The following is a 57,671-nucleotide window of genomic DNA, read 5'->3' on the forward strand; positions in this document are numbered from 1 at the left end:
GCTACGGCGCTATTTGGGAGCGCGCGTCCGGGCGGCTTTGCTCCACCGAGCTACACCACCTCCGGGGACACGACCTGGGGATTGTGTCGTTCTTTGTTTGTAGTGGGGAACATCAGGCGCGCGGGAGTTCAGGCGTTTGCCGTGAGGGAGCTAGCTGAGTAAGTCAAGAATCTTCGTTCCTCAGCCGTCCGGGGCGTTGCGAGGTGCTGTCGGGTTAGTCCAGCAGACGCGCGAAGCCTGCACCCAATGCACGCAATGCATGTAACGTGCGATCCCTCGCAGGTAAAAATATCCTCGGCGGGAACGTGGCAGATCTTGTCCAATCGTTTCTTGTGGTACATCATTCCTGCACGACTTAGGGTAGTGCAGGGGCAATGGACGCGGGGCAGAGGGATACGGGGCTCGACTGCCTGACATTGCTGCTGCGGTTTCATCAGGTCGCTATCGATCCGGCGCAGATTGCACATCAGTTGGCGGGAGAGCCGGTCGGCGTGACGGAGATGCTCCGCTGCGCCAAGCAGTTGAAGCTCAAGGCTCGCGCTGTCAGCCAGAATTGGGACGGCCTTGCCAAGCTGCCGCTGCCGGCCATCGCAGCGCGGGCTGATGGCTCGTTCGTCATTCTCGGCCAGGTCACCGTGGATGCGGCGCTGATCCAAGATCCGCAGGTCAACCGGCCGCAGAGTCTCAAGCGCGCCGAGTTCGAGGCCAACTGGACCGGCACGGTCGTGCTGATGGCGCGCCGCGCCTCGCTGACCGATCTTGCGCGCCGTTTCGACATCACCTGGTTCCTGCAGGCGATGCACAAATATCGCCGGCTGCTCGGCGAGGTGCTGCTGGCCTCGTTCTTCCTGCAGCTGTTCGGACTGGTGACGCCGCTGTTCTTCCAGGTCGTCACCGACAAGGTGCTGACCCATCGCGGCTACACCACGCTCGACGTGCTGGTGTTCGGGCTCGTTACAGTCACCATCTTCGAGACCGTGCTGGGGGGCTTGCGCACCTACGTCTTCTCCCACACCACCAACCGCATCGACGTCGAGCTCGGCGCGCGGCTGTTCCGCCATCTGGTCGCGCTGCCGATCGCCTATTTCGAGGCGCGGCGCGCCGGCGATTCCGTGGCGCGGGTGCGCGAGCTGGAGAACATCAGGAATTTCATTACCAGCTCGGCGCTGACCCTGGTGATCGATCTCGCCTTCACCTTCGTCTTCCTGGGCGTGATGTTCTACTACTCGCCGTTCCTGTCCTGGATCGTGATCGGCTCGTTCCCGTTCTACATCGCGCTGTCGGCCGGGGTGACGCCGATCTTCCGCAAGCGGCTCGACGTCAAGTTCGACCGCGGCGCCGAGAACCAGGCCTTCCTGGTCGAGACCGTCACCGCGATCCAGACCCTGAAGGCCATGGCAATCGAGCCGCAGATGCAGCGGCGCTGGGAGGAGCAGCTCGCCGGCTATGTCGGCGCCAGCTTCGACGTGCTGTCGCTCGGCAACTGGGCGAGCCAGTCGGTGCAGTTCATCAGCAAGATCGTCACCGCGCTGACCTTGTATTTCGGGGCGCATCTGGTGATCGAGGGCAGCTTGAGCGTCGGTGAGCTCATCGCCTTCAACATGCTGGCCGGGCGGGTGGCGCAGCCGGTGCTGCGGCTGGCGCAGCTGTGGCAGGATTTCCACCAGGCGCGGCTGTCGGTGGCGCGGCTCGGCGACATCCTCAACACCACGCCGGAGCCGGCGTTCAATCCCGGCCGCGCGGCGCTGCCGCCAGTGCGCGGCGAGGTCGTGTTCGACCACGTCCATTTCCGCTACCGCGTCGATGGACCGCTGGCGCTGCACGACGTCAGCCTGAAGGTGCCGGTCGGCCAAGTGGTCGGCATCGTCGGCCCCTCCGGCTCTGGCAAGTCGACACTGACCAAGCTGATCCAGCGGCTGTACGTCCCCGAGGCCGGCCGCATCCTGATCGACGGCGTCGATCTCACGGTCGCCGACGTCACCTGGCTGCGGCGGCAGATCGGCGCGGTGCTGCAGGAGAACGTGCTGTTCAACCGCTCGATCCGCGACAACATCGCGCTGGCCGATCCCGGCATGGCGATGGAGCGGGTGATCCAGGCGGCCGAGCTCGCCGGCGCCCATGAGTTCATTCTCGGCCTGCCCGACGGCTATGACACGGTGGTTGGCGAGCGCGGTGCCAGCCTCTCCGGCGGCCAGCGCCAGCGCATCGCGATTGCGCGTGCGCTGGTCACCAATCCGCGCATTCTCATTTTTGACGAGGCGACCTCGGCGCTCGACTATGAGAGCGAGAACATCATCCAGAGCAACATGCGCAAGATCTGCGCCGGGCGCACCGTGTTCATCATCGCGCACCGGCTGTCGGCGGTGCGCAACGCCGACCGCATCCTCACCATCGAGAATGGCCGCCTGGTCGAGGACGGCACCCATGACGAGCTGATCAAGCGCGCTGGGCGCTACGCGACGCTGGACCAGATCCAGGCGGGGCTCCATGTCGTCGGCTGAAGCGCAGAAGCAGGACAACGCGCCGATCTCGCTCGACGCGCGACGGGGCCGCCGCAAAGATGCCCGCGAGTTCCTCCCCGCGGCGCTGGAGATCGTGGAGACGCCGGCCTCGCCCGTGGGCCGAGCCGTGGCCGGGACCATCATGCTGTTCTTCGTCATCGCGATCGGCTGGTCGATCGTGGGCCATGTCGACATCATCGCCTCGGCGCAAGGCAAGATCGTGCCGACCGGCCGCACCAAGACCATCCAGCCGCTGGAAGCGGGCGTCGTCGCCGCGATCCACGTCCAGGACGGCGACAAGGTGCATGCCGGCGACGTGCTGGTCGAGCTCGATCGCACCGTCACCGAGGCCGAGCGCCGCCGCGTCGCGCAGGGCCTGATGCAGGCAAGGCTCGATGTTGCAAGGCTCGGTGTGCTCCGCGACAGCTTCGGCGATCTCGCCGAGCTGCGACCGCTCAACGTGCCCGAAGGCGCCGCACCCGCCGACGTCGCACGTACCCGCGCCGCCCTGCAGGCGCAGGCCGCCGAGCAGCTGTCGAAGCTCGCCTCCAATTTGCAGCAGATCGCACAGAAGCGTGCCGAGGCGCAGTCGATCGAGGCCGCGATCGCCAAGATCGATGCCACGCTCCCATTCCTGCAGGAGACCGCTGACATCCGCCGCAACGCCAAGGAGATCCAATACGGCAACCAGATCGCCTATATCGACGCGCAGTCGCGGCTGATCGACCAGCAGAGCGAGCGCATCGTGCAGACGCGGCGCCTGGTCGAGATCGAGGCGGCGCGGCTGGCGCTGGAGCAGCAGCTGGCGCAGACCCGCTCCGGCTTCGAGCGCCAGGTGCTGTCGGACCTCGCCGATGCCGAGAAGAAGGCCGACGAGCTGACGCAGGACCTCGTCAAGGCCGAGCGCAAGATCGCCGAGCAGGTGCTGCGCGCCCCGATCGACGGCACCGTGCAGCAGCTCGCGCTGCACACTGTCGGCGGCGTCGTCACACCGGCGCAACAGCTGATGCTCATCGTGCCCGCCGACAGCCAGCTCGAGGCGGAAGCCATGATCTCCAACCGCGACATCGGCTTCGTCAATGTCGGGCAATCAGCCGAGATCAAGATCGACACCTTCAACTTCACCCGCTACGGCCTCGTCCATGGCAAGGTGCTGAGCGTCTCCCAAGATTCGATCGTCCGCGAGAAGCCCGCCGATAAGCAGAATGGCGGCAAGGCGGCTGGTGCACTGGCCGAGACCAGCGAGCCGGCAGGCCAGGAGTTCATCTATTCGGCGCGGGTGTCGCTGGATGAGAAGCAAATGCAGATCGAGGACAAGATGGTCGCGCTCGCGCCGGGGATGGCGGTGACGGTGGAGATCAAGACGGGGACGAGACGGATCATCGAGTATGTGATGTCGCCGCTGCTCAGATACAAATCCGAGAGTCTTCGCGAACGATGAAACTACTCCGCGAAGATGCCGCGACTCATCACCGATTTTGTTGGGATGCCGACGTGGAAAGGGTTGTTGTCGAATTGACATCCTAAGGTGATAAAATACCGTGCAGTTGATCTATGATTGATATGTATTTGATTCGTGTTGTTGCAATCGGAAGTTGGGGGCACATGATCCGGGTTGGAAATAGGTTTGCGCAGCTGGCTTGGCTGCGCGGTTCTATCGTCGCAGTCATCTTGTTCTGTGCCTCGTTCATCGTCTGTCTTGCGCCCCAGCCGGTGCATGCGGGCCACTGGGCCAGCTATCACAACGGCAACTGCGGTTCGGATGGTATTGCCTGTGCGCAGGAAGACTTTTGGGCTTACTGGAGCAGCGACCCAAGCGTCATCCTGACGAAGTGCTATCTTAACGGGGCGGGGAGCAGCGGCATTTTCGCCGGTGCGATTTGTGACGGGAATTCGAATGGAGCTTACCGGGGTGGTGTAGCGTTTCTCAACTGCGATAGTGGTGAAGTTCTAACCGGATCGGGGTGTCTCGCTGCTCCCCCGGCGGATCACTGCCCGTCCTGTCGAGACCAGGTCGCCAATCCCGTCGATCTTCGCAGTGGCATGAAGATCGAGGCCTATACCGATTTCTCGACCCAGAGTACGAGCGACGGCGGTGCGTCGCTCAAATTCGAGCGCTTCTATACGAGCGATCAGGCGACGCTGAGCGGACGTCTGCGTCCGTCGCGGCTCGGTAACGGATGGCGGTCGAACTTCGATTCCGGCGCGATCGTCGCTTCCAATAGCGTGACGATTACGCTCCCCAACGGAGAGGTCGTCCTCTTCAGCTATGTCAGCTCGACCGGCCTCTACGCGCAGAGCTATTACGACTGGAGCCTGAAGAGCCTCGTCATTGGCAACCGCGGTCGGGCTGCGACGCTCGTGAAGAATGCGACCACACAGCTCTATACCCTGACGACGGATGACAATATCAGCCGGGTCTACGACGCCGGCGGCGTGCTGCAGTCGATCATATTCCAGAGCGGCTACACCCAGGCACTGACCTATGACAGCGCCGGCAACAACACGCTGGTAACCGACAGTTTCGGTCGGACCCTGCAGTTCACCTATACGCCGCAGGGGCTGCTCGATACGATGACGGTGCCCGGCGGACAAGTCTATCGCTACAAGTTCATTCCGCGCTACGCCATCGTCGGCAGGAGCGGTCCGGATCCGCTGCAGATGGCGGCGGACCTGTTCGCGCTCGAATACGTCATTCAGCCGGATACGACCGCAGACACGGCGGACAATCCGCGCATCCGCTATCATTACGAGAATGCAAGCTTTCCCTACGCGCTGACCGGCGTCACCAACGAGGCCGGCGTGCGCTACGCGACCTGGACCTACGATGCCAAGGGGAGGGTGCTGACATCGGAGCATGCCGGCGGCGTCGAGCGATATTCGATCGCCTACAATGATGTGGCCAACACGGTGACGGTGACCAATCCGCTGTCTAAGGTCGCAGTGTATCACTACAGCAAGGATGCGCGGGGCAACAACATCCTCGCCAGCATCGAGGGGCAGCCGTCCGCCAATTGCGTTGGTTCGAATTCCGTCATCGGCTATGACGTCAACAATTATGTTACGGACGAGACCGACGAGGAGGGGCGGGTCACGCATTACGTCCGCGACAGCCGCGGCAATCCGACGCTCGTCACCCGCGGCTACGGAACGCCGCTCGCGCAGTCGAACAGCTACACTTGGCATCCGACGCTCAACGTGCCGACGCGTGCGGTCGAGCCCGGCGTGACTACCGACTTCACCTGGACCGGCGGTCTTCTCACCCAGCTCACGAAGGCCGATACGACCAGCCAGACGGTGCCGTATGCGACCAACGGCCAGACCCGGACCTGGACTTACGGTTACACGACGGGAGGGTTGCTTGCCTCCGTCGATGGGCCGCTGCCCGGAGCCGGTGACACAGTCCTTTACACTTATGACCAGACGGGATTCGTGGCGACGATCACCAACGAGGTCGGCCACCTCACCAAGGTGATGTCGCATAACGGGCGGGGCCAGCCGACCACGATCCTCGACCCCAATGGCGTCTATACCAACCTGACCTACGATCCCCTGGGCCGGTTGAAGAGCACAATCGTGGATCCCAGCGGGCTGGTCGCGACGACGTCGATCGACTACACCCCGACGGGCGATGTCAGCCGGATCGTCAGGCCGAACGGCGCGTTCCTGCAATATACCTACGATGACGGCCGCCGGCTCATCCGGGTGCAGGACAATACCGGGGCGACGGTCGAGTACGACCGCGACAATCTCGGCAACGTCACCGCGCGGCGGATCAAGGATCCGAGCGGCATCCTGCAAGCGTCGCAGACGGCGACCTATGACGAACTCGGCCGGTTGCTGACGTTCGTCGGCGCGTTCGGGCAGACCTGGACCCACGGCTATGACCGCACCCACAACGAGGTGTCGGTCACAGATCCGCGAGCCAACGTGTTCGGATCGAGCTTTGACGGCCTCAACCGGCTGATCGGGACGACGGACGAGGAGGGCAACTCGGTCGCGGTGGCTCGCAACGGTGCCGACGACATCACCGCCTACAGCGACCCGCGCTCGCTCACCACCAGCTACGTCCGCAACGGTTTCGGTGAGGTGATCCAGCGCGTCAGCCCGGACAGCGGCACGACCACCTACACCTATAACGTCCTGGGCAAGCCGATGCAGATCGTCGATGCCCGCGGCGTCGGCACGAACCTGACCTATGACAATGCCGGGCGGCTGCTGGCCAAGCAGTATCCGGCAGCGCCCAGTGAGAACATCACCTATACCTGGGACGACGCGACCAACGGCAACAAGGGCAAAGGCAGGCTCACCCGGATCCAGGACGCCACCGGCTCGATCGATTGGACCTTCAACGCGCTCGGCCAGGTGATGCAGGAGCGCAAGGCCACGGGCTCGGCCATCTATGTCGTCGGCTATGGCTATGACCTCGCCGGAAACATCATCCGCATGACCTACCCGTCGGGACGGGTGGTCGATTACACTCGGGACACGGTCGGCCGCATTACGGATGTGACTTCGCGGACCACGAACGCGACCGTGCCTCTGGCGTCCAACGTGACGTATGGCGCTGCGGGGCCGTTGCAGTCGCTGACCTATGGCAATGGCCTGACCCTGATCAAGACGTATGATCAGGACTACCTACTGAGTCAGCTCGTCGTCACGGGCACTTCATCCGGAACCGATGTTGTCAATCGCCAATACAGCCGCAACGACGGCGTCAACATCACCGATATCACCGACACGGTCGATACGCTGCGCAGCGAGAATTACTCGTATACGCCGACCGGTCGGCTCGAGAATGCCAGCGGCCCCTGGGGCGTGCTTGGTTATGCCTACGACGCTGTCGGCAATCGGATGTTCGAATCCTATGCCAGCCGTGGAACCGTCACAGAGCAGATCACCCAGTACGAGGCCACGTCGAACCGGTTGGTCGATGTCAGCAGCAACGGAACCAACGTTCGGACATTTACTCACGACGCGGCAGGTAATCTCGTGACCGACAATCGGTCCGGCACGATCTATGGCTATCGCTACAACAACCGCGATCGGCTCGATCAGCTGAGTCTCAACTCGTCCGTCACGGCGGACTACGGCTATGACGGTTTGGAGCGGATGGCCGTCCGCACGCTACGGACGGCCTCGCCGCCCGCTACCATGCATTACGTGTACGATCTCACCGGTCGTCTTATCGCCGAAGCGACGGCCTCCGGCGTCGTGACCCGGGAGTATGTCTGGCTGGACGACATGCCGCTCGCCGTGGCAGCTGATCTCGACACGTCCGCGCCAAACCTCTGGTTCGTCCACGCCGACCATCTCGACCGCCCGATTCGGATGACGGACAGCACGAAGAACGTGGTGTGGAATGCATACTTCTTGCCGTTTGGCGCCGTCGACGTGATCCTAGGGTCTGCCACGAATAATCTGCGGTTTCCGGGGCAGTATTTTTTGTTGGAAGCCGGGCTTCACTACAATTGGTATAGACATTACGATCCCACCCTGGGACGATACACGCAGCCGGATCCTAATGGCGAAGTGCCGGCGTTCTGGTCTGTCACTTCTGGCGAGTCGCCCATTAGCTCTATAATTGACGGCCGGGGCATGTCGGCGCAGGCGTCCGCGTTTGTCCCGTCGTCACTCACTGTAAATTGGTCCTTCGGTCTAGAGCTGCCGGAATTGCTGGATGGACCAAATGTCTACGCCTACGCAGGGTCTGCGCCTGCGCTGAAGCGGGATCATACCGGTCGTTATGTCGACGCAATGGGAATCTGGTATCCGGGAACGGACGAAGAACCTGGTTTCGATTACAATCCTCTTGAGCACCCATATCAAACCGGCGGTATGATGTTGGCGGTGGTCGCTATGCCTTACGCTGGCGCGATCTGTGAGTATGCAGTGCTAGGATGGGAGTATTCGTTCGGCCGCAATTTCCGTTTTGCTCCCTATGGAAACCGCACGGGCCACCCCCTCGGACGTTGGCCGCATTATCACAGGCGAGCTGTCGATCCTGTGACGGGGGAGACTATGCCGGGAGGCGGTATCGGACGTCACCGGCCGTGGGAAACTAAGTCTACCGATCGATCATTTTGGAGCAGATTCTGATGAATGTGGACCTATCGAGTGTTGCTATCATAAACGAGTCTAGCAGCAGCGAAGTAGTTGGTGATGTAACGCTGTTCCGGAATTTTGAGAGCTTAGCTGCATGGACGGAGCCGATCGATGTTGAGAATAACGAGTACTTTGCGTATTCGTTGGCAGGAGATCGCCTCAACCTCAACGTTGAAAGCGACCGAGTGAAGGTTACAAAGGCTAACGACGGAGTTAATCTTTCCGCGCATGTTAGGAAACTTCTTGAAGCGACTGCTGAGCACGTCATTAGAGCAAGCAATCGGGAAAGCGTCACGGGTATTGATCCAAAGCTGATGTCGCTAAGAGAGCTTATCGATGTCATCGGTTTCGCCCGATAAAAGTGTCTATGCGTCTGGAGCGAGAAATATTTTCTTACAGCCGATCACTGTGGCTAACGCTCGATCGTCGGTCTGCTAAGGTTCCCGCGATTGTTCGGAATAAACCGCTTGTTGGACACTGGTTGCGACTTGGCTTGAGGTAGGAATCGCGGAGGTTGATCGTGCTACGAGCGTGCCGATGGTTGTGGACTACACAAGCTTCGGCTGAATGTGAGCCTTGAGACCTGAAGAGACACAGGTATCAGTGGCTACAATCTTCGGTGAATCCGGCGACGACACGCTCACCGGAACATCGGGCGCTGACACGATCTACGGCCTTGCCGGCGACGACATCTCGATTGGTTGGCAGGGCAACGAGACCTACATCTTCGACCGCGGTGATGGTCAGGATACGATCTTCGATAATGACGGTGGCAGTGGCGAAGTCAATACGCTGCAGTTCGGTCAGGAGTTTCGGAATCGCAAGTAACCGTCAAGGAATCTGGGACCGGGGATCTGGTCCTGGGCATCGAGACAAGCCAGAAGTCGTTGGTTGCGCCGCACTAATTTAGTTGGATTTGGTGATGTTGACCGTCGCTGCCGGCGAATGCATGAGTTGGCGGGTACAATTGGGGTTGGAGTTAGTACTTCGGGCGTCTGTGAACAACGGCTAAAGCCTGAGCTAAAGTGAGTTTGACGTACGGGCGACTTGGGGGCATTCATGACCACGATATTCGGCACATCAGGTAACGACACGCTCATCGGCACCTCGTCGGCAGACTCCATCTACGGCCAGACCGGCGACGACACGCTGATTGGTGGGCAGGGCAACGACACGCTGCAGGGCGGACTGGGCAACGACACCTACATCTTCAACCGCGGTGACAGCCAGGATACGATCTTCGACAATGGCGCCGGTAGCGGTGAGGTCAACACGCTGCAGTTCGGGTCCGGGATCACGGCGGGCCAGGACACCGTCAAGGAGTCCGGTACCGGGGATCTGGTGCTGAGCATCACCGGAACGACCGACAAGATCACCTTGCGCAGTCAGCTGCTCTCGGCGGCTGGGGGCGTCGATCAGGTCGTGTTTGCCGATGGCACGATCTGGAATCGGGCCGCGCTGCTGGCGCTCGCGACGGCGCCGACGAGCGGCAACGATACGTTCTATGGCGACTACAACGCCAATACGCTGAGCGGCGGTGCGGGCAATGACACACTGTCGGGCGGTGCCGGCGACGATACCCTGATCGGTGGGACCGGCAATGACACGCTGTCGGGCGGAGCCGGCAACGACACCTATGTGTTCAACGTGGGTGATGGCCAGGACACGATCACGGACAATGGGGCGGCGAGCGGAGAGACCAACACGCTGCAGCTCGGCAGCGGGATCCTGCCTGCGAACGTGGTGGTGACCGAGGCGAATGGCGGCGGCGATCTCGTGCTTACCATCAGCGGCACCACTGACAAGGTTACGTTGAAGAACCAGCTGGTCTCGGCCACCGGCGGCGTCGATCAGGTCGTGTTCGCCGACGGAACGGTGTGGACGCGCGCGGCGCTGCTGGCGCAGGCGACGGCGCCGACGAGCGGAAACGACACGTTCTATGGCGATTATCTCGGCAACACGCTGAACGGCGGCGCTGGGAACGACACGCTGTATGGCGCGGGAGGCGACGACGTTCTGGCTGGTGGCACCGGCAATGATGTGTTGGTCGGTGGCACTGGCAATGATACCTATCTGTTTAATCTCGGCGACGGACAGGACACGATCTTCGACAACGGCAGCTCGAACAGCAGTGAGGTCAATACCCTGCGGCTGGGAACTGGCATTGCCGTCGGCTCTGTGACAGTGACCGAGGCCAATGGCGGGCGCGACCTGCTGCTCTCGATCGGCGGAACGACGGACAGCATTCTGCTGCAGAACCAGCTGGTCGCCAAGACCGGCGGCGTCGACCAGGTCGTATTCGCGGACGGCTCCGTCTGGAGCCGGGCGGACCTGCTGGCACATGCGACACTGCCGACCGCGGCGAACGCCACCCTTTATGGCGACTACGCCGACAATGTCCTGACCGGCGGAACTGGGAATGATACAATCTATGGCGCGGCCGGCAACGACACGCTCGCCGGCGCCGGTGGCAACGACTATCTCGAGGGAGGCGTCGGCAACGATATCTATCTGTTCGGTCGCGGCGGCGGCAACGACCGCATCAACGACAATGGCGCGGCGGCCGATGTGGACCGGCTGCAATTCGCCGCGGATATTGCGCCGGCCGACATCGTGGTGACGCAAGCCAATGGCGGGCAGGATATCGTCCTGAGCATTGCCGGGAGCAGCGACAGCGTGCTGCTGAGCAATCAGCTGATCGGCACCACCGGCGGCGTCGATTTCGTGCAGTTCGCCGACGGCACGGTCTGGGACCGTGCCGCGCTTCTCTCGAAGTCGCTGGTGCCGACCAGCGGCGACGACGTCCTGGGTGGCGACGACGGGGCGAACATCCTGACCGGTGGCGCCGGCAATGACCGGCTGATCGGGCGGGGCGGCGCCGACACCTACGTCTATACGCTTGGGGATGGCGTCGACATCGTCGACGATCAGGCTAGCAGCGACGGCGATACGGTTCTGCTGCATGGCATCGTGCCCAGCCAGGTTCATATCGTGCGCAGCGGCGACAATGCCCTGCTGCTGTTCGAGGCGGATCACAACAGCCGGCTGACATTGGCGGGCCAGTTTGCCGGCACGGGAACGATCGAGCAGATCGTCTTCGACGATGGTACGGTGTGGTCGAGCGCCGACATCCTCGCTGCGGCGATCGGCGGAACCGACAATGTCACGCTCGGCATGAATGCCGCCGAGACGATCGTGGGCTCCGGCGTCAATGACACGATCGAAGGGCTGCGTGGCAACGACGTGCTGCAGGGCGGCGCTGGTGACGACACCTACATCTTCAATGCTGGCGATGGGCAAGACACGATCATCGAGGCCGGGGGGACCGACACTCTGTCTTTCGGCCGCGGCCTTGCCGCGAGCGATGCGATCTTGCAGGCGGTCGGCAACGATCTTTACGTGCGATTCCGGAACTCGACAGACTCTGTTCTGGTCCAATCGGCCTTCGCCAACTCGTCGTCCGTGGTCGAGAACGTCCATTTCGCAGACGGTACGACTTGGAATCTCACGAAGCCGTTGACGTTCACCTATATCGGCACCGATACGAACACGGTGCTGACGGGCAGTTCGTATGGAACCAACATTTTCGAACTCGGACCCGGCGGTGACACGGTCACAGCAGGTTCGGCCAACGATGTCATCATCTTCAAGCGAGGTATTGGCCACGCCACGGTGACACTGACCGGAACCGGAGCCGCGCTCAAACTGGCAGCCGGAATCGCCCAATCCGATGTGAGCGTCCAGACTGCCTCCAACGGTGATGTGACAGTCGCGCTCGCGGGCAGCAATGACAGTGTCACCTTTAACGGGGCGTCCGCCAAAGGCCTGAATACGATCGGGTTCAGCGATGGAACGAACTGGCGCCTGATCTACGGCACGTCCGGCAACGACACTTTGAACGGCGGGTCTGGAGTCGACTTTCTCAATGGCGGCCAAGGCGACGATCAGCTCAGTGGCGGCGCCGGCTCCGACACGTATGTGTATAAGGGCGGTGACGGCAACGATACGATCATCGATGGTGGTACGTCGGACGGCAGCATCGACAAACTCATGCTGGTCGACATCTCGCCGTCGCGGGTCTCGCTGACGCGCAACGGAAGCGACGTGGCCCTGGTGATCGCGCCGAGCACGGCGGGCGGCAATGACGGCGGCTCAGTATTGCTGAAGGCCGAACTCGACTGGCAGAATATTGAGCAGATCGTCTTTGCTGACGGGACTGTCTGGTCGCCGTTGACCCTGTTCCAAATGCTGGTCTCGGTCGGGGGGACTTCGGGCAATGACACGCTCGTCGGGACGAATGGATCAGATATCCTGGCAGGTGGGCTGGGCGATGATCAGCTTGATGGCGGCGCTGGATCGGACAGCTATCTCTACAATGTCGGTGACGGCAATGATACGATCATTGACGGTACCGCGTTCGACGGCTCCAACGACAGGCTGGTTCTGGGGGCGGGGCTGACGGCCTCCAATCTCGTGATCAGCCGCAACGGCAGCGACGTGACGTTGAGCTTCACCGACCAGGCAGGCTCCGTCCGTATGGTGGCGTTTGACAGCGGCGCCAGTGTCGGCCTGGAGCAGGTGGTGCTCGGCGACGGCACGGTGTGGAGCAAGCAGCAGGTTGAGAGCGCCTACATCGCGCAGCAGATCGCGGCCGGCGCGACCACGATCACCGGTTTCGATCAGAACAACGACGTAATCGTCGGCACCAGCGGTAGCGACACCCTGTATGGCCTCGGCGGCAACGACACGCTAACCGGCGGGCGCGGCGACGACACGCTGGATGGCGGCAACGGCTCCGACACCTACGTCTACAATGCCGGCGACGGCAACGATACTATCATGGACGGGACCGCGTTCGACGGCTCCAACGACAGGCTGGTTCTGGGAGCGGGGCTGACGGCCTCGAATCTCGTGATCAGCCGCAATGGTAGCGACGTGACATTGAGCTTCACCGACCAGGCAGGCTCGGTCCGCATGGTGGCCTTCGACAGCGGCGCCAGTGTCGGCCTCGAGCAGGTGGTGCTCGGCGATGGCACGGTATGGAGCAAGCAGCAGCTGGAGAGTGCCTACATCGCGCAGCAGATGGCTGCGGGCGCGACCACGATCACCGGCTTCGATCAGAATAACGACGTGATTGGCGGGACCAGCGGCAACGACACGCTGTACGGCCTCGGTGGCAACGACACACTGTCCGGCGGACGCGGCGACGACACGCTGGATGGTGGCAGTGGCTCCGACACCTACGTTTACAACGCCGGCGATGGCAACGATACGATCATTGACGGGACCGCGTTCGACGGCTCCGACGATCGGCTGGGTCTGGGGGCAGGGCTGACGGCCTCGAACCTTGTGATCAGCCGCAACGGTAGCGACGTGACGTTGAGCTTCACCGACCAGGCGGGCTCGGTCCGCATGGTGGCGTTTGACAGTGGCGCCAGTGTCGGCCTCGAGCAGGTGGTGCTCGGCGACGGCACAGTGTGGAGCAAGCAGCAGCTGGAGAGCGCCTACATCGCGCAGCAGATGGCGGCGGGTGCGACCACGATCACCGGCTTCGACCAGAACAACGACGTGATCGGTGGAACCAGCGGCAACGATACGCTGTATGGCCTCGGTGGCAACGACACACTGACCGGCGGACGCGGCGACGACATGCTGGATGGCGGCAGTGGCTCGGACACCTACGTCTACAACGCCGGCGATGGCAACGACACGATCACGGATGGCACCGCGTTCGATGGATCGAACGACAGGCTGGTTCTGGGGGCGGGGCTGACGGCCTCGAACCTCGTGATCACCCGCAGCGGCAGCGACGTGACGTTGAGCTTCACCGACCAGGCGGGCTCGGTCCGCATGGTGGCGTTTGACAGCGGCGCCAGTGTCGGCCTCGAGCAGGTGGTGCTCGGCGACGGCACGGTATGGAGCAAGCAGCAGCTGGAGAGTGCCTATATCGCGCAGCAGATCGCGGCTGGAGCAACGAACATTACTGGCTTTGACCAGAACGACGACGTGATTGTCGGGACCAGCGGCAACGACACGCTGTATGGCCTCGGCGGCAATGACACGCTGAGTGGGGGCGCCGGAGATGATTACCTGAACGGCGGCAGCGGAACGGATACTTACATCTACAGTTCGGTGGGTGGTAATGATGTCATTGACGACAGTACCAGCGGCAACGCGCTGGTGATGCAAGGCATTGCCTCCAGCGCGGTAGCCTTGAGTCGGCCGGGCAACGGCGCGGATCTGGTCATTCAGAACATCTCCACGGGCAAGACGATCACTGTGAAAGGCCAATTCAGCAACGGGACCCTCTCTACAATCAGCTTCGCCGACGGTGCGAGTTGGAGTCAGGCCCAGGTCCTTGACCTCGTGTCGGGAGGCAGCGACGCAAACGCCTATCTGTTCAACGCTGGAAGCGGCCAAGTAACCGTTGCGAATACGATCACGACCATCCGGATGGGAACCGGGATCTCGTCATCCGATCTCTACTTCCAGGCGAACGGCAATGGCGACCTGACGATCCGGTTCAGGAACAGCAGCGACGTCATCACCGTGCCGCGGGATCTCACCGTGCAGCCCTGGGGCGTTTCCAGCGCCATCATCCGCATCGCCTTCAGCGACGGCACGGTTCTGCCAGTCGGGCAGCCGGGCGCGGGGGTGGGGGCGCCGCTGACCTTCACGTGGATCGGCAACAGCAATGGCTTCGATCTAGGAAACACCAATTTCGGCTCGAACGTCTTCGAGGTCTCCGCGTCCGGCAATCTTGGCTTCGGCAACTACAGCAACGGCGTTGCCGGCACCAATACAATCAAGTTTGCGGCGGGCTCAGGCGCGCTGTCGGTGTGGCCCGGCGCGAGCAAGGGTACGCTGCAGTTCGGCACCGGCGTCACAGCGCAGGACGTGCTGTTGCAGGCCAACGGCAGCGATCTGATCGTCAAGTTCCGCAACAATGCAAGCGACAACATTCTTGTTCACTCGGACCTGACGGTCAGTGGCGGCGTGGCCTCCAGCTCGATCAACAGCCTGGTATTCAGCGACGGTACCTCGATCGCCCTGGGCGGTTCGGCGTCCGTGCCGATCACGTTCACCTGGGTGGGAAAAACCAACGGCTTCGATCTCGGCAATACCAACTTCGGCTCGAACGTGTTCGAGGTCTCCGCATCCGGCAATCTTGGATTTGGCAACTATAGTAACGGGGTGGCCGGCACGAATACGATCAAATATGCGACGGGCTCAGGCGCCCTGTCGGTGTGGCCTGGGGCAAGCAAGGGCACGTTGCAATTCGGCACTGGCGTCACGGCGCAGGACGTGCTGCTGCAGGCTAACGGCAGCGATCTGATCGTCAAGTTCCGCAACAATGCGACTGACAACATTCTCGTTCACTCGGACTTGACGGTCAGCGGCGGCGCCGCCACCAGCTCCATCGACAAACTGGTTTTCAGCGACGGCAGCTCGATCGCCCTGGGTGGTACAGCGTCCGTGCCGATCACGTTTACCTGGCTCGGCAACACCTCGTCGACCACGCTGTCCGGCTCGGCCTACGGTTCGAACGTCTATGAAATCAGCGCTAGTAATGTCTCGGTCAATTTTGCAAATGCGGCGTCGGTGGGAGGCGCCAACACGTTGCTGTACAGCCGCGGCGTCGGACGGACCGACATCAATCTGAACGGCGCGACGGGCACGATCAATTTGGGGGCAGGCATCTCTGCGCAGGATGTTTACGTCCAGGTCGAGAATGGCGCCGACCTGATCCTTCGTATCCGGAACGACGACACCGACAAGATTGATATTCACGGCGATCTGACGAGCACGGGAGGCATCCAGACGCTGCGGTTCGCCGACGGAACAGTGTGGTCGAGGCAACAGCTGCTCGCGCTGGAGACGACAGGTACTGCCGCCAACGACGTTCTCTGGGGTTCGCTGGGAGCCGACATATTCGACGGCAAGGGAGGTAATGATGTCGCGCACGGGCGCGGCGGCAACGACATCTTCGTGTTCAACACCGGATATGGCCAGCTTGAGATCGACGAGACCGACAGCTCGAGCACGGCGGCCAATGTGCTGTCCCTCGGGACCGGAATCCGGCCGTCCGACGTGTCGGTCGCTACATCCTCGAACGGCAACGACTGGATCCTCACGATCGGCAGCAATGGCGATCTGATCAGGATCGACAACATGGTGCAGTCGAGCACCAGCGGCGTCCAGCAAGTCCGGTTTGCCGACGGCACCGTCTGGGACCGAGCGGCGGTCAGGGACGCATCTCAGACCTTTACCTGGAATGGAAGCAGCAGCAATCCAACGCTGGTCGGAAACGCCACGGGATCGAACATCTTCGTGCTTGGTGACGGAGCCGAGACGGCATTCGGCGGCACCCGCACCAACCTGTTCCGGACATCGTCGACAACGGGGCAGGCCACCATCAATCTTTCGGCCACACTTGGTGCGAAGAACCAGGTCGATTTCGGCAGCGGGATTACGGCGCAGAAGCTGTGGTTCACACAATCGGGCAATAATCTCGTGATCGCCGTGCTCGGGACTACGACACGGGTGACGGTCGCGAATTGGTTTACCGGCTCCGCCAGTCAATTGCAGACCATCACTGCAGGAACGACGGTCCTCGATGGCAGCGCGATCGGGACTCTGGTTCAAGCGATGTCGGCCTATGCGGTGGCTCATCCGGGCTTTGATCCGGCGTCGGCCTCGCAGGTCCCGGGCGATTTGGCGGTGCAGAGCGCAATAGCGGGAGCGTGGCACGGTCAACAAGGATTCGTCGCCAAGTTTTTTGCTCTGTCCTCCGGACCGTCGCAACTATCGGACATCAACTGGGGGGCTGCGCCGAGCTTCGTGACGACAGTGTCCCAGATCTCGGGTACCGCAGACGCAGCCTGGCCAGCCTCGTCGCACGTCAATTTCGCGACGGCCTACCAGGCCAACCTCACCATCACGACGGCTGGAACCTATACGTTCAGCCTCGCTTCCGACGACGGCTCCGCACTCTACATCGATGGCGTGCGGGTCGTGAACAATGACGGGCTGCACGGCAATAACACGGTCTCCGGCCAGGTGACACTGGGGATCGGGTCGCATGCGGTCGAGGTTCGCTACTTCCAGAATGGAGGCGGCGAGGTCGTGACGCTGACGGCGCCGGCAGGAGCAAACAGTTTTGCAACTGCGACCGGCAGCCTGATCTTTGCCGGAAGCTACGGCAGCTATCGATTTGCCGCCGATGCCTTCGGCGATGTCTTGATCCTGGACACTCGTGCAGGCGCATCGGGAGCCAATTCCGCGGTCGGCCTGACGCAGCTGATCTTTGCTGACGCAGCGATCGGGGTCGTCTCGGGAACGGCGGGCGTCGATGCGCTGAGCGGCTCCGCGGCCAACGAGATATTCGTCGGATCCGGAGGCAACGATGTGATCGTCGGTGGGGGCGGGGTTGATACGGCCGCATTCTCCGGCAACTTTGCGAACTACACGGTATCTTTGAATTCGGCTAATCAGGTCGTGGTCAGCGACCTGCGCAGCGGCAGTCCGGACGGAACCGACACGCTGTCCGGCATTGCTTCGCTCGGATTTGCCGACCAGCAGGTGCAGCTCGTGGTCGGGACCGGCTCTACCGGCACAGCAGGTTCGGCTACGCTGGCAGGAACAGCTAGCTCTGAAGTTTTTGTTGGCGGCGCCGGCAATGACACGTTTATCGGTGGCGGAGGAAACGATCGGTATCTGTTCGGCGCGGGCCAGGAGACGATCGTGAACGGAACTGCGAGCAGCTCTACCGCCAGCGGACAGCTAGCTTTCGGAACGGGCGTGACGGACAACGATCTCTGGTTCCTGCAGTCCGGCAACGATCTGCAGATCGACCTGCTCGGCACGACTCAGAACGTCACGATCAAGAACTGGTTTTCGGCGCCATCGAACCAGCTGCAGGAGATCACCGCCAGGGGTCTCAAGATTGACAGCCAGATCTCGCAGCTGGTCCAGGCCATGGCGAGCTATTCGTCTAGCCATGCGGGCTTCGATCCGACCAGCGCAGGGAGCCAGGCAGCGTCCAGCGACCCGAGCTTGCAGGCATCGATTGCGGCCGCTTGGCACGCGTAGAGAGTGAGGTACACGGAGACGAAAGCTGGCTCGCTCGACTCGTCGGGCGCACCAGTTCAATCTCAACTCGGCCTGCTTGCCGACGTGCCTCCGGATCCTCTGCTGCCGGCCATGCCAGCAACTAGTGATTCTGCAGGATGGCGAACACCTCAATCTCGGCGCCAAACGAGGGGGAAGTAAGTCCCTCGTCGACTGTCGCGGCAAGCCAGCTACGATCGTTGACAAGACTCACCTTCATCGCGATGACGGCGGCACTTCCTCGCCTCTGGGGACGCCCGTCCAAAACGCCGTTTCCATCAGCCGGCCCGGGCACATCTGTCATTTATAACTTGTTAACCAGCGTCCATTTGTCCGTGCGAGGAGATCGATGCGAACGTGTTTTTTACTCCGCCTTAGACGCCCTCCCGTATTCAGGTACAGGTAGCGCAAAAGTATCGGTATCGAAGTGGGTTGCGCGCGCTGCTCGGAAGGCAGAAGTACAACATGTGCGAGCAGACGTTACCCGGGCGTGAGGTGCTGGCCACGTCGGCTGCGACCGATCAGCCGCCGTCGCACCACTTGGGAACTTACGCGTTCCTGATCTCTCTTTTGAGCGTTTTCTATCTTTCCAACGCATCACTCGTCCTAAGTCATTACGACCTTGGCTGGCATCTTGCCGCTGGCGACTTGATTCGAACCGAAGAGCGCATCCCCTTCCAGGATCCCTGGTCGTTCACCCTCGGGACCCAACAGTGGTTCAACCTCTCGTGGCTATGGGACGTGGTTGCCAGCACAATCTTCAAGTTCAGCGGATACGCAGGTCTTGTTGTCCTCGTCTTGGTGTGCGGAATCCTGATCGCTGGATATCTCACGTCGGCTTGCTTGCGAAGTGGCGCTTCCGCGTTCGCCGCCTGCATCGGGACATTTGCGGTTTGCCTGCTGTATCCCTCCTACGATACGGCGCCTAACAGCTATCTCGCAGCATCTCCCAACATCGCGACCATGGTATTCAGCGTGGTCTTCTACCGGGAGTGTTTGCGGCCGACCAAACTGTTGTTGCTACCCTTGCTGATGGTGCTCTGGGTGAATTTGCACGGTGGATTCGTGCTTGGCTTCATGATCCTCGCTGTCTTCGGTGGCGGGGCCATTCTCCGAGGTGACTGGAACAACTTAAGGGCCATCGTAGTGGCTGGTTGCGGCTGCCTAGCCGCTACCTTCGTCAATCCGCTCGGCTGGAAAATCTACAAAGGCGTGGCCGCTACCTTGGGACACTTTGTTCAGGGACATATTGGAGAGTGGCTTCCCTATTCTCACAATGTCGAAATTCCGGGCAGCCTTCCCGGAATGGCCTACATTATTGTGTTCATCGCGCTGGAACTGCGGTACGGCGTAACGGCGAAAATCCGCGCTGAGCACCGCATTCTGTGTTGGGCATTTCTCGCGCTCGGACTTTCCCAGTTTCGATACATGTCATTCTTTTTCATCTTTTCGACGGTGCCGGTGGCTCTTCATCTCGATCGGCTTCTTCCCACTCGGCTGCCCAAGCCGCAAATTCAGCGCGCGCTTCTGACTGCAGCGCTCGTTGGCGCATGTGTCCTTCCGGTTACTTTTATCCGAGTACAGCCGGCTTTGGCATTGCCAAACATGTTGTCGGAGCAGGACGCCGAATACCTGGAGAAGCATTTTGCGCATGCGCGGGTGCTTAACCATTGGAATGTTGGAGGATATCTGATCTTCCTTACCCATGGATCAGTCCGGCTCTTTGTCGACGGCCGAGCGGCCACGGCTTATCCTGATGAGTTGCTCCGCGACTACTTCAAGCTCGTGCATTGGGAGGTCGATGAAGCCGCCTGGGATGAGGTGCTCGAGAAGTACCATATCGATGCTGTCGTGTGGCTTAAGGGGCATGATGAATTGAGGCAGTTCCTCGTAGGAAAGCGAGGCTGGACTGAGGACCATATCGGGAAGTACGAAAGTGTCTATGTCAGGCCCGCTGTCGCGCGCTGACGTGGCGCCGAGGGATATCGCCAGGTACTGCATCCCCCGGAGCGGCAGAAGCTCATGCGCATTTGCGTAGAAAGTTGACGGCGAGGTTTCCACCAACGCCCGCTCTGCTTCACCGATCTACTCCAGGGCTCTCGCTCACCGGCCAAACGATTGTAAAGCGTGGTTTCGTTGCTGCCGTAGCCTAGAGATCGCGCGGCGTTATATCCCCGCGCAAAAGCCGCGGCACAGGTTCCACAATGGTACGCAACCGGTGAGAGAATTGTGTCCAGCCAGATCTACCAAAATGCCCTCTCATGAATCCGGCCGCTCTGCAAATGGCTTCAGAACGCGCCTCGTTTGTGACTCGTGAATCTCAGGATCTCCCCTTTCACACTACCTTAAGTTTTGTCCCGTAATTTTGCGGGGTGAGAGATCGGGTGATCTGCGGGCCACTGGCCGCCGGGTTAAAGAGCCCTGCTTGAGAGATGTGCCGCGATCAGCTCCCTGGGAATGCGATCCAATGTTCCGTGCTTTCGTCAGATGTTGCGCTCGCGATCGTCAAAAGAGCTTCGTTGAAGGAAACGATGGCCTGCAGGCATGAAAGCCGACGAAGAAAGCCTCGCGTGGCAAACACTCAATCTCAATTGGCTGCCAATCGCTCTGTTTGGCGCGGCGCTGTTGAGTGCCTTGACGTACTCCGACTTTTCCTTGGAGCCAATGGGTTTCGGAGTTCTCGTTGCTATTGCGATTTCGCTTGCGAGTATTGCGTATGGTTATGCCCACATCAGGCAGGCTTCTGCGGATCCTAAACTTGTCTTCTGGTTTGGTGTCACAGCTCAGATCATATTGCTCACGGCGATCGCTGGCCCTCTTAGTTATGTCGCAAACGCGATGAATTGGCCCCTACAGGATCAGAGCCTATTGTGGATCGACCGCGCAATTGGGTTTGATCCCCAGGGGATTGCAGCGTTTTTCAATGCCCACAGCTGGATCGTGCACTACTTGAAAGTTGGATACGGCTTCATCAAGTGGCCCCTGCTCGCGATCCCGATCGTTTTGGCGATGGGATCGCGGTTCTTGCGACTTCAGCAATTCGTGCTGACGTTGAGCGTTGCACTCGCTGTAACGATTGTCGTGTCCGCCTTCATTCCGGCCATAGGGACCTACTATGGTCTGGGATTGTCGCCGGGCGAGCAATTCCCGAAGGTTGACTCGACAAATTACGCGGCGCAGCTTCGGGATATTTTCGCGTTACGAGATGGGTCGTTACGACAGCTCGACGTGCTCAGGCTAGCGGGCATCGTATCATTCCCAAGCTTCCACACGGCGTCGGCAGTTCTTTATATCTGGGCTTTGTGGCCGATCCGAGTTTTGCGGCCGGCGTCGATCGCGCTCAATACCTGGATGGTTGCCGCGACGCCCCTGATCGGTGCGCACTACATCATCGACCTCATCGGAGGCGCCGCTGTGGCTGGCGGGTCTATCGTGATGGTCAAGCACTTCTTGAGATCTGTATTTGTCAGGTCACAGCGCCGCACGCAATGGCCCGCTTATTGGCCGTCCGCTATGCCAAACGCAGGATCTTCGTCGGAGTAAATCCGGGTCACATCTTGGTGGCGCTGCCAGATGGGCCGCGTTGGGGCCGGCGGGAGCGACGAATCGGCTCGATATCTGCAGCTCGCGGACCACTTGAACCCGATGGGCTCAGTGCTGTGCAGACGTTGTGCAGTTCGACGCGGTGCGTGCTGCTCCAGTTAAACTCGGTTGTTGATGCTGCGGAAACCAGTGGGCTCACCATGTCAGACGCCGTTTCGGGTTCAAACTCGGTTGCAAGCCAGGGCAGAGCAAGAGCCGTCGGCGTTCTGATCCTGGTGCTGGGGCTTACTGCGGCGATGGCGTTCAAGCTGCTCTCGATCAGGGGCGGCGTTTTCGACGCCATGTCGACCGATGATGCGATGCGTCTTGTCGAAATCCGGGATTTTCTCGACGGCCAGGCCTGGTGGGATCTCCGGCAATACCGCCTGGGTCCATCCGGCGTGCTTATGCATTGGTCGCGGATTGTCGATCTGCCACTAGCTATATCGATCCTGACCTTGAAACCTTTGATCGGTCCGCTCCATGCGGAAGCGGTAACGCTGTTCGTCTGGCCAATACTTCTGCTTCTCGTGGCTCTCGTGCTCGTCGGGACGATTGCCTACCGTATGAGCGAAGGCGTCGCGGCCTCATCGCTGGGCGCAGCTGTGCTGGCTATGCTGGCAGCGCCAGCATTGATTCACTTCAAGCCGGGCGCGATCGATCATCACAACGTGCAAATCGATCTCTTGCTCCTGATGCTTCTCTTTGCGATCCAGGCCGATCGAAGCGCGACCAGGGCGGCGCTCGCAGCGTTGACCGGATCTGTGTCGCTCGCAATCGGAGTTGAGATCCTGCCGGTGATCGTCACGATATGCGGTGCCATGGCGGGTCTTTTCGTCTGGCGTGGTGGAGAGGTTGCGCGCGAAGTCTCGGCCTTTGCTCTCGCGCTAGCCGCATCATCGGCGGCTCTCGGATTTGCGTTGGTTCCGGCAGAGGAACTAACGTTGCCCGTGCTTGACGCGTTCGGGGGCCCGCTGCTTTTGTTGACCGTGGGCGGGAGCGTTGGCCTGGTGCTAATGGTTGGAATTGAGCGTTACCGATCCTCGCTATGGCTGCGTGTTGGCACTGCGACCGGAACCGTGATCGCCTTGCTCGGTGCGTTCGTCCTGCTTTTTGCGCGATCGCTGGTGTTGCCGTATTCGCAGCTTGATCCGCTGGTCGTTTCTCTATGGCTCGATCATGTTCAGGAGACCGTATCCCTGGCGGAGATGATCCGGATCGGTCCAGAGGAAGTACTCGGCTTTTACGCGTTTCCTCTTATAACAATGGCAATCGCGGCAGCGGCATTTTTGCGAGCCAACCCGGTTGATCGATTTCGGTGGGGTGTTGGTGTCGCTGCCCTCGCGACGTTGATTGCGATCAGCGTGTGGGAAATGCGCGGAACAGGCGGGGCTGCCATGGCGGCAGCGCCAATATTCGCCGCAGCCGCCGTCTTCATCTGGCCATCGCTTGCCCAGACAAGCAGCCTCGTTTTGGTGGCGTTCGTCTTGTCTCCGGTCATGTTCGCGGTACTTGGAAATTGCGCGAAACCACTGATCGATTCGATGGTAGAGCCGACTGAAATGGTATTTGAACCTGACGAGTCCCGATGCCAAAGTGTTTCGGATGCCGAGCCTATGGGGCTATTGGCGAGAGGACGCGTCATGGCGCCGATCGATCTCGGCCCGGCCATATTGGCTGCGACGAAACACGCCGTGTTTGCGGCCCCATACCACCGGAATAACGATGGCAATCTCGCGATGCTCAAGCTCATGCTTGCGCCAGCGCCGGTTGCGCATCAGATGCTACGAGATTACCACGTCGATTATGTGGTCACGTGTCGGACATCTCCAAATCGTAACGTTATTGAGCGCGCTCCGGATGGCTTAGAATCATTGTTGGCTCGAGGCGAAGTTCCTGAATTTCTCGAGCCATTGGGACTCGCATCCTCGTCCAAAATCGCGGTTTGGCGTGTTCGGGGGTGATGGCCCAACTCCGGTAGCTTAGGTTTGGCGCAGATGAAGTCAAGTTGCTCACGCAACTGCCCGTATTCTGATCCGTCCCGTCAATACTGCGTCCACTACCCGGTCCGTGGGTGCGCGCTCTCGATCTCGCGGCCGCATCGGCGCGAACTCGGTAGCAATTGGGTATCCTCTTGAAGCGAGAGGACTCAGGAAGGTTGAGCACCAACTCGCACAATGAAGCTTCGGTCCGCGCGCCTGCGCGCGGTACTGGGGCGCGGACCAAGGACCTTGAGCGGCCCTGGGTATATGAAGAGAACGCGATCGCGGGACATTGCAATGCCAGCTGGCAGCGGGGTGTCGGCACGACGCATGGGTGGATCTCGCGCGTGCGCGAGTCTTGCGCCTCCCCGCAACCATCGAAACACAGGAGAGGTTGGGCGAACGAGGGATCCGAACTTCACCTTTGGGCGCCGAGCCCAAAGGGCAGGCAGTCAACTTTTCTGAAGTCTTGGCAACTTTCAGGCGATTCTGGCTTCCAGCCTACCCCTTGGATGGTGCAGGCATCGCCAGAAATTCCCTTTTGAAACCAAGAGCCCTGGAACGCTGGTGCGGGTGCCTAAATCATTGATCTTGATCCGTGTTTTCGCCCCTGTCGTGCCCACCATCGGCCGATCAGGCCGGTGACCTAGCCTCGTTCGATCTCACGATCATTGAAGATCCTCTGACGTCGAAGCCAAACATCAGCCGTGGCTCGCGTCGCGGGTCCGCCAGCCCCAGGGCAGGGCGACCATAGTCGTGAATTCATGCATCTGTCCTTCTGTCGCCGCGTCGTCCCGGCCGGGCTCGTCCCGCTTGCGCGGCCGCGGTCGCTTCGGCGCGGCAAAGGCCCGGCCATCCACATCGCGGGGCTTGCCCAGACAAGAGTGGGATGCCCGGGCGCTTCGCGGTGCCGCTCTTTCGCTTCATCGGCGGCCTGCTGATCGTCGGACGGGTGTGTCGGGTGGATGCTGCGGTCTGGATTTCAGACATGGCTTCGCTGTCTCGCGGCGCGCTTTGCGTCCGAGCTGTTCTGATCGACCACCCTCTTCGTCGAAGAGGGCACGGGGAATGCCGGGCGCTGGCCGCACCCATGGCCCGCCTGCAGAAAAAAAGCAGGCGGCAGTCACCACAGGTTCAGCCGAGAACACCCGGCATTCCCCGCGCGATGGTTTTGACGGCTGCTTCGCGATCTCCCCGGTGCGCCGGGCTTTCTGGCCACCGTATCGCACAACGCGCTTGCGCACCTTGCGCTGGGCATCAGCGTCGGGATGCCAGGACCACGCGACTTGACCGTGCGCATCGACGTCGTTCGTCGGCGCGGCTCAGCCACGCTGCAACATCGACACGCCCACCGCATCCCGCCTCGACGTTCGTGACGACCGCGAAGCGCCCCTCTTGTGAGACGGGACGGGCAGATAGAAGCATAAATTCTGGAAAAAAGAAACAAGAATCTTCATGCTCGGGAGACTGGACAGAGACATGTGTTTGAGGCCGCAGTCAAAACGAGTTTTTCTGGCGTAGGCGATCTGGATGCGGAGAGACGACCGCGCACCAATGCCGACAAGACCGGCTCCCCGATCTGAACCGGACGAAAGCACTTGGCGCGCTCTATTGGAAGGTCGCCGTTGTCACTCAAGAGACCTCCAGCAAGAGGGTTAGACGGAGTGTGCCGTGGGTACGCCTTTTACGATCTCGTTTTGAGATCAAGTCCCTTCCATATTTCGAGTTCATCAGAGTCTTCATAGGCAATGCAGAGGCAGACATCGTCTCGCCCACCGGTTCTACGGGCAAATTCGATGCTGTGAATGGGGGCAGAGATAGATAGCGAAGAGTTTAGCGGCACGCTGACGATCATGCCGGCCTGAATCTGCCCACCTGCCATCTCGCCAGCCAGAACAAACAACCGGCGACTTTCAAGGGCGAAGGTCTCGTTCACACGAAAGCTGAACATCAGGAAGACCTGCATCATGATATCGTGCTTGTCTCTTCCTTGCTCGAAACAGACATTGATAGCAGTCCCCAACTTGCTTCAGAACACGTCGATCGTCGGAAACCGTGGCTCTCCGGTGATGCAATCCCAGAGGTAGACGGCGAGGCCGACGTCGCCGGTCCATAACGAATAGCGTCCGCGGCCGGCGACCATCTGGCCGCCGCGAACCTGCACGATGGCGGTCATCGCGAACTGGCGCGCGCGGTCGAGCCAAACCGGGTCGTGGGTGCGGCGATAGAGCTTGAGGAAGGCGTAGCCGTTTCCGCCGGTGCCGTGGCAGAGGTTCGAGCCCTTGGTCAGTGGTCCGGCGGCCCAGGTGAAGCGTCCGCCGTCCAGCAGCAGCGCGTCGAAGTCCGGCGTCGCGAACGGCGCGTCGGCAAAGGTCGTCACCATGCCCGGGGCACCATGACAGTGCTGACAGAGGAACAGCCGCTTCTCACGCTTGCTTCGCGGTCCCCATGTGGTTCCGATGTCATAGCGCCATGCGTTGGCCGCGAGCGCCTTCGGGACGAAGGCGGCCACGTGAGCCTGCTGTGCCGCCGTCAGCCAGTCCCATCCGAGCAACAACGGGATGACGTTGCCGGCGAAACCATGAACGGGTCCGAGGAAGCGGTCCTTGGCGCCATATAGATCCTGGGTCCAGAGCGGGCCCTGCGGTGTGTCCTCCAGCTCGGCCAACAGCCGTGCCGCCTGCACCTCGAACAGGCGGCGCCAGCGCGCTTCCCCGGTCATCCCCGCCATGTGGACCGCCGCGACCATCGACCCCGGCAGACCCCACATCAGCTCCCGGATCGGCAGTTCGTTGTTGTTCTCGGCGTGCCAATGAATGAGGTCGGCGAGGCTCGACAGTGGCGTGAGCCGCATGGCGAGCAGGGCGGCCCCCATCTCGCCACGGAGCAGCGAGCCATGTTTCTCGTAGTCGGCAGGCGAATTGGCTGCGTGGTCGATGACCGTCCGCTCCATCAGCCTGGACAGCACGGGGCGGAAATCCTTGGTCGCTCGGGTTGCGCCGACACGATGCAGGTAGTCGAGGGCCCAGATCACACCCGCGGCGCCCTTGTAGAAGCTGGGATCGCCGTCGGCGGTCCCGTCGTCGCTGGGGTGGGCCGGCCAGAAATGATCGGGATCGAATTGGGCGATCGCATCGGCCGCGATGTCTTCGATCGCGGCCAGGGCAATCGCTTCGTCCCAGGGAGTCTGGACCAGCGGCCGATGTCGTCCCAGGGTGATCATCGTGTCGGGCTCTCGGGTGCTGTCCGTCGGTCGCGTCAAGCAGGCAGGCCGCGGGGCGCATGATTGGCAACCAGCCTATCCAAAAGCCTGCCGTCGGTACACCATCGGTCCTATCGGATGATGGCTCGAGACGATGCCCAAGGTCCGCGGGGAATGAACATGCGCGAGACCCTTTCGATACGGTGCTACATCGCCGCGCCTCGGCCGGCGGTCTATCGAGCGCTGCTCGATCCGCGCGCGATCGCAAAATGGAAGGTGCCGGACGGGATGACCTGCGACGTGCATGCGTTCGACGCCCGTGAAGGCGGCGCGTTGCGGATTTCGCTTACCTATGACGTGCCGACCGGGACCGGCAAGACGACGGCGCACACGGATACGTATCGCGGTCGCTTTGTGAAGCTCGTCCCGAATGAGCAGGTTGTCGAAGTGGACGAGTTCGAGACCACGGATCCTGCGCTACGCGGCGAGATGACCATCACGATCACGCTCGCCGATGCGGATGGCGGGACCAAACTCCTTGCCACGCATGATGGACTGCCCCGTGGCGTATCGCCCGCCGACAACGAGGCCGGCTGGCGGATGGCGCTCGCGAAGCTCGCGGCGCTCGTCGAGGCGCGATAGGCCGGGCGTTCCGCTCATGCCCGCGGCAAACATGGGTATGCCGATCACCGGCCGCCGTTCACCGACGCGGAGCAAGAAAAGACCGATCAGAAAAAGCCGTGGCTCAGATCCGTCCCGTAGGTCAGCGCCATCGCCGACACCAGCAATATGGCGGCACAGAGCAGAAGGAACTGTTTGAGCAGTTCGTGTTTCGTACTGTCGGATGCTTCGGAAAATGCCTTATGAAATGCCTTGGTCAGAGCCGTCATTGCGACCTCGATCTCCTCCCGCCCTTGAGTAGGTCAAGGCAGCAGGCAGAAGGTTCATCTCGGCACAGATGCTGACCGGCATTGGACGCGAAAGTCCCGGCTGGACGAAGGCCGCCCGGTCTCCTCAGGCGCGGCGGCGGCAAGCCCGAGCAGGACGACGAAACCGCCGATCGGCGGCAAATGCTGGACATCGCAGTGGCGTAGGACGGTCGCTCCTGCCGCGGCAATGAGCGCCGTGCCAAGCGCCAGGCCGACGGTGGGACGGTCGCTCAGTGCTTGATCGCCATCCAACCGCCTTCTTGCGAGATCCGGAGCCGCACGCTTATTGAAACACCTTCACGGTGCGACGCTGTTTGGTGGAGACGGTCCAATTGACGTCGCAGGAGTCACCCGCGTTGATGCTGAGCGTCACGTTGAAGCAGACCTTGCTTTCGTCGGCGACCGCGCTCTTTCCGGTAAAGCACCCCGGACGTGTTTCGGAAAAGGAAAGAGCAGCGGTATCGGGTATCAGCTCCCAACCTGCGTCCGCCGCAGCGCATGTTTGCACCGGGCCTGCTGATTTGCCGACCGGCGCGCCTGTAGGATGATCGAGATGCATAGGTCCGCCATTGACCGATATGCTTTTTGTCTGCACGATCTCCTTCAAGATCGGTGGTGGAGGTAACAAAACGTCATTTGCAGCGAGACTGAGCGACGGCATCTGTACGACGGCGACAAATTCCGAGTTTGGTACTCGCTTGAAGACGTAGATCCGCTCTCCGGGACCGACGCTAGCCTCGACGATCTTGTCTTTCTGGTCGCCGACAACGCCAAACGACTCTCCGCCAATGACCTGAATGATGAGGGGATTGGGGTTCGGGATCGCGCTCTTAGGCTCGAAGCGGATTCGTAAGCTGACGATCTGCTGGCTGGGGCTCTTGGTCACCACAGCGGTCAGGGGCGATCTCGACTGAAGGCAGGCCGTGTAGGCGGCAAGGCCATTTTCATCGACGCCCGACGTCACCAGATGCTTCGCTTCGTCAACGCTATAGTTGAACCGCGTCTCTTGGTACATGCTGGCGCGCTTTGCCGCGAAGCTCTTGAAATCTCCAGCGAAATATTCGGGGATGATTGCGGAGGCAGACTTCTTTGCCTCTTCATAGTTCGCCTCATTGATCAACTTGAGCTGGGCGAGCATGACTGCAAGGGAAGAATCCTCGATGCGCATCGCCTTGAAAGCTTCGATATTGCAATCGCTCGCCTCACTGAAAGCCGCGCCCGAAGATCCCAACAGGGCCACGACAACAAAAATCGCAAGTCTCACGACAATTCTCCCTTTTCGAATGAGATTGAAGGGGCCAGAAAAGAATGTTTTGGTGAAATCGTGAGGCCAACGAAAAGTCGGCCATCCAGTGTCATCAGATTGCGCCTTGCCAAGAGCCAAAGCAATATCAAAACGCGTCGCAATCTCTGCCGGCAGCCCCGCCGTCAGGCGTCTCGAAGCGAGCAAGTGCAAAGGAACGAAATCATCAGCTGCCCGGATCGGCAGTTCGTCGTTCTTCTCGGCGTGCCAATGAATGAGGTCGGCGAGGCTCGACAGTGGCGTGAGCCGCATGGCGAGAAGGGCGGCCCCCACCTCGCCACGGAGCAGCGAGCCGTGTTTCTCGTAGTCGGCAGGCGAGTTGGCTGCGTGATCGATGACCGTCCGCTCCATTAGCCTCGACAGCACGGGGCGGAAGTCCTTCGCACGGCCTGTCGCACCGATACGGAGCAAGTAGTCCAGCCCCCCAGATCACCCCCGCCGCGCCCTTGTAGAAGCTGGGGTCACCGTCTGCCGTCCCGTCGTCGCTGGGATGGGCCGGCCAGAAATTGTCGGGATCGAACTGGGCGATCGTGTCGGCTGCAATGTCGTCGATCGCGACCCGAACGGCCGCTTCGTCCCAGGGGGTCTGGATCAGCGGCCGGTGGCGTCCGAAGGTGATCGTGATGTCGGGCTCCCCTGTGCTGCGCGCATCTCATCAGCTCGTGACTGCGGCCCATGCCGCCATCGCCTTGAATGGGAGAACCGACCGATCCCAGCAGCTCGGTTGTCAGGTGCTGTCAGCCGCACGACTGAAGTCGAGCGCCATGTGCGCCTCGTCGTAGTATCGGCCGCCGTCCTTCGCGGCTTTCAGCTCCAGGCCAAATTCCACGAAGCCGATGCTTTCGTAGAGCCGTCGCGCCGGCACATTGTCCTGGACGACGATCAGCTGAACGATCTCGACCTGCTCGCGCGCGACATCCAGGATGGCATTCGCCAACAGGCGCGCGAGCCCGCTCCGTCGAAAGGCTGGCTTAACGTACATGCCGAACAGCCGGCCCTTATGGGCGTGCTTCGGCCCCTGCTGGACGACGAAGCCCAGCGTGCCGACAAGCTCGCCGTCTCGAAAGGCGCCGAGGGTGTGGGTGTCCTCAAGCCGCCTGGCGAACCATTCGACGCCAAGCCCGTTCTCCAGCTCGAAGGTGCTGCCCATCGATTCCGGGCTGATCGTCAGCGCCTCCAGACGAAGGGCCTTGAAGCATGCCGCATCGTCGGCCCGCAGGCGCCGGATCGTTGCAGCAGGGCTCATGGACCGGCTTTCCATCGTCCTCGCGTGAAAAAATCTTCGCGTGAAAGCGGCGCCCTTGGGCGAGCGCTTCGCCGCATGCGCGTGCTCGACTCCTCGGCCTACGGGCCTTCACAGGCCGACATGCCAGCCGGCCTGCAAACAATGCGGCCTGCCGCAAGCGCAGGCCGCCAGACGTCACCTCACAGGAGCTGACCTCAGATGAGGCCGAGAGGTGAAGCCATCAAACTACTGGGCGCGCTTCAACCGCTTGATCTCGGCGACCTGAAACTTGCCGCCGGCCAGCAGGCTGCTGCAATGCAGCCAGACCTTGTTGCGATCCCAGCCCAGGAACGCCTTGGTCTCCGCACAGTCCGCGTAGTGCTTGTACCTGAGGGTGTCGGAGCAGGTCGTATCGAAATGCGAAAATTCCTGACCGGACAAGCTGCATCCGACCCAAGGCGCATTGCCCGACTTGAAGCTGGTCTCGCAGCCGCCGTTGCAGCTGCTGGCGGCTCTCTCCAGCTTGGCGATCCTGGCTTCCACGGAGTCCGACGCAACTGACGGCGCGCGCGCCGTCGACGACGCCGTCGACCGCGTGCGGCGCGAGATCCCGGTGTCGGCCGTGGTCTTCGACCTCTGGAGCTTTGTCGCCTGCTTCGGTGCGTCGACCGTTACGCCCGGAAGCGAGGGGGCGGAGCCTGGTGTGATTTGCGATGCGGCAGGACCGCACAGCAGGACGGTTGCCAGCACGGCGGCAGCCGAGGACACGACGACACTCGACGACAATCTCATGACAATATCCCTTCAGGGACGAACCTGCCGTCCCAATACATTGTGACCGCACTATATTACCTATCCGAAAATGGGAAACTTGGCTACTCAGCGCCGAAAAAATTCTGCGAATGATCGTCGTTTGCATCGCGATCGGGTGATGTGCCGGCGACGCATCCAGAGATTGCCGTGTCGCGATGGGAGGCGATTTCGGATCGGCAGAATGACGCGCAGGCTGGACCGCGGGCGGTTGGCCTGACGTCACCCGTCGGGAGGCGGAGCTATCAACGCAGTGCGGCAATAGGCTTCCACGCGGCATTGAAAGCAGGCCGCGTCCCGCGCGGCAGGCTGCAAGTTCCTTGTGGAGCAGCTTCGCTGGAAACTGCTAGAAGCGATCACGCACTCACAGGGGATGACGAGCTCAATGACAGCCAAGCGCGTGGTGTTCACCGGGGGAACAGGCAAGGCGGGCAGGCATGTACTGCCGCATCTGCAGAACAAGGGCTACGCGCTCCTCAACGTCGATCTCAAGCCGTTCGATCACCCCGGGATCAACACCCTGATCGCGGATCTGACGGACAGCGGCCAGGCCTTCAACGCGCTGACCACGCATCATGGCTTCGGCGGCTTCAACGCCGGCCGGCCGCCACGGGCGCCGGATGCGGTGGTGCATTTCGCCGCGATCCCGCGGGTGCTGATCGAGCCCGACAATGAGACCTTTCGCGTGAATACGATCAGCACCTACAACGTCATCGAGGCCGCGGCGAAGCTCGGCGTGCGCAAGATCATCATCGCCTCCAGCGAGACCACCTATGGCGTATGCTTCGCGGAGGGCGACAAGGACTTCAGGAGCTTTCCGCTCGAGGAGGACTACGACACCGACCCGATGGATTCCTACGGGTTGTCCAAGGTCGTGAACGAGAAGACCGCGCGCGCCTTTGCGATGCGCTATGGCATCGACATCTACTGCTTGCGCATCGGCAACGTCATCGAGCCGCATGAATACGACATGTTCCCGCGTTTCCTCGCCGACCCGCCGTCGCGCAAGCGCAATGCCTGGTCCTATATCGACGCTCGCGACCTCGGCGAGATCGTGCATCTGGCGATCCAGAAGGACGGGCTCGGCTTCCAGGTCTTCAACGCGGTCAACGACACCGTCACCGCAACGATGCCGACGCGCGAGCTGCTGCGCCGCTATTGTCCGAATGTGCCGGTGACCCGCGAGATGGGTGACGACGAGGCGCCGCTGTCGAACCGCAAGACGCGCGAGGTGCTCGGGTTCAAGGAAGCGCACAATTGGCGCAAATACGTGAAGGCGGGGTAGGGCAGCCGTAGGGCGGATGAGCGCAGCGTAATCCGCCATTCCGGCTGTTGTGCGCATAGCGGCTGTTCGCGCACGGGGCGGCCGATTACGCTGCGCTCATCCGCCCTACGGACCGGTGCCTTCCCTCACGCCATCCGCCGCCGGAGCGCGAGCATCGCCAGCGACAGCACGATCGTCCCGACGATGAACACGGCCGCCGCCGAGACGATCGCCGGGCTGATGTTCTCGCGGATGGTGGCGAACATCTGCCGCGCCAGGGTGCGCTGATTGGGACCGGCGACGAACAGCGTCAGCACCACCTCGTCCAGCGACGTCGCGAAAGCGAACAATGCGCCGGAGATGATGCCGGGCAGCGCGATGGGAAACGTCACCGAGCGTAGCACCACGGCGGGCGAGGCGCCGAGACTCGCGGCGGCCCGCTCGAGCTGGATATCGACGCCCTGCAAGGCCGAGGAGACGTTGACCAGCACGAACGGCACGGCGACGACGGTGTGCGCGATGATGACGCCGAGATAGGTGTTGGTGAGCCCGTAGCGCGAGAACATCAGCTGCATGCCGACGCCGAGCACCACCGCCGGCACGACCATCGGCAGCAGGAACACGGTGCGAAGCGTCGCGAACAGCAGCGAGGCGGGCTTGCCGCGCAGGCCGAGCGCGGCGAGCGTGCCGAGCAACGTTGCAAGGGCTGTGGTCCCCGCGCCGATCAGCAGGCTGTTGACGATCGACAGCCGCCAGGAGTCGGCGGTGACCAGCTCGCGAAACCAGCGCGTCGAATAGCCGGGAATGGGATAGTTCAGGAACACGCTGTCGGTCAGCGATAGCGGCAGCACCGCGATCAACGGCCCGAGCAGGAACACGATGACGGCGATCGCGAACAGCAGCTTGACGAGCGGCAGCCATTTCATGCGCGCTGCTCCTCGGTCGAGGTCAGCCGGATGTAGGCGGCGTAGAGCAGGATCGTCATCGCGAGCAGGACGAGGCCGAGCGCGCCGGCCATGCCCCAGTTCGCGGCTCCCGTGGCGTAGTAGGCGATCACCGAGCTGATCATCTGATCGTTGGCGCCGCCGATCAGCGCCGGCGTGATGTAGTAGCCGAGCGCGGCCATGAACACGAGCAGGGCGCCGGAGACGACGCCGCGCATCGACAGCGGCAGCAGGACGTGGACGAAGGCGCGCAGCGGATGCGCGCCGAGCGAGGCCGCCGCCGGCATCAGATTGCGCGGGATCGCGATCAGCACGCTGAAGATCGGCAGCACCATGAACGGCAGCAGCACATGCGTCATGGCGATGACGACGCCGAGCCGGTTGAACATCAGCGGCACCGGCGCTGACGTCAGGCCGAGCCCCTTCAAGGTGGCGTTGATCAGGCCGTTGTCCTGCAGCACGACATACCAGGCCGCGGTGCGTACCAGGAGGGAGGTCCACAGCGGCAGCAGCACCGCGCCGAGCAGGATCTGCCGGCGCCAGCCGTCGACCGAGGCGGCCACCATCGCGAACGGCAGGCCGATGAGGATGCAGGCCAGCGTCACCAGCGCCGAGGTCACGAAGGTCCGGATCATGATCAGGCGGTTGGCCGAGGCGCCCTCCGGCATCGCAGCGATATTGCCGGCGGCGTTGCGCTCGAGGTCGACAGCAGCGAGCAGGTTCTTGTCGGTCCAGGGCGAGGCGACGGCCTCGGCGATGGTCGTCCAATAGGAGGTCTCGCTCCAGCGCGAGTCGATTGCTGCGAGGTCGACCGCGTCGGTGCCGTCGAGCGCGCGGCGGGTCTTGCCGAGCAGGCTGCGGAATCCGGACTGCGCGCTGTTGAGGCGGCGAACGAGATCGCCGAACTGCTCGTCATTGGTCAGCTTGCGGATGTCGTCAATGAACGCGGCCTGTGCGGTTGCAGGAGGCACGCTCGTGCGGTCCCAGCGCGCCAGCGCCTTGTGGGTGCGGGGCAGGGACTCGGTCGCGACTGGATCGGATACAGCCGACTTCATCATCGTCACCAGCGGCACGACGAAGAACGACAGCATGAACGCCAGAAGCGGCGCCAGCAGCAGAAATGCCGTCAACCGTTGGCGGAAGACTGGTCGCATGATCCCACCACCCAGACGTCCGACGCCGCGAACGACAGCGCGACCTCGCTGCCGACCTCCGCAGCCTGACCGGCACGATCGCCCTTGATGATCAGCCGCTGCGCGCCGACCGTGGCGACCAGACGCACGTGATCGCCGAAATACACCGCATCCAGGATGCGCGCGGTCAGGCGGTTCGCGGTCGCCGCTGCATGATCGTTGATCCGGATGGCCTCGGGACGGATCGAAACCTGCACCTTGCCGCCATCGATGCGGGCGGAGCCGGCATGCGCCGACAGCGTGAGGCCCGAGTCCGTCGTCAGCCGCATCACCTCGCCCGCGTGCTCGTCGAGCTTGCACGCCAGCAGGTTGGTCTCGCCGATGAACTCGGCGACGAACGGCGTGCGCGGCAGCTCGTAGATCTCGCGCGGTGTGCCGATCTGCTCGATCCTGCCGTGGTTGAACACGGCGATGCGGTCGGACATCGTCAGCGCCTCGTCCTGGTCGTGGGTGACGAAGACGATGGTGAGGCCGAGCCGGCGGTGCAGGTCGCGGATGTCGAGTTGCATCTGCTCGCGCAGCTTCTTGTCGAGCGCACCGAGCGGCTCGTCCATCAGCACCACCTGCGGCTCGAACACCAGGGCGCGGGCGAGTGCGACGCGCTGCTGCTGGCCGCCGGACAGCTGCGCCGGCTTGCGCTCGGCCATGGCCGACAGCTTGACCATGTCGAGCACGCGGGCGACGCGCTGCGCGATCTCGGGCTTGGGCGTGCCGCGCATCTTGAGCGGAAAGGCGATGTTGTCGCGCACGCTCATATGCGGGAACAGCGCATAGTTCTGGAACACCACGCCCATGTTGCGCTTGTGCGGCGGCAGCCCGTCGACCCTGGCGCCGCCGACCTCGATCGTGCCGCTGGTCGGCTGCTCGAAGCCGGCGAGCATCATCAAGAGCGTGGTCTTGCCGGAGCCGGAGGGACCGAGCAGGGCGACGAACTCACCGCGCGCGATATCGAGATCGAGATCGTCGACCACGGTCAGCGCAGCGAAGCGCTTGACCACATGCCGGAACGAGATGAAGGGGGTATCCATGACGGAGGCTTTCGGCGCGGACCTCGCCGGGACTCATGCACGAGGAGGGCAGGCGCGCGTCGCGACGACGATCATCGCGCGCCCGGTTTGCTGAAGCGGCGAGCCTCAGCGCGCGAGCCAGGCGTTGAAGCGCTTCGACAGCTCTTCCGAATTGTCGGTCCAGAAGCCGACGTCGAGCGCGATCGCCTGCTTCAGATTGTCCGGCGTGGTCGGCAGCTCGGCGGCGAACTTTTCCGGCACCAGCTTGGCGGCGGCGATGTTCGGCAGGCCATAGGCGATGTATTCCGGCAGCTTGGCCTGGTTCTCGGCCTGGCTCGCAAACGCGATGAAGTTCATCGCGGCGTCCTTGTTTGGCGAGCCCTTCAGCACCACCCAGCTGTCGACAGCGTAGATGCTGCCCGGAAACACGAAGCCGAAATGCTTGCCCTCGGTGCGGTTGATGGCGCTGATGCGGCCGTTATAGACCGAGGTCATCGCGACCTGGCCGGATGACAGGAGCTGCAGCGGCTGCGCGCCGGCCTCCCACCACACGATGTCGGCCTTGAGCGCGTCGAGCTTCTTGAAGGCGCGCTCGACGCCCTCCTTGGTCTTCAGCACCTTGTAGACGTCGCTGGCTGGCACGCCGTCGGCCATCAGCGCGAATTCGAGCGTGTATTTGGCGCCCTTGCGCAGGCCGCGCTTGCCCGGAAACTTCGCCGTGTCCCAGAAGTCCGCCCAGGTCTTCGGCCCATCCTTGATCTTGTCGCCGTCATAGGACATGCCCGTCGACCACACGATGGCGCCGACGCCGCAATCGCTCACGCCGGCCGGGATGAAGCCTTTCTTGTCGCCGATCTTGCTCCAGTCGATCTTCTCATAGATGCCGTCGCTGCAGCCGAGCTCGAGCTCCTCGGCCTCGACCTGCACCGCATCCCAGTTCGGCACCCCGGCCTTCACCTTGGCCTGCAGCACGCCATAGCCGCCGTCCCAGCTCTCGTCGAGCACGGTGGCGCCGAGCTTGGCGGCGAACGGCTGGAAGTAGATCTTGCGCTGCGCGTCCTGATAGTTGCCGCCCCACGACACCACCGTGAGATCGCGCGCCTGCGCCGCCGCGGCGACGCTCAGCATGGCTGCCGCCGCCACCAGCACCGTCGTCGAGACGGTGAGGGCCGCGCGTGGCGTCCCGTTCGACACCTTCACATCCGTGGGACTGGTCCGCCGTGAAAACATGCTCGATGATCCGTCGCGCTTTGAAAGGTTCAAAAAAGCTATCGGCTGTTCCCAGCCGTGGCAAGCGCGAGTTTTGATCGTGAGATGATGCCATTTTGGCGCTAGGCGCCGCGCCGGCCGCGTTGCGGCAGGGCGTGTTGAGATCGTCCGCTGCCGGCGCATGGTCTGGTCCGGCGGGGGTCACGCCCCCGGGGACGTGTTTGGAGCGCTGCGGTCCTACAATCCGGCGCTGCAACCTTGATCGTCCGGGCAGGCAAGCGCCGGCACCGGTTCGCTCCCCGCCGAATTGTCGACGACGAGACCGAGCGCCGGTGTGCTCGTCGCCCGTGCACGGGTCGGAGCCGGCAGCCGCCGCGATGCACCGTGGGCGCCGATGCGTTCAAAACCCTCTGCCGTCTTCATCAGTCTGGCGGCGACAAGATGATTCAAAAAATCCATGTTGCAACTCCGTGTGGTCAAATGACCCGGCGGCCTGGTGCGGGACAGGCCGCCGGGTCGGCGCAACGTGCTGGAGTTGGCGTCCTCCATCTCGCTGCGCTGGTCTGTGATCCGTTTCACAGTCGTGTAGAATTGATCGTGAATCGGATCATCCATGGAGCGTGATCGGGACGCCGACTGCCATTTGTCTCTACGAATCAAGAGACGATCGCGTTTCCGGGCGCTCGACATCACGCGCGTTCACATTCTTGTTTACTCCGCGGGTTGAGCCGCCACCGTGCCGTGGCCGCCATGCTGGGTGAGGGGCTTCATGCCGGTCAGCGTCCGCAGCAGCACGTAGAACACGGGCGTCAGGAACAGGCCGAACACGGTGACGCCGATCATGCCGGAGAACACCGCGACGCCCATCGCGCGCCGCATCTCCGAGCCGGCGCCGGTCGAGAGCACCAGCGGCAGCACGCCCATGATGAACGCCATCGACGTCATCAGGATCGGCCGCAGCCGCAGGCGGCTGGCCTCGATCGCGGCGCGCAACGGCGTCCGCCCGGCGAATTCGAGCTCGCGCGCGAATTCGACGATCAGGATCGCATTCTTGGCGGAGAGGCCGACGAGCACGATCAGGCCGATCTGGGTGAAGATGTTGTTGTCGCCCTTTGAGAGGTAGACACCGAACATCGCCGCCAGCAGCGCCATCGGCACGATCATCAGGATCGCCAGCGGCAGGGTCAGGCTCTCATACAGCGCGGCCAGCACCAGGAACACCAGCAGGATCGCGAGCGGAAACACCCACAGGCCGGAGTTGCCGGCGATGAACTCCTGGTAGGTCAGGTCGGTCCATTCGAAGGCGAAGCCGGGCGGCAGCACCTCGGCCGCGACCCGCTCGGCCGCCGCCTGCGCCTGGCCGGAGGAGAAGCCGGGCGCCGCTGCCGCGTTGATATCCGACGACAGGAAACCGTTGTAGCGGATGGCGCGTTCGGGACCTGCGCTCTGTCGCACGTTGAGCAGCGCCGACAGCGGCACCATGTCGCCGGAGGCGGAGCGCACCTTGAGCTGGCGGATATCGTCGGCACGGGCGCGGAACGGCGCGTCGGCCTGCACGCGCACCGAATAGGTGCGGCCGAACTTGTTGAAGTCGTTCACGTAGTAGGAGCCGAGGTAGATCTGCAGGGTGTTGAAGACCTCGGTCACGGGCACGCCGAGCTGCAGCGCCTTGGTGCGGTCGATGTCGGCGAACAGTTGCGGCACGTTGACCTGGAAGCTGGAGAACACGCCGGCGATCTCCGGCGACTTCTGCAGGCCGGCCATGAACGCCTTGGTGACGTCGTTCAGAGCTTCGTAGCCGAGGCCGGCGCGGTCCTCGATCTGCAGCTTGAAGCCGCCGATGGTGCCCAAGCCGTTGACCGGTGGCGGCGGGAACATCGCGATGAAGGCGTCCTGGATGCCCGCATATTTCTTGTTGAGCTCCATCGCCAGCGCGCCGCCGGACAGCGACGGATCCTTGCGCTCGTCGAACGGCTTCAAGGTCGAGAACACGATGCCGGCATTGGAGGAGTTGGTGAAGCCGGAGATCGACAGGCCGGGGAAGGCGACCGAGCTCTCGATCCCGGGCTGCGTCAGCGCGATGTCGCTCATCTTGCGGATCACCTCCTCGGAGCGGTCCAGCGTGGCGCCGTCCGGCAGCCGCGCGAAGCCGACCAGATACTGCTTGTCCTGGCCCGGCACGAAGCCGCCCGGCACCTGCTTGAACAGCACGGCGGTAGCGCCGACCAGCAGGACATAGAGGATCATCACCGCGGCCTTGCCGGTGATCACCTTGGACACGCTACCGCTGTAATTGTTGGAGGCGCGGACGAAGGCGCGGTTGAAGCCGCGGAAGAACCAGCCGAGACTCTTGTCGAGGATGCGGGTGAGACGATCCTTCGGCTCGTGGTGGCCCTTGAGCAGCAGTGCCGACAGCGCCGGCGACAAGGTCAGCGAGTTCACCGCCGAGATCACGGTGGAGATCGCGATCGTCAGGGCGAACTGCTTGTAGAACTGCCCGGTCAGGCCGGAGATGAAGGCGAGCGGCACGAACACCGCGACCAGCACCAGCGCGATCGCGATGATCGGCCCCGACACCTCGCGCATCGCCTGGTAGGTGGCGTCGCGCGGCGACAGGCCGCTCTCGATGTTGCGCTCGACGTTCTCGACCACGACGATGGCGTCGTCGACGACGATGCCGATCGCGAGCACCAGGCCGAACAGGCTGAGCGCGTTGATCGAGAAGCCGAACAGATGCATCACGGCAAAGGTGCCGACAATCGAGACGGGCACCGCCAGCAGCGGGATGATCGAGGCGCGCCAGGTCTGCAGGAAGAGGATCACGACGATCACGACCAGCACGATGGCCTCGAACAGCGTGTGCACGACGGCCTCGATCGAGGAGCGCACGAACTGGGTCGGGTCGTAGACGATGTGGTACTCGACGCCCTCCGGCATCGTCTTCTTGATCTCGGCCATGGTGGCGCGGACGTTGTCCGAGATCTGCAGCGCGTTGGAGCCGGGCGCCTGGAAGATCGGGATCGCCACGGCCTGCTTGTTGTCGAGCAGCGAGCGCAGGCCATATTCGGAGGCGCCGAGCTCGATGCGGGCGACGTCGCGCAGCCGCGTGATCTCGCCATGCGTGCCGGTCTTGACGACGATGTCGGCGAACTGGTCCTCGTTCGACAGCCGGCCCTCGGCATTGACCGAGAGCTGCAGGTCGAGGCCCTTGACGCTCGGTGATGCCCCGACCACGCCGGCGGCGGCCTCGACGTTCTGCGCCTGGATCGCCTTGACGATGTCGCTGGCGGAGAGGCCGTGCTCGGCCGCCTTCTGCGGATCGACCCAGACCCGCATCGAATAGTCGCCGGCGCCGAACAGCTGCACGTCGCCGACGCCGTCGATGCGCGCCAGCCGGTCCTTGACGTTGAGCACCGCGTAGTTGCGCAGGTACGTCGTGTCGTAGCGGCCGTTCGGCGAGATCAAATGCACGACCATGGTGAGGTCGGGCGAGCTCTTCTTGGTGATGACGCCGAGCTGGCGCACGACATTGGGCAGCCGCGGCTCGGCCTGCTGCACGCGGTTCTGCACCAGCTGCGTGGCCTTGTCCGGATCGGTGCCGAGCTTGAAGGTGACCGTGAGCGTCATCGCGCCGTCGGTGGTCGCCTGGCTGCTCATATAGAGCATGTTCTCGACGCCGTTGATCTGCTCCTCGATCGGCGTCGCCACCGTCTCGGCGATCACCTTCGGATTGGCGCCGGGATAGGTCGCGCGCACCACCACGGAGGGCGGCACGACGTCGGGGTATTCGGAGATCGGCATGGAGAACAGCGCGATCAAGCCGCCGAGGAAGATCAGCGTCGACAGCACGCCTGCGAAGATCGGCCGATCGATGAAGAATTTGGAGAGGTTCATGGGAGGCCCCGTGGTCGGGAGATGTCAGTGGCTCTGATTGGCGTCGGTCGTCGAGGGGGCGCGATGTTCACCCTCCCCCTCCAGGGGAGGGTGGGCATCGCCTGCGTGGTGACGGTTTAGGTCCATCGAAATCAGCGCTGCGCCAGTCGCTTGTTGTCAGTGGCCGCCCCATCGCGTGCGCCCATCGCGGCCACCTGCGTCTTCAACAACGCACCTGGCCGCACCCGCTGGAGGCCATTGACCACCACGCGCTCGCCGGGCTTGAGGCCGGCGGAGATGATGCGCAGGCCGTCGACGCTGCCGCCGAGGCTGACCGGGCGATAGACAGCGCGCTCGTCGTCGCCGACCACCATCACGAATTTTTTGTCCTGGTCGGTGCCGATGGCGCGCTCGTCGAGCAGCACCAGCGATTGCTGCTGCGGCTGGCCCATGCGCACGCGCGCGAACTGGCCGGGGATCAGCCGGCCGTCCTCGTTCTTGAACACGGCGCGGACGCGGATCGTGCCGCTCTGCCCGTTGACCTGATTGTCGATCAACTGGATATGGCCGGATGCCGTGATGCCGCCCGAGGTCGTCATCTCGACCGGGATGCGGTCGAGATTGCCGCGTTTGCCCGAGCCGTCGGCAATCGCCGACAATGCGCGCAACACCAGCTCTTCGGTGGCGTCGAAGCTCGCATAGATCGGGTTGACGGACACCAGCGAGGTCAGCACCGGCGAGGCCGACCCGGCGGCGACGAGGTTGCCGACCGTGACCTCGATCCGGCCGACCCGGCCGTCGACCGGCGCGCGCACCTGCGTGTAGTCGAGATTGAGCTTGGCTGTCTGCAAGGTCGCTTCGGCGGCCTTGACGTTGGCGATGGCTTCGCGATTGCCGTTGTCGCGCTGGTCGTAATCGCGCTTGGTCACGATGGAATTGCCAACCAGCTGCGCGCCGCGCTCCAGTTCGTTGGCGGCGAAGGCGGCGCGGGCGCGCGCCGCTTCCAGTTGCGCCTGCGCCCGGTCGACCTCGGCGGCGTAGGGCGCCGGGTCGATCTTGAACAGGACGTCGCCAGCCTTGACCAGCGAGCCCTCGGTGAAATTGGTGCCGAGAATGGCACCGGCCACCCGCGGCCGGATCTCGACCCGCTCGACGGCTTCAAGCCGGCCGGAGAACTCGTCCCACAGGCTCGCCTGGCGCGGCTCGACGACGGCAACCGTAACGGGGACGGCCTGTTCGGGGGCCGCGGCGCGGGCCGCATTCGGCGCGGAACTGAAGTGGAAATATTGGGAGCCGGCGTAGGAGCCGGCGGCAATCACCAAGCCGGCGGCGGCGACGGTGCTCAGCCACCGCTTCAGGCGGCCGGAAGAACGAATTTCGGACGAAGGCATTGGCGCGCTCCAGATTTGTAGTGCTCGCTACAAATGTGGCGCTGGCAACCCGTTCGCAAGAGACTTATGTAACGGATACTACGAAAATAGTAGCCCGACTTTCGGCGGACTGCGCCAGATCAAAGAAATCGCGTTCAAGAACAACTAGATAAGAATCAGACGGGGCGGAGACGGAACAGGAGTTTTGCAGATGGGCATCGGACGGCCCCGGACTTTCGATCGCGACACCGCGCTGGACCAGGCGATGGAGGTGTTTTGGCGCCATGGCTATGAGGGCGCCACCATCGCCCAGCTCACCGACGCCATGGGCATCAACCCGCCCAGCCTCTATGCCGCGTTCGGCAGCAAGGAGGCCCTGCTCAGGGCCGCGCTCGACCGCTACACGGCGCGACGGGAGGCCTGGATGGACGAGGTGCTGAGCGCGCCGACCGCCCACGAGGTCACCGCGCGGATGCTGATGGGCGTCGCCGAGAAACAGACCGATCCTTCCAATCCGCCCGGCTGCCTGCTGGTGCAGGGCGGTCTCGCCTGCGGCTCCGGCTCTTCCAACGTGCCGTTCGAGCTCGCGGCCCGCCGCGCGCAGACCGAGGAGCAGCTCCGGCACCGTTTCGAGCGCGCCAAGCGCGAAGGCGATCTGGCTGAAGCCGCCGACCCCGCTGCGCTCGCGCGCTATGTTTCCGCCGTGATCACCGGCATGAGCGTGATGGCGTCGTCAGGCGCCGACCGCGAGGCATTATCCCAGGTCGCCGTCGTCGCGATCAAGGCGATCGAGGATCAGTCGGTGAGGGCGCCGGCGGCGGCGAACTGATCGACATCATGCGCTGAGCGACGGGTGCTCTGCCGTCGCAAAGTCTTGTGCTCGTGGGCGCGATGCGATCCCCTGCGGCCGCCTCATTGTCATCGCGCGAACCAAGAGCAATTCCTCCATGCGTGTCTTCTCCGCCGCCCTTGCCACCGAGACCAACACTTTTGCGCCGATGCCGACGGGGCTCGCGACCTTCCACGAGCGCGCCTACTTCCCGGCCGGAACGCATCCGGACAAGATGCAGATGCATGGCGGGCCACTATGGGCGGCGCGGCAGGTCGGGCCATCGAAAGGTTGGACCTTGATCGAGGGGCTGGTCGCCGCAGCGGTGCCGAACGGGCTCGTCACCCGCGCCGCGTTCGAAACCCTGCGCGACCAGATCCTCGCCGACCTCGAAGCCGCGCTGCCGGTCGACATGGCGTTGATCGGCCTGCACGGCGCGATGATCGCCGACGGCTATGATGATTGCGAGGGCGAGCTGCTCGCGCTGATACGCGAGATCGTCGGACCCGATGTGGTCATCGGCGCGACGCTCGACCCCCACGTTCACATGAGCGAGCTGATGGTCAGAAGCGCCGATCTGCTGATCTGCTGGAAGGAATATCCGCACACCGACATTCTCGAGCGGGCCCAGGATCTGGTGAAACATTGCACCGAGATCGCCGAGAAGCGGCTGAAGCTGCAGAAGGCGCTGGTCGACACCGACATGATCGTGACCCTGCACACCACGCGCGAGCCGGTGCGCAGCTTCGTCGACCGCGTCACCGCGCTGGAAGGCAAGGACGGCATCGTCTCGGTCTCGATCGTGCACGGCTTCGGCTGGGGCGACACGCCTGACATGGGCACCAAGGTGCTGGTCTATAGCGATGCCGCCGTCGATCCCGATGGCGCCAAGGCGCAGGCGCTGGCGCGCAAGCTCGCGGACGAGCTGATCGGCATGCGCGAGGCGGTGACCGAACGCATGCCCGGCGTCGATGCTGCGCTCGACCAGGCCTTGGCGAAGGACGGCACCATCGTGCTCGGCGATGCCAGCGACAATCCCGGCGGCGGTGCGCCCGGCGATTCCACGTTCATCCTGCGCCGGCTGCTCGACCGCAACATCGGCAATGCCTGCCTCGGTCCGCTCTGGGATCCGATCGCGGTGCGCATCGCCTTCGATGCCGGCGTCGGCGCCAAGCTGCCGCTGCGGATCGGCGGCAAGATCGGGCCGCTGTCGGGTGATCCCGTCGATGCGACCTGGGAGATCAAGGCGCTGAAGGAGAATATGGTGATGACGGGCCTTGCCGGCACGCCCGCCAAGCTCGGCGATTGCGCGTTGATCGGGAGCAATGGCGTCGAGGTCGTGATCACCACGTTCCGCTGCCAGGCGTTCGGCACCGACTTCTTCACGCAGCTCGGCTGCGATCCTGCCACGCGCAAGCTCGTCGTGGTGAAATCCGCCCAGCATTTCCGCGCGGCATTTGCGCCGATCGCGGCCGACATCATCATGGTCGATGCGCCCGGCGTGGTCGCGCGCGACGTGACGACGTTGCCCTACAAGAAGATCAAGCGTCCGAAATGGCCGCTCGATGAGTTGCCGCAATCATCGCGAGCATGATGTCCCAGAATGCGACGATCATCGCACCGCCGTTAACGTTCGGAACGCGGCTGGAACGAACAGCGTCCGAATCGCTTGCGAAGCACGGTTTGAGATCTGTTCACGGCTAGATGTCGTAGCTCTCGGAGATGGCGCGCAACATGCAGCGCCGGCGATTCTGATCGTGCGGCTCGGCTTTCGTCAGAAGGTTAAAGGCGCAGAGGCGCGCCGGCGTTGTTGGAGAGAAGGCGACGCCCCAGCATGCTGCGGGCGGGCCCGCTCACGTCGTCGACGTTCCGAACCGTCGCATCCACGCCGCCCTCAGACCGATCGGTGCTGGCGAGAACGGGCCCGGCGGCGCGCGCGTGATCAGGGCGACCAGCAGGAGCGCGGCGATCGCGAGCCAGAAGCACAGCCAGAACGCATCGAGATAAGCGAGCACGTTGGCCTCGCGCTGCACCTGTGCGGCCAAGGTCCCGACGGCGCGGGCCTTGGCCTGGCCGCCGCCATGCGCGGCGAAATAGCCGGTCAGTCGTTGCAGCGCGCGCGCGACGTCGAGATCGCCGCTCTGGATGTTGAGGCCGAGATAGGCCGAATGCACCTGCTCACGCACCCGCAGCCACGTTCCCATCAGGGCGACGCCGATTTCGGCGCCGCCGAGCCGCATCACCTGGATATAGGCCGCAAAGGACGTCGCTCGCGCCGGATCGGAATTCGACAGCGCGAGGATGATGATCGGAAGCAAGGTCAGGGCCTGTCCGATCGACTGCAGCACGACGATGACGATGAAATCCTCGCGCGCCCAGGCATGGGTGATCTGGGTGCCGAGCAGATTGGCCGCCGCGAAGGCACTGAGACCGAGCACGACGACGATGCGGGGATCGAGATGGCGAAGCAGGACGATCGACAGCGGCACCAGCACGACCATCGGCAGCGCGCCGTAGAACAACAGCAGCGAGCCGCTCTGCTCCGGCCGCAACTGCGTGATGGTGACGAGGAAGTTCGGCACCAGCGACGCATTCGAGAGGCTGGTCAGCGTGTAGAGCAGGATCACGACCAGCGACAGCCCGATGTTGCGCGAGAACAGCACGTTGAAATGCGCCCATGGCTGCGGGGCGAGCGCCTCGTTGACGAGGAACAGGACGAACAGCGCGGCGCCGCCGCACAGCAGCGCCATCACCGTGCCCGATTGCAGCCAGTCGAGTCGGTTGCCCTGGTCGAGACCGGCATAGATCATCGCCACGGCGCTGCCGAGCAGCAGCATCCCGCCCCAGTCGGCGTTCTCGAGCAGCGCGCGGTTGACGGGCTCGGCCGGGGTGCCGAGATAGACCATCAGCGCCATCAGCGGCGCCAGCACGACGCCCTGCCAGTACAGCCACTGCCAGCCGAGATGCTCGACATAGAAGCCGACCAGCGAGGTCGAGGTATCCAGCGCGAAGCCGACCCGGATCGCATAGATCGAGATCGCCGGCAGCCACCAGCGGATCGGCAGGTTGCGGAAGATGATCATGAGCGTGGCCGGCACGAAGGTGCCGAGCAGCATGCCGTGCAGGATCGCGAGCGCGATCAAGGTCGGATAGTCGCGCACGAACGGAATGATCAGGGACAGCACCGCATAGATCAGGCTGGGAATACCCAGCACACGGCGCAGACCGAACACGGTCGCGAGCCACGCCACGGCCGGCGCGATGACGATCTGCGAGCCGATCGCCGCGGTGGACAGCCAGGCGCCCTCGTCAAAACCGAGCGAGAACGCGCCGCGCAGATCGGGCAGGCCGACCGAGGTCAGCCGGCTGTCGAAATTCGCCAGGAACGAGCCGAGCAGGACGGCGCCGACGGCAAACAGCGGATGCGCCGCCTGGCCGCCGCGCGACAGCGGTCCGCGATCGGTCTCACTTGGCGCCATCGGCCTGGCCGGTGGTGCGGATGTGGGTCACGACCGACATGCCCGGCAGCAGCCGCGCGAGCAGCGGCTGGTCGCCGTCGAGGGCGATGCGGACCGGAATGCGCTGCACGACCTTGGTGAAGTTGCCGGTGGCATTGTCGGGCGGCAGCAGCGCGAATTGCGAGCCGGAGGCCGGCGCGATCCGCTCGACGCGGCCATGCAGCCTCTGGCCCGGGAACGAATCCACGGTGATCTCGACCGGCTGGCCGGGCGCGACATGGGTGAGCTGCGTTTCCTTGTAGTTGGCGATGACGAAGACATGCGGCAGCGGCACCACCGCGATCAGGCTGCTGCCGATATTGACGTAGTCGCCGACCTGCACCTGGCGCTGTCCGACGACGCCGTCGAACGGCGCGGTGATCCTGGTGTAGCCGAGCTTGAGCCGCGCGGCGGCGAGCGCGGCCTTGGCGCCGGCGAGATCGGCGCCGCGCTGCTTCTTGGTGCCGGTGAGCACCTCGAGCTGATGACGCTGCGCGGCGATCACCGCGCGGCTCGCGCGCACGTCCGCCTGTGCCTTGGCATAGGCGGCCGTTGCCTGTTCCAGCCGCTGCTTGGTACCTGCCTCGCTCTGCGACAGCGACTGCTGGCGCTCTTCCTCCTGCCTGGCCTGCACCTCGGCCGCGCCGGCCGAGACCTGCTGCGCCTCGGCCTGGGCGATGGTCGCGTATTGCAGCTCGACCTGGTTGCTGAGGTTGTCGAGCGCCGCCTGCGCCGCTTCGACATTGGCCTCGGCCTGCGACACCTGTGCCTCGTAGTCGGCCGGATCGATCTGGACCAGCAGGTCGCCGGCCTTGACCTGCTGGAAATCGCTGACCGCAACCTTCGTCACCTCGCCGGCCACGCGGCTCGAGAGCTGCGTCAGGTCGGCGCGCACATAGGCATCGTTGGTCGATTGGGTCGTTGCGTTGCCGGTCCAGGCGTTCCAGCGCGTGGTCGCGAGCGCCACGAAGGCGAGCGCTGCGATCACCGCAAGCAGCGGAATGCCGAGACGCGCCCAGAGCCCGGGCGCCGCGGCGGGCGGCGTCGATGCAGCGCGCGCCGCCGCGTCGACGTTGCTCGGTGTTTCACTCAAGGGACGCCTCCTGCATCGGCCGACGCTGATCAGTCCGACGACTCGTATCCCATTCTGCGCCGCGTGCCACCTGGACTCTGGGTCGTGAGCCATGCGTCGCGGGGCATGGACATCTGCGCGCCGAACGGAACCCGCGGGCGATCGGACCGTGATGAACCAGCTAACAGGCCAGCAGGTTGAGCACAGGCACAGCCCGCGATCGCCGCGCCGGGATCGCGCCAACGACATCGGCGCCGGATTCGCTGCCGCGACCAGCCCGCGCATGATGTCCCAGAATGCGACGTCGCGCGCGCTCACGTTAACGTTCAGAACGTGACTTGAACGAACCGCGTCCGAATCAGCGGCGCAGCCTGGTACGAGGTCTGTTCACGGCTAGATGTCGTGCTGTCATCGCGTGACATCAGCTATTCGGCGTCACTTGACCGCAATTTGGACGACCGGCTGGGTGCGAGAGCGTTAAGAGCACGGAGCGGCCTGCCGCCAAGCGGTTGTCGGTGACGCCGGCCGGCGCGCGCTGCCCGGTTGCAGCGGTCGCCTCGCTGGGTCACATTTCGCATCCGCGACTTGGGTCCAGCCGTTTGCTGATCAGAAGGCTTTCATGCATGGGTCACAACGGAGCGATCCTGGTTGCCGGCGGCGCCGGCTACATCGGGGCTCATTGCTGCAAGGCTGTCGCCGGGGCCGGCTACGTGCCGATCTGCTACGACAATCTGTCCACCGGCCATCGCCGCTTCGTGCGATGGGGACCGCTCGTGGTCGGCGACATCGCCGACAGCGCCAGAGTGGCTGACACCATCCGCGCCCACGCGGTCGGCGCGGTGATGCACCTGGCCGGGCCGAGCACGATCGGTGAATCCGTCGCCGATCCGCACAAATATTATCTGAACAACGTCGTCGGCACATTGGGCCTGCTGCAGGGCATGCGCGAGGCCGGCTGCGCGCGGCTGGTGTTCTCCTCGACCGGCGCGGTCTATGGCGACGCCGGGCGGGATCCGATTCCCGAGAGCGCCGCGGGATCGGCCCTGAATCCATACGGCCGCTCGAAATACATGATCGAGCAGATCCTGGCGGACTATCAGGCAGCCTACGGCCTGTCGGCCATCGTGCTGCGCTACTTCAACGCCGGCGGCGCCGACGCGTCAGGCCTGATCGGTGAGTTGCGCGATCCCGAGACGCACCTGATCCCGCGAGCGCTGATGGCGATCCTCGGCCACGTGCCGGACTTTGCGATCTTCGGCACCGACTATGACACACCCGACGGGACCGCCGTGCGCGACTACGTTCACGTCGACGATCTCGCGGCAGCCCACATCGCGGCGATGGAGCGTCTGCTGCAGACCGGTTCGGGCGGCACCTACAATCTCGGGACCGGCTGCGGCCATTCGGTGCGCGAGATCGTCGATGCAATCGGCAGGGAGACCGGCGAGCGGGTCCCGCTGGTGGTGCGCGCGCGCCGCGCCGGCGATCCACCGGTCCTGGTCGCAGATCCCCATCTTGCCCAGCAGGAGCTCGGCTTCGCGGCGCATCGGTCCGATCTCGGCACGATCATCCGCTCGGCCTGGACCTGGCACCAGACCGCGCACCCCCGGATCGCATGAGGCCGATGCCGCGTGCCGGGGGCTCGTCGGGGAAGCTGTTACGCCGCGGCCGGCGGCGTGTGGGCGAACTCGTCCACGAAGCTCATCTCCGCGCGCTCGTCGTCGACCGACCAGCAGCCGATCTCGGAAGCGCCCCGGAAGAAGTGGACACTGTGGACCGGTGAGCGGAAGTCGTCGCCGCGAATGATCCGGAGCAGGGTCTGCGCCACGCGGCGGTGATCGCCGGGGAGCCTGAGGTCGAAGAATGCGTCGCCATAGCCCGGCAGGATGGTGCCGGCCGAATCGCGAACTTCCATGCGCAACTGTGCCATGCTCGCATTCAACGACAGCAACGGTTTCCGCCCGGTAAATGCCGCCGTGCCTGCGCAGGTGGTCTCACCATGGAGCGCGTAGCGCGCTGATCGCCATCAGCGAAGCGTGGACGAGGTGCTCTGACAAGAGGCGCCGTTCGAGCAAGCGGCCAGCCTTGTCAGCAGCGGATCGCATCGGCCGCGGTGGCCGGTGGGATGATCGCGCAAGGGATCACCGGGCCTTCTCCAGCACCGGGCGCTCTGCGGTGACGAGGGCTGCCGGGACAACCGCTTCATTGCGGGGGAGGATCGGCAGTTCGAACAGGACACGCGTGCCAGTCGGCTGGTTGGCGCTGAGGGTGAGATGGCCGCGAAGCTGCTGGACCATCCCCTTGATCATCCGGAACCCCAGGCTTGTGCGCGGTTGATCGATGTCGAAACCATCGGGCAGACCGGCGCCCTGATCGGACACGCTGAGCTGCAGGCAACCGTCGATGTCGCGGGCGGAGATGTCGATCGGTCCGTCCTGGCCAGGATAGGCATGTTTCACGGCGTTGCTGACCAGCTCATTGAGCAGGAGACCGAGAGGCACGGCGTGATCGGCCGACAGCCGTATCGGGTGGGCATCGCAGTTCAGGATATGCGCTCCCGCGACGCGTTGCAGCCTCTTGCAGAAGTCTATGAGGAAGACGTCGACGTCGATGAAGCCGATCTGTGATGCCCGCGAGAGATGATCATGAACCTGGGCAATGGCTGCCACGCGCGATCCGGCCTCGCCGAGGGCAAGCTTGGCCTCAACCGAATCCGTCCCGAATGCCTGCACCCGGAGCATGGCCACGACGGAAGACAGGCTGTTCTTGACGCGGTGACCCATTTCGCGCGTCAGCATGGCTTGATGGTCCAAGGCGTCCCGGAGCCGCGTCTCCTCATGCAGGCGCTCGATTGCAATCCCGACGATGTCGGCGAATTCGGTGAGGAAGGCAGCGTCCGCCTCGTCGAAGCGGCTGGGGGCCGGACTGTCGACCTGGAGCACGCCGAAATAGCCGCCGCCTCGTCCGCCGCGATCGATCCGGACGCTGATCGACGTCTTGATGCCGCGGTCTACCGGAAGCCCCGGTATCTCGAAGCGACCATCCGGGGGAGCGCGACCGGTGATGATGGCTTGACCCGTCTGGAAGGCGCGTCCGGCAGGCGAGGTACTGTCCACGACGAACGATGATTGTTCGACCGAGCTCGGCCATCCGTACCCCGCGCGGACCAGCAGTCTCTTGCCGTCCGCCACGAATTCCATCACCATCGCGAACGGTGCATTGAGGCCTTTGGCACTGAGCGCGGCGGCGCGCTGAAGAACGACGTGGATGTCGCGGGTCTGCAATGCAGCACGACTGAATTCGGCGAGCACAGATTGTTGGATGAGCCTGTAGCTGCGCATGTCATTCCGGACGCCCGCGCGCTCGAGAAAGATCGGAAAAGCGGTATCTTGGCTCTGGTGTCTCAACACGCGGATTCTCCAAAACAGAACGCACCCCAACTACAAATTCCCTGCTGCTCTCTTCCTTACGATTTGATATTTTAGGGCTATTGTGTTGCCGTTCACCGGCCGGAGTCTGAGCAAAAGCGGACATGGTCCAGTTTGCCGCAGCGCAATTCGTCGCGAGCCGGATCGAGGCGAAAGGCTCCCTTGCTCGCGTCGAGGAGGGGGCGCTTGGCAGTTGCACCTGACGCTTGCGGTGCCCGCGCGCTCATCCAGAGGACCTTCCACGGAGAGCGGGCACCGACGCCGCGGCGCGACGCGCGCTCTTGCAGCCCGTCAGAGGGTGGGCGGCACCATCCTCACGGAAACCGCCATATGCGCGATCGGCCAGCCTTGAGCCGGACGGCAGGCCGGGTTGGCGCGCCGGCCAGATCCGCTCATTCGGCGGCGATTCTTTTGGGCCGCTCGGTGGTGTGGCCCACCGACAGCGAGCCGTGGGGCGTGTGACAGATGGATCCCGTCGAAGGGGTGTGTCCTGTCCGAATCCGTCAACGACCTCAATTTCATCCGTGAATGCCTGCGTCTGGCGGCGGATTTCACGCAACTTGCGCGCGATGCCGTCGATCCGGACCTGCAGGCGCATTGCCTGCGGATGGCCGCCTTCTGGACCGATCGGGCCGCCGGAAATCCCGGCGCGGAATCGGACGATCCGAGTCAGTGAAATCCTGGGATGCGTGATGAGCGAGCAGGGTCGTTGTTGCGGCGCGGCGGGGAAGCCTTGCGTGCGGGAGCTCGTGAGCAATTTTGCTCAGACTTGCCGGTCGAGAGCGCCCAAGAAACGGGGGCGACGGCGCGGACAGCCGCCTCTGCGCCGTGGCCTCCGTCCCTCATCGTGGCTTGTCAGTTTTGGAATGATCAAGGCGCAAACCGATCGCGATCTGCGGAGCAATCAGCTGCTCGATGCCCTGGCGCCGGACAGCCGCGGCCGGATCGAGCCGCACCTCGAGCCCGTTGATTTCAAGCTCGGCGCCGTGGTCTGCGAGGCGGGCGGCCATCTCCGGCATGCCTATTTCCCGAGAGGATCGGTGTTGTCGCTGTTGACCGTGCTGGAGAACGGCGACGCCATCGAGACGGCCAATATCGGTCGCGAGGGCGCCTTCGGCCTCTTCGCCGCCATGTACAGCCGGGCCTCCTTCAACCGTTGCATCGTTCAACTCGAAGGGCATACCGTCCGGTGTCCGATCGAGCTGCTGCAGCACGAGTTCGATTCCAGCGAACATGTGCGCAATCTTCTCGTCAGCTACTCGGAGACGCTGCTGTCCCAGGTTCAGCAGACGGTGGCCTGCAACGCCATGCATTCGACCGAAGAGCGCATCTGCCGATGGCTGCTGATGATGCACGACCGGGCCGAAGGGGCGGTGCTTCCGTATACGCACGAGTTCCTGTCGCAGATTCTCGGGGCCAATCGCAAGTCGGTGACGCTTGCCGCGCAATCCATGCAGGCGGCCGGCCTGATCAGCTATCGTCGCGGCACCATTCAGGTGCTCGACCGGCCCGGCCTCGAGAAAGCATCGTGCGAATGCTACGCCATCGTCAAGCAGCGGTTCGATGCGTTTCTCCAGCCGCCTACGACGGCGGTGCGCAGTCAGCTGCAATGACGTGATGGTGGCAATGATGTGATGGTGGCGTGGATCGAGCCGAGCAGGGCGGCCCAGCTCGATCTCGCGATGCCCGGTCACAAGCTCTTCAGCGGACCTTTGCCTCCGACCGACTTGTCGCCTGCGATATGCGGCTGATCGTGCAGGACGACGTTCAGCAGGGAGCTGTTGATCTCGAGGTGGCCGTTGTAGTCGATGAAGCCCAGCTTGCGGAACTTGTTCATGAAGTGACTGACGCGCGAGCGGGTGGTGCCGATCATGTCGGCCAGCATCTCCTGGCTGACCTTCGCGATGACCCGCTGCGGCTTGCCGTCATTGCCGAAATTGGCCAGCAGCAGTAGCGCCCGCGCAAGGCGCTTTTCGCTCGAATTGAACAGCTGATCGATGAGATCGGCCTCGACGCGGATCGTGCGGGCGAGAATGTGCGAAACGAAGATCTCGGAAAACGTCGGCTGCTCACGCAGGGCGCTCAGCGCGGCCGATTTGGTGATCCGCAGGATTTCGCTGTCCGTGATGGCCGACGCCGCCGACAGCCGATGAGACTGGCCGGCCAGGCACCCTTCGCCGAAAAAATCGTCCCGACCGAGCAGCGCGATGACCGCCTCCTTGCCCTGCTCGGAATGGACGACGATCTTGACCGTGCCCGTGATGATATAGAACAGCACGTCGGCGGGGCTGCCCTGGGAAAAGATCTGCTGGTCCTTTCGGTATTTCCCGATCGTCCGGCCCGGGCCTTCGGTCTTGAGGAACACCGCCGGATCGAAAGCCTGCTTCCTTGGCGGCGGCTTTGCGGCCGTCTGCGGCTTTACGATGGGTCGCTTCGCCATGTGTTCTCCCGGGTGAAACGCGAGTGCTGGATGCTTCGAAGCCGGATCTCGGCATCACGGTTGGGCAGGCGCTAACACGGCATAGCGCCTTTCGCGGACGCTTGACAGCGCGGCGTCTATTTCAACGGGACACGCACTGCCGCTTCGTGTTCCAGTGACGCAGCGGCGCGAGAATTAGTTAATTCATGTTATCAAGCATTAGCATCGCACCGCTCATGCAGCGCGAACAGGCCCAGGGCCTCGCGGACGTCACGCAAGGTCGTATCGGTGACGGTGCGCGCCAGTTGGGTGCCGCGCCTGACGATCTCGAGAACGTGGCCGGGATCACGCGCAAACGCCGCCCGCCGGTCGCGGATCGGCGCGACCACGGCCTGCAGCACCTCATCAAGTCGCTGCTTCACGACGCTGTCGCCGAGGCCACCGCGGACGTAGCGCGCCTTCAGGTCCGCAACCGCCGCATGATCGTCGTCGAACGCGTCGAGATAGGTGAAGACGACATTGCCTTCGACGCGGCCCGGATCGGCGGCCCTGACGTGGCCGGGATCGGTGAACATGCGGCGGACGGCATCGCGAATCTGGTCCGCGGTGGCGGAGAGCGGAATCGTGTTGCCCTGCGATTTGCTCATCTTGGCCTTGCCGTCCACGCCAGGCAGGCGTCCGACGCTCGGGATCAGTGCGCGTGCCTCGGGGAGCACTTCCGTGCCCGCCTGGCGGTTGATGCGGCGGACGATCTCGTTGGTCTGCTCGATCAGCGGCGCCTGGTCGTCTCCGACCGGCACGATGGTCGCCTTGAAGGCGGTGATGTCGGCGGCCTGCGCAACGGGATAGCACAGGAAGCCGGCCGGAATATCGCGGCCGAAGCCGCGCGCCTGGATCTCGTCCTTGATGGTCGGGTTGCGCTCGAGCCGCGCCACCGTGACGAAGTTCATGTAGAGCAGCGTGAGATCGGCCAGCGCCGGCAGGTGCGATTGCAGGCAGATGGTCGTCATCTCCGGATCGATGCCGACGGCGAGATAGTCGGTCGCGATCTCCAGGATGTTCCGGCTCACCTTGGCCGGATCGTGGGCGTGGTCCGTGAGCGCCTGGGCATCGGCCAGCAGCAGGAATTGCCGATGCGTCGATTGCAGCGCGACGCGGTTTTGCAGCGAGCCGACATAGTGGCCGAGGTGCAGGGGGCCGGTGGTTCTGTCGCCGGTCAGGATGACGGGACGTTCTGGCATTGAGAGAGGCATCGTGGTTCTCCAGGAGTGAGAACCGCCGCTCGATCGAGCTCTTCGATGCTGTTGATGACAAGAACCGCGTCGCAGGCCGATGAACGGCGGCGACGGGCGAATGAATGACGAGGCCGTGCCGCTCCTAGATGGAGCGCCACCACGTGTTCGCGTGCAAGGTCTCAGTCTTGATCATGCGACCGATATGGCCGAAACCGCCGATGAATGCAACCCGCTCAGGCACGCTGCGCAGAGCGCGGCCCCAGGCCAGTTCAGCCATTCCGCCTATTCGAGATCAATCGCGTGATACTGGCCGGACTTGTCGAGCTGCGTGCCCCAGACCTTGTGCAGCGCCTGGTGGTCGGAGGGGCCGAAGCTCACCTTCGATCCGACGCCCAGCTCGTAGTTCTGCATCGATTCGAGGACATCGACCAGCGTTTCCGTGTCCACCGCGGGACCGGCGCGGCGCAGCCCTTCGATCAGGATGTTGGCGGTGAGATAGGCTTCCAGGGACGAGTAATCCGCCGGCTCTCCCGGAAAATATCTGTCGAGCGCCTTCTTGTAGTTCAGGGTGACGGAGGCGTAGCCGTCGACCGCCGGCGTGACCTGGGTGCAGATGACGCCGTCCGCATAGCGCGGGCCGAGCACCATCAGCTCACTGGCGAGGCCGGTGCTGCCGACGCCGGAGATCGTCGCGTAGGTCATGTCCGGATAGAGATCGCGAGTCTTCTCGATGAACTTGGCCGCGGCGCGAAAGGTGGCGACCAGCACCACCGCCTTGATCGCATGCTTCTGCCGGCGCAGTTGCGCGACGGCCTCGTCGACATTGACGGTGTTGCGGCTGTAGCTCATGCGGAAGGCGTCGCCCGCGCCGCCGCGCAGCCCGTGCATCGCCCTGCTGACGCCCTCCCACCCCGCGTCGCCATAGGCATCCTGCTGGGTGAGAACTCCGATCTCCTGCGGACGCAGCTTGCGGATCTTGACGAGATAGTTCACGAGCGCATGGGCTTCCTCGGCGTAGCCGGCGCGGTAGTTGAAGACGTAGCGGTCCGGCGGATCGCGGCGAAGCGAAGGAGCCCCGGTGAAGGCGCCGAAATACAGCGCATGATGCTCGAGCGCGTACGGCACCGAGATCAGGGCCGTCGGACTGCCGTAGTTCTCGACGAATCCGAACACCTTGTGCTGCTCGTAAAGGTCCTTCATCGCGTTCAGCGTCCGCGTCGGCTCATAGGCATCATCGGCCGTGTAGAGCTTGAGCTGCCGGCCATGCACACCGCCTTCCTCGTTGACCTGAGCGAATGCGAGGTCGATGCCGAGCTTGAGCTGATGGCCCATCTCCCTGGCCGGCCCGGAAAACGGCGCCGCCATTCCGAAGCTGATTTCGGTATCGGTCACGCCCTGGACCGGGGCGCGCGTGCTGGTCGGCTGCGCCGACGCGGCATTGGCCACTCGCGTGTCGAACTTCGGCACACGGTCGTCCTCCCTCAGCGGCATGTTCTGGTCCGGCGCGACCGCCGGAGCGGCGCTCGCGAGCGCTCCGGTCCGGAGAGTATCCTGGACTGGCGCAACGGTCTGCGCGGCTTGGACCGGCGGCGATGGGACTGTTGCCGTCGTTGTCGCCGCCGCGCTGCTCTTGGCGGAGAGCGCAGCGGTCCACCGCGTCGGAAGTCTCGTCGCTGCAAAGCCGGCCACGCCCGCGGCAACAGCCACGAGCCCCATCACGCTCAACGCGCCGAGGAGACGCCGTTCCCGTGGCGGCGGAGGAACCTCCTGCACGCCGTAACGGGACGCGAATTCAGCAGGGGTAGGCCGATCGTGCTCGTCGCGCCACGGTTGTTCATACAGCGGACGCCGGCCGTCGTCGTAGCCGGACGGGAATGGCGGATCGCGGTCGTCATTGGGCGCACGCAGATGTCTCACGATTTTCCCCTTGGCTCGCGCGTCATGGACTCGTTGGAGTTTTTTCTGGATCGCGCGGCATACGCTGCAGGTTCTGCCGGCCGGATGAGCGTGGTCATGCGCCGAGATCTGCACATGTCACACGAACTAACACTCGTCGTCGAGCGTCGGTGGAACGGCAGTTCCAGACATGTTGTCTGGAACAAGTCCGAACGTCGGCATGATACTGCGAAGCAATGGGGCGGTTGTTTGTTCTCGCCGTCAATTCCAGCTGAACAAGGAGGGAGCCGCGCCGCCATGGCAGCAAATTGGCTCTGACAGCAAGCAGGAGAGAAGTGCCGTGAAGCAGTCGGACTTGTTGTTGGCATCAGCATCCGATGACGCTGCGCCCCCGACGCCGAGCTCCGCGTCACCGGCCGGTCGTCTCCTCCGCCACCAGTCCCGTCACCATCGCCTTCACCATGGTCGCGATCTGCGCGCGCAAGGCCGCGAGCGGCACAGCGATCAGCTTCTGCTCCAAGCCGAGCGCGACCATGCCGTGGACGGCCGAGAACAGGCTGCGCGCGGTGACGCTGATGTCGTCGAAAGAGCGCCGTGGAAACAACGCCGCCAGTGGCTGGTGGATGTGACGGAACAGGTGCATCTGGTCGGCGATCGCCCAGTCGGGCAGCGGCTTCTCGGGCGGC

39 protein-coding genes (1 of these 39 running past the window's edge) are annotated in these 57,671 nt (G+C 63.3%); 16 read left to right on the forward strand and 23 right to left on the reverse strand.

What is annotated here, in order from left to right; all coding sequences use genetic code 11:
* Window positions 1–374: 374 nt before the first annotated feature.
* The 9 genes from QW887_RS33965 to QW887_RS34005 all read left to right on the forward strand — a co-directional run bounded on the left by QW887_RS33965 (window position 375) and on the right by QW887_RS34005 (window position 24,262).
* Window positions 375–2,501 carry a type I secretion system permease/ATPase gene (locus QW887_RS33965; RefSeq protein WP_315716583.1) on the forward strand — a complete coding sequence of 709 codons (2,127 nt, stop codon included), beginning with the start codon at window positions 375–377 and terminating at the stop codon, window positions 2,499–2,501.
* The gene (locus QW887_RS33970) at window positions 2,488–3,942 is read left to right on the forward strand and encodes an HlyD family type I secretion periplasmic adaptor subunit (RefSeq protein WP_315716584.1); all 1,455 of its coding nucleotides are present in this window, start codon (window positions 2,488–2,490) and stop codon (window positions 3,940–3,942) included. Before QW887_RS33965 ends, QW887_RS33970 begins: the two co-directional genes overlap by 14 nt.
* Window positions 3,943–4,055: 113 nt before the next feature.
* Window positions 4,056–8,600 carry an RHS repeat-associated core domain-containing protein gene (locus QW887_RS33975; protein WP_315716585.1) on the forward strand — a complete coding sequence of 1,515 codons (4,545 nt, stop codon included), beginning with the start codon at window positions 4,056–4,058 and terminating at the stop codon, window positions 8,598–8,600.
* Complete coding sequence (locus QW887_RS33980) at window positions 8,600–8,965, forward strand: hypothetical protein (RefSeq protein WP_315716586.1); 366 nt, start codon at window positions 8,600–8,602, stop codon at window positions 8,963–8,965. The genes QW887_RS33975 and QW887_RS33980 overlap by 1 nt, the downstream gene beginning before the upstream one ends.
* A gap of 244 nt (window positions 8,966–9,209) precedes the next feature.
* On the forward strand, window positions 9,210–9,434 hold the full coding sequence (locus QW887_RS33985; RefSeq protein ID WP_315716587.1) for a hypothetical protein: 225 nt from the start codon (window positions 9,210–9,212) through the stop codon (window positions 9,432–9,434).
* Between the two features lie 231 nt (window positions 9,435–9,665).
* The gene (locus QW887_RS33990) at window positions 9,666–18,698 is read left to right on the forward strand and encodes a calcium-binding protein (RefSeq protein WP_316172819.1); all 9,033 of its coding nucleotides are present in this window, start codon (window positions 9,666–9,668) and stop codon (window positions 18,696–18,698) included.
* A gap of 483 nt (window positions 18,699–19,181) precedes the next feature.
* Window positions 19,182–20,684 (forward strand): hypothetical protein, encoded by a 1,503-nt coding sequence (locus QW887_RS33995; RefSeq protein WP_315716589.1) that lies wholly within the window; start codon window positions 19,182–19,184, stop codon window positions 20,682–20,684.
* A 576-nt stretch (window positions 20,685–21,260) separates the two neighbouring features.
* The gene (locus QW887_RS34000; protein WP_315716590.1) at window positions 21,261–22,259 is read left to right on the forward strand and encodes a phosphatase PAP2 family protein; all 999 of its coding nucleotides are present in this window, start codon (window positions 21,261–21,263) and stop codon (window positions 22,257–22,259) included.
* Between the two features lie 146 nt (window positions 22,260–22,405).
* The gene (locus QW887_RS34005) at window positions 22,406–24,262 is read left to right on the forward strand and encodes a hypothetical protein (protein ID WP_315729359.1); all 1,857 of its coding nucleotides are present in this window, start codon (window positions 22,406–22,408) and stop codon (window positions 24,260–24,262) included.
* Between the two features lie 1,702 nt (window positions 24,263–25,964).
* Here QW887_RS34005 and QW887_RS34010 read toward each other — a convergent pair.
* Both QW887_RS34010 and QW887_RS34015 read right to left on the reverse strand, forming a co-directional pair.
* Window positions 25,965–26,246, reverse strand: coding sequence for a hypothetical protein (locus QW887_RS34010; protein WP_315769318.1), 282 nt, complete (start codon window positions 26,244–26,246; stop codon window positions 25,965–25,967).
* A 63-nt stretch (window positions 26,247–26,309) separates the two neighbouring features.
* A complete protein-coding gene (locus QW887_RS34015; protein ID WP_315716593.1) occupies window positions 26,310–27,503 on the reverse strand; it encodes a LanC-like protein in 1,194 nt (397 codons plus the stop codon).
* 159 nt (window positions 27,504–27,662) lie between these two features.
* On the opposite strand from QW887_RS34015, the gene QW887_RS34020 reads away from it, so the two are divergent.
* Window positions 27,663–28,124: an SRPBCC family protein gene (locus QW887_RS34020; protein ID WP_315716594.1), complete on the forward strand. Its 462-nt coding sequence runs from the start codon at window positions 27,663–27,665 to the stop codon at window positions 28,122–28,124.
* Window positions 28,125–28,210: 86 nt separating this feature from the next.
* On the opposite strand, the gene QW887_RS34025 is transcribed toward QW887_RS34020, so the two are convergent.
* From QW887_RS34025 to QW887_RS34040, 4 genes are all read right to left on the reverse strand, one after another.
* Window positions 28,211–28,372 carry a hypothetical protein gene (locus QW887_RS34025; RefSeq protein ID WP_315716595.1) on the reverse strand — a complete coding sequence of 54 codons (162 nt, stop codon included), beginning with the start codon at window positions 28,370–28,372 and terminating at the stop codon, window positions 28,211–28,213.
* A 322-nt stretch (window positions 28,373–28,694) separates the two neighbouring features.
* Window positions 28,695–30,065: a hypothetical protein gene (locus tag QW887_RS34030; protein WP_315716596.1), complete on the reverse strand. Its 1,371-nt coding sequence runs from the start codon at window positions 30,063–30,065 to the stop codon at window positions 28,695–28,697.
* 376 nt (window positions 30,066–30,441) lie between these two features.
* Window positions 30,442–30,960 carry a GNAT family N-acetyltransferase gene (locus QW887_RS34035; RefSeq protein WP_315716597.1) on the reverse strand — a complete coding sequence of 173 codons (519 nt, stop codon included), beginning with the start codon at window positions 30,958–30,960 and terminating at the stop codon, window positions 30,442–30,444.
* Between the two features lie 225 nt (window positions 30,961–31,185).
* Complete coding sequence (locus tag QW887_RS34040) at window positions 31,186–31,380, reverse strand: hypothetical protein (protein ID WP_315716598.1); 195 nt, start codon at window positions 31,378–31,380, stop codon at window positions 31,186–31,188.
* 31 nt (window positions 31,381–31,411) lie between these two features.
* Here QW887_RS34040 and QW887_RS34045 point away from each other — a divergent pair, with 31 nt between their 5' ends.
* Together QW887_RS34045 and QW887_RS34050 are read left to right on the forward strand one after the other, a co-directional pair.
* The gene (locus tag QW887_RS34045) at window positions 31,412–31,777 is read left to right on the forward strand and encodes a hypothetical protein (protein WP_315716599.1); all 366 of its coding nucleotides are present in this window, start codon (window positions 31,412–31,414) and stop codon (window positions 31,775–31,777) included.
* A 357-nt stretch (window positions 31,778–32,134) separates the two neighbouring features.
* Window positions 32,135–33,034 (forward strand): NAD(P)-dependent oxidoreductase, encoded by a 900-nt coding sequence (locus tag QW887_RS34050; RefSeq protein ID WP_315716601.1) that lies wholly within the window; start codon window positions 32,135–32,137, stop codon window positions 33,032–33,034.
* Between the two features lie 125 nt (window positions 33,035–33,159).
* On the opposite strand, the gene QW887_RS34055 is transcribed toward QW887_RS34050, so the two are convergent.
* The 7 genes from QW887_RS34055 to QW887_RS34085 form a co-directional block, all read right to left on the reverse strand.
* Window positions 33,160–33,939 carry an ABC transporter permease gene (locus QW887_RS34055; RefSeq protein WP_315716602.1) on the reverse strand — a complete coding sequence of 260 codons (780 nt, stop codon included), beginning with the start codon at window positions 33,937–33,939 and terminating at the stop codon, window positions 33,160–33,162.
* Window positions 33,936–35,048, reverse strand: a complete 1,113-nt coding sequence (locus QW887_RS34060; protein ID WP_315716712.1) for an ABC transporter permease — start codon at window positions 35,046–35,048, stop codon at window positions 33,936–33,938. The genes QW887_RS34055 and QW887_RS34060 overlap by 4 nt, the downstream gene beginning before the upstream one ends.
* A 35-nt stretch (window positions 35,049–35,083) precedes the next feature.
* Window positions 35,084–36,178, reverse strand: coding sequence for an ABC transporter ATP-binding protein (locus tag QW887_RS34065; RefSeq protein WP_316196119.1), 1,095 nt, complete (start codon window positions 36,176–36,178; stop codon window positions 35,084–35,086).
* A 105-nt stretch (window positions 36,179–36,283) separates the two neighbouring features.
* Window positions 36,284–37,285 (reverse strand): ABC transporter substrate-binding protein, encoded by a 1,002-nt coding sequence (locus QW887_RS34070; protein ID WP_316168077.1) that lies wholly within the window; start codon window positions 37,283–37,285, stop codon window positions 36,284–36,286.
* A 318-nt stretch (window positions 37,286–37,603) separates the two neighbouring features.
* Window positions 37,604–37,981, reverse strand: coding sequence for a hypothetical protein (locus QW887_RS34075; RefSeq protein ID WP_316184245.1), 378 nt, complete (start codon window positions 37,979–37,981; stop codon window positions 37,604–37,606).
* A gap of 96 nt (window positions 37,982–38,077) precedes the next feature.
* On the reverse strand, window positions 38,078–41,260 hold the full coding sequence (locus QW887_RS34080) for a multidrug efflux RND transporter permease subunit (RefSeq protein ID WP_315716605.1): 3,183 nt from the start codon (window positions 41,258–41,260) through the stop codon (window positions 38,078–38,080).
* 131 nt (window positions 41,261–41,391) lie between these two features.
* On the reverse strand, window positions 41,392–42,630 hold the full coding sequence (locus tag QW887_RS34085; protein ID WP_315753346.1) for an efflux RND transporter periplasmic adaptor subunit: 1,239 nt from the start codon (window positions 42,628–42,630) through the stop codon (window positions 41,392–41,394).
* A gap of 190 nt (window positions 42,631–42,820) precedes the next feature.
* On the opposite strand from QW887_RS34085, the gene QW887_RS34090 reads away from it, so the two are divergent.
* A complete protein-coding gene (locus QW887_RS34090; protein ID WP_315716607.1) occupies window positions 42,821–43,438 on the forward strand; it encodes a TetR/AcrR family transcriptional regulator in 618 nt (205 codons plus the stop codon).
* Between the two features lie 118 nt (window positions 43,439–43,556).
* Window positions 43,557–45,032 carry a M81 family metallopeptidase gene (locus QW887_RS34095; protein ID WP_316184242.1) on the forward strand — a complete coding sequence of 492 codons (1,476 nt, stop codon included), beginning with the start codon at window positions 43,557–43,559 and terminating at the stop codon, window positions 45,030–45,032.
* A 259-nt stretch (window positions 45,033–45,291) separates the two neighbouring features.
* Here QW887_RS34095 and QW887_RS34100 read toward each other — a convergent pair whose 3' ends face one another.
* Complete coding sequence (locus QW887_RS34100) at window positions 45,292–46,917, reverse strand: MFS transporter (RefSeq protein ID WP_316168066.1); 1,626 nt, start codon at window positions 46,915–46,917, stop codon at window positions 45,292–45,294.
* Entirely contained in the window at window positions 46,904–48,028 is a 1,125-nt protein-coding gene (locus QW887_RS34105) for an HlyD family secretion protein (RefSeq protein ID WP_315810741.1), read from the reverse strand. The genes QW887_RS34100 and QW887_RS34105 overlap by 14 nt, the downstream gene beginning before the upstream one ends.
* A 602-nt stretch (window positions 48,029–48,630) precedes the next feature.
* Between QW887_RS34105 and galE the strand changes: the two genes are divergently transcribed.
* On the forward strand, window positions 48,631–49,626 hold the full coding sequence (galE, locus tag QW887_RS34110; RefSeq protein ID WP_316184239.1) for a UDP-glucose 4-epimerase GalE: 996 nt from the start codon (window positions 48,631–48,633) through the stop codon (window positions 49,624–49,626).
* Between the two features lie 38 nt (window positions 49,627–49,664).
* Here galE and QW887_RS34115 read toward each other — a convergent pair whose 3' ends face one another.
* From QW887_RS34115 to QW887_RS34125, 3 genes are all read right to left on the reverse strand, one after another.
* Window positions 49,665–49,937: a hypothetical protein gene (locus QW887_RS34115; protein ID WP_315753358.1), complete on the reverse strand. Its 273-nt coding sequence runs from the start codon at window positions 49,935–49,937 to the stop codon at window positions 49,665–49,667.
* 211 nt (window positions 49,938–50,148) lie between these two features.
* Window positions 50,149–51,417, reverse strand: a complete 1,269-nt coding sequence (locus QW887_RS34120) for a sensor histidine kinase (RefSeq protein ID WP_316196121.1) — start codon at window positions 51,415–51,417, stop codon at window positions 50,149–50,151.
* A gap of 860 nt (window positions 51,418–52,277) precedes the next feature.
* The gene (locus QW887_RS34125) at window positions 52,278–52,454 is read right to left on the reverse strand and encodes a hypothetical protein (protein WP_315716614.1); all 177 of its coding nucleotides are present in this window, start codon (window positions 52,452–52,454) and stop codon (window positions 52,278–52,280) included.
* 21 nt (window positions 52,455–52,475) lie between these two features.
* On the opposite strand from QW887_RS34125, the gene QW887_RS34130 reads away from it, so the two are divergent.
* Window positions 52,476–53,048 carry a Crp/Fnr family transcriptional regulator gene (locus QW887_RS34130; RefSeq protein WP_315716615.1) on the forward strand — a complete coding sequence of 191 codons (573 nt, stop codon included), beginning with the start codon at window positions 52,476–52,478 and terminating at the stop codon, window positions 53,046–53,048.
* A gap of 77 nt (window positions 53,049–53,125) precedes the next feature.
* Here the strand turns inward: QW887_RS34130 and QW887_RS34135 are convergent, their stop codons facing one another.
* The 5 genes from QW887_RS34135 to QW887_RS34155 form a co-directional block, all read right to left on the reverse strand.
* Window positions 53,126–53,875 carry a Crp/Fnr family transcriptional regulator gene (locus QW887_RS34135; protein ID WP_316196123.1) on the reverse strand — a complete coding sequence of 250 codons (750 nt, stop codon included), beginning with the start codon at window positions 53,873–53,875 and terminating at the stop codon, window positions 53,126–53,128.
* A 191-nt stretch (window positions 53,876–54,066) separates the two neighbouring features.
* Window positions 54,067–55,107, reverse strand: a complete 1,041-nt coding sequence (gene trpS / locus QW887_RS34140) for a tryptophan--tRNA ligase (RefSeq protein ID WP_315810739.1) — start codon at window positions 55,105–55,107, stop codon at window positions 54,067–54,069.
* 124 nt (window positions 55,108–55,231) lie between these two features.
* Window positions 55,232–55,366 (reverse strand): hypothetical protein, encoded by a 135-nt coding sequence (locus QW887_RS34145; RefSeq protein ID WP_315716618.1) that lies wholly within the window; start codon window positions 55,364–55,366, stop codon window positions 55,232–55,234.
* Between the two features lie 5 nt (window positions 55,367–55,371).
* Complete coding sequence (locus QW887_RS34150; RefSeq protein WP_316196126.1) at window positions 55,372–57,006, reverse strand: ABC transporter substrate-binding protein; 1,635 nt, start codon at window positions 57,004–57,006, stop codon at window positions 55,372–55,374.
* Window positions 57,007–57,394: 388 nt separating this feature from the next.
* Window positions 57,395–57,671 carry the 3' end of a TetR/AcrR family transcriptional regulator gene (locus tag QW887_RS34155; RefSeq protein WP_315716620.1) on the reverse strand. 341 nt of this gene lie beyond the right edge of the window, so the window shows 277 of its 618 coding nt (coding positions 342–618); its start codon lies beyond the right edge, outside the window; its stop codon occupies window positions 57,395–57,397.

Origin of the sequence: Bradyrhizobium sp. SZCCHNRI3052 (genome assembly GCF_032484895.1) — a bacterium.
In the GTDB taxonomy this organism is placed as follows: domain Bacteria; phylum Pseudomonadota; class Alphaproteobacteria; order Rhizobiales; family Xanthobacteraceae; genus Bradyrhizobium.

Bases quoted from the DNA above. Each gene is read 5' to 3' on its own strand.
- QW887_RS34145 (WP_315716618.1), bottom strand. From the start codon at position 55,366: ATGGCTGAACTGGCCTGGGGCCGCGCTCTGCGCAGCGTGCCTGAGCGG.
- QW887_RS33975 (WP_315716585.1), top strand. From the start codon at position 4,056: ATGATTGATATGTATTTGATTCGTGTTGTTGCAATCGGAAGTTGGGGG.
- QW887_RS34015 (WP_315716593.1), bottom strand. From the start codon at position 27,503: ATGATCACCCTGGGACGACATCGGCCGCTGGTCCAGACTCCCTGGGAC.
- galE (WP_316184239.1), top strand. From the start codon at position 48,631: ATGGGTCACAACGGAGCGATCCTGGTTGCCGGCGGCGCCGGCTACATC.
- QW887_RS34000 (WP_315716590.1), top strand. From the start codon at position 21,261: ATGAAAGCCGACGAAGAAAGCCTCGCGTGGCAAACACTCAATCTCAAT.
- QW887_RS34035 (WP_315716597.1), bottom strand. From the start codon at position 30,960: ATGAGCCCTGCTGCAACGATCCGGCGCCTGCGGGCCGACGATGCGGCA.
- QW887_RS34115 (WP_315753358.1), bottom strand. From the start codon at position 49,937: ATGGCACAGTTGCGCATGGAAGTTCGCGATTCGGCCGGCACCATCCTG.
- QW887_RS34080 (WP_315716605.1), bottom strand. From the start codon at position 41,260: ATGAACCTCTCCAAATTCTTCATCGATCGGCCGATCTTCGCAGGCGTG.
- QW887_RS34090 (WP_315716607.1), top strand. From the start codon at position 42,821: ATGGGCATCGGACGGCCCCGGACTTTCGATCGCGACACCGCGCTGGAC.
- QW887_RS34135 (WP_316196123.1), bottom strand. From the start codon at position 53,875: ATGGCGAAGCGACCCATCGTAAAGCCGCAGACGGCCGCAAAGCCGCCG.
- QW887_RS33995 (WP_315716589.1), top strand. From the start codon at position 19,182: ATGTGCGAGCAGACGTTACCCGGGCGTGAGGTGCTGGCCACGTCGGCT.
- QW887_RS34065 (WP_316196119.1), bottom strand. From the start codon at position 36,178: ATGGATACCCCCTTCATCTCGTTCCGGCATGTGGTCAAGCGCTTCGCT.
- QW887_RS34025 (WP_315716595.1), bottom strand. From the start codon at position 28,372: ATGACGGCTCTGACCAAGGCATTTCATAAGGCATTTTCCGAAGCATCC.
- QW887_RS34075 (WP_316184245.1), bottom strand. From the start codon at position 37,981: ATGGATGATCCGATTCACGATCAATTCTACACGACTGTGAAACGGATC.
- trpS (WP_315810739.1), bottom strand. From the start codon at position 55,107: ATGCCTCTCTCAATGCCAGAACGTCCCGTCATCCTGACCGGCGACAGA.
- QW887_RS34055 (WP_315716602.1), bottom strand. From the start codon at position 33,939: ATGAAATGGCTGCCGCTCGTCAAGCTGCTGTTCGCGATCGCCGTCATC.
- QW887_RS34125 (WP_315716614.1), bottom strand. From the start codon at position 52,454: ATGCCGGAGATGGCCGCCCGCCTCGCAGACCACGGCGCCGAGCTTGAA.
- QW887_RS34030 (WP_315716596.1), bottom strand. From the start codon at position 30,065: ATGGAGCGGACGGTCATCGATCACGCAGCCAACTCGCCTGCCGACTAC.
- QW887_RS34060 (WP_315716712.1), bottom strand. From the start codon at position 35,048: ATGCTGTCGTTCTTCGTCGTGCCGCTGGTGACGATGATGAAGTCGGCT.
- QW887_RS34100 (WP_316168066.1), bottom strand. From the start codon at position 46,917: ATGGCGCCAAGTGAGACCGATCGCGGACCGCTGTCGCGCGGCGGCCAG.
- QW887_RS34020 (WP_315716594.1), top strand. From the start codon at position 27,663: ATGCGCGAGACCCTTTCGATACGGTGCTACATCGCCGCGCCTCGGCCG.
- QW887_RS34050 (WP_315716601.1), top strand. From the start codon at position 32,135: ATGACAGCCAAGCGCGTGGTGTTCACCGGGGGAACAGGCAAGGCGGGC.
- QW887_RS34010 (WP_315769318.1), bottom strand. From the start codon at position 26,246: ATGCAGGTCTTCCTGATGTTCAGCTTTCGTGTGAACGAGACCTTCGCC.
- QW887_RS33970 (WP_315716584.1), top strand. From the start codon at position 2,488: ATGTCGTCGGCTGAAGCGCAGAAGCAGGACAACGCGCCGATCTCGCTC.
- QW887_RS33965 (WP_315716583.1), top strand. From the start codon at position 375: ATGGACGCGGGGCAGAGGGATACGGGGCTCGACTGCCTGACATTGCTG.
- QW887_RS33980 (WP_315716586.1), top strand. From the start codon at position 8,600: ATGAATGTGGACCTATCGAGTGTTGCTATCATAAACGAGTCTAGCAGC.
- QW887_RS33990 (WP_316172819.1), top strand. From the start codon at position 9,666: ATGACCACGATATTCGGCACATCAGGTAACGACACGCTCATCGGCACC.
- QW887_RS34095 (WP_316184242.1), top strand. From the start codon at position 43,557: ATGCGTGTCTTCTCCGCCGCCCTTGCCACCGAGACCAACACTTTTGCG.
- QW887_RS34085 (WP_315753346.1), bottom strand. From the start codon at position 42,630: ATGCCTTCGTCCGAAATTCGTTCTTCCGGCCGCCTGAAGCGGTGGCTG.
- QW887_RS34070 (WP_316168077.1), bottom strand. From the start codon at position 37,285: ATGCTGAGCGTCGCCGCGGCGGCGCAGGCGCGCGATCTCACGGTGGTG.